The organism is Pseudomonas sp. MEJ108, from assembly GCF_030208985.1.
In the GTDB taxonomy this organism is placed as follows: domain Bacteria; phylum Pseudomonadota; class Gammaproteobacteria; order Pseudomonadales; family Pseudomonadaceae; genus Aquipseudomonas; species Aquipseudomonas fragariae.
The window spans coordinates 1-57,671 of sequence record NZ_JARVSW010000066.1 but is presented as its reverse complement, the minus strand read 5'-3'; the positions used below and the strand labels follow the sequence as shown (position 1 = coordinate 57,671).

Sequence of the window (57,671 nt, the reverse complement as noted above, 5' to 3'; positions counted from 1 at the left end):
CTGTTTCAAATTGACGTTGTCGCTCACGGGTGTTGTTCCACTCACTAAAGTCTCGGTCATCATCGTCATGCGGCCACCTCTTTATCATTCTCGTTATCCGGGCCCTTGCAGCCTTGGCTGAAGAACTCCCGGACGTTGGCGCACTGTGCTTCCGTATCTTCCAAACGATTGAAGTGGGCGCGAAACTCTCTGGCGCCCGGCAGGGTTGCGAGATACCAACTGACGTGTTTGCGTGCAATGCGCACGCCCATCACGTCTCCATAGAAAACGTGGAGCGCTGCCAGATGCTCAAGCAGAATGCGTTCCACTTCACTCGACTGCGGCGCCGGGAGTGTCTCTCCGGTGCGCAGGAAGTGTTCTATCTCGCGAAAAATCCAGGGACGCCCCTGTGCGGCCCTGCCAATCAGTAATCCGTCTGCACCGGTAGCCTTCAGCACGTGCCGGGCCTTTTCCGGTGAATCGATGTCGCCATTGGCAAAGACCGGTATCGACACGGCCTGTTTGATCAGGGCAATGGTGTCGTACTCGGCCTCGCCGGTGTACAGGTCGGCACGGGTTCGCCCGTGTACCGCCAGTGCCGTGATGCCCGCCTGCTCGGCGATTTTCGCCACTGTCAGGCCATTTCGGTTGTCGCGATCCCATCCGGTGCGGATCTTCAGCGTGACCGGTACATCGACTGCAGCCACGACGGCCTGCAGGATGTCGTTGACCAGTTGCTCGTCCTTCAACAGCGCCGAGCCAGCCGCCTTGTTACAGACTTTCTTGGCCGGGCAACCCATGTTGATGTCGATGATCTGGGCGCCCAGTTCGACATTGGCACGTGCTGCGTCTGCCAGCATCTGCGGATCACCACCGGCGATCTGTACCGAGCGCGGCTCGGGATCACCTTCGTGGATCATGCGCAGACGCGATTTGCGGCTGTTCCACAGGCTCATGTCACTGGTGACCATCTCCGAAACCACCAGGCCGGCACCGAGTCTTCGGCACAGCTGACGGAAAGGCTGGTCGGTGACGCCCGCCATCGGGGCGAGAATCAAGCCGTTTTGCACTGTATATGGGCCGATGCGTACTGCCGACATAGCCTTACCTGTTGTGGAGGCCAAATCATCCGCAGGCCGTGTAAAAACCGTTTCACCCGGTCTGCAACGGCTCATCCCGCCAGCCGCATGCGCCACCGTCAGAACGAACCGAGAGTTTGAAAAAGGGTTGGCATGATACCCGCTCTCGATGACTGGATAAAGGCTGAATTGGATAAAATCTGAACAGCTCGTACCCGTGCTCGACGAGGCTGGTCAAAGGGTGTTTTGTAGCGAAATTTCTGCGATCGTGCAGTGTTATTTGCTGAAAACAGCGTGTAAAGATGCAGTCTTGACCGACGCCTGGGCGTCGGGTGTGTCATTCCGGCGAGCGGAAGTTCAGGCTGTAGTTCACGGCCTTGGCGCCAGGATCAAGGATATCCAGCGCGATATGGATCGGCGTCTGGGGTGGCATCTCTTCCTTGCCGGCCATTTCGCCGCTCAGGTATTCGCTGGGCTTGAACCGACGACTGGCAATCAACTGACCGCCGGTATCGGAAAAGCGCAGCTCCAGCAGCGGAAACGGCTGGGAAAACGAGGCGCGGTTGTAGATGATTGCATCGACCACCAGCGCCCCCTGAAACTCCGGGTGGCTGCGCACGACCAGGTTGCTGCTCTTGAGCTGGGAAATGTCGACCTTGCTCGGCACCTTGCAGCCAACCTGCGGGCAAATCTGCTGAAACAACGGGCGATACTGATCCTGACGTGCCAACTGATCGAAGTGGTACCAGACGTACTGTCCTGCCAGACCCGCCAACGCCAGCACGATCAACAGGCCCCAGGCCAGGCGTCTGCCCCAGCGTGGTTTGGGCCGTTGCCAGTCCAGCTGTAAAGGATCGTCGGTCAGATCAAGAAGTGTCTGGTCGCGCACTGCCGGTTCGTTGCGGCTGCGCTTGCCCCGGGTTTCAGGCTCCGGCTCATGGTCGTGGTCTTCATCATCGTCATCCACCGCTGACCAGCGCTCGACCTTCTCGGCAGGCGGGGCTTTGCGCTGAATGATGACCGGCATCGGCGACTCGTCATCGTCCAGATCCTTGTCCAGTGACAGCGACGGCTCGGTGCGTTTGTCGTCCTCCGGCGGCTCCGCAGCTTCTGCAGGGTCGGTATCCGCGATAACCTCGGCATGCAGCTCGGGCAGTTGCTCGACATCATCGTTATGCAGCGTATCGACCCATGCCGCTTCGTCGCTCTGACGACTGTCACGCTTCGCAGTCAGGCTCACATCGTCGTTGCCGATATCGCTGACGGGGCGGGCAAAGGTGTCAGGCCTGCGGGTCTCGCGTTGTTCGAGGCGAGCCAGTTCTTCGTCCAGATTGAGATTGTCCAGATCCAGTTCGCTGACCTGCCAGGGGTCGTCCTCTTCGGGCAACTTTTCCGGCTCCGGCTCCGGCTCCGGCTGAGGCTTCAGCTCGGGCTCGGGAACTGGCGTCGGCAGAAACTCCGGTTCGGGCAGGGCTGCGACCACCGGCGAGGCGGGCAGGGCCTCTTTCTCGGCGTCATCGCTGGCGCGTTGCTCGAGCAACTGCCGTGCTGCGTTGAACACCTGCAGGCAGGCTCCGCAACGCACCACGCCACGGGCCACGCTCAGTTGAGCGTGACTGACTCTGAAACTGGTCTGGCAGTGCGGGCACTGGGTGACGAAACTGTCGGTCATGCGGCTGTCCGGTTGAAGCGGCGGTTAACGGCGGCGACCCGTGATGCGTACCCAGCCATCTCGGTTTGCGATCGGGTCCAGCTCAAAACTGTCAGCGTAGGCTGCCGCGACTTCCTCACCCTGTTCGGCAAGGATGCCTGACAGCGCCAGGCGTCCGCCGGTCCTGATCAGGGTTGCCAGTTGCGGCGCCAATGAGACCAGCGGGCCAGCCAGAATGTTGGCGACCAGCACGTCGGCCTGCTGGTGTGGCAGATCCTCGGGCAGGTACAGCGGGAAGCGTTCGGCCGCGATATCGTTGCGTCCGGCATTGTCACGAGACGCTTCCAGTGCCTGTACGTCGATATCGGTGCCGACAGCCTGTTCGGCACCCAGCAGCAGTGCGGCGATGGCCAGAATGCCCGAGCCGCAGCCGAAATCCAGCACGTTGCAGCCGTCGAGGTCCTGGCCATCCAGCCACTCGAGGCACAGCGCGGTGGTCGGGTGGGTCCCGGTGCCGAACGCCAGGCCCGGATCGAGCAGCAGGTTCACGGCGTCCGGTTGCGGTGCGGCATGCCAGCTCGGCACGATCCACAGGCGCTTGCCGAAACACATCGGCTGGAAGTTATCCATCCAGCTGCGTTCCCAGTCCTGATCTTCGATGACTTCGGCGCTGTGCTCGGGCAATTCTTCGCCGGTCAGCAGGCTCAGGTGCGCCAGGGCCATCTCGGCATTGGTGTCGGCTTCGAACAGCGCCAGCAGGTGGGTGTGTGCCCACAGCGGCGTGGTATTGAGTTCGGGCTCGAAAATCGGCTGGTCTTCGGCGTCCATGAATGTCACGGACACGGCGCCGACTTCAAGAAGGGCGTCTTCGTAGGTTTCGGCTTGTTCCGGGCTGATGGCGAGACGGACTTGCAGCCAAGGCATGGCGGATTACCTTCGATTTGGAAATAAGTGTGGCTAGTAAGGCCAGTGCGGCCGCAGGAAGCGGGCAAGTTTACTGCTATGCGCTGCAAACAACAAAGCCGCATCACTGCGGCTTTGTCGTTGTGAAGCAGACTGGCTTATTGATTGGCCAGTTTGTGCTCCAGGTAGTGGATGTTGACTCCGCCTTCGCAGAAGCCTTCATCGCGGGTCAGGTCGCGGTGCAGCGGGATGTTGGTCTTGATCCCGTCGACCACGATTTCGTCCAGGGCATTGCGCATGCGTGCCATGGCTTCTTCGCGGGTCGCGCCCCAGGTGATCACTTTACCGATCAGCGAGTCATAGTTGGACGGTACCTTGTAGCCGCTGTACAGGTGCGAATCGACCCGTACACCGTTGCCGCCCGGTGCGTGGAAATGCTTGACCAGACCTGGGCTTGGCACGAAGGTCTTCGGGTCTTCGGCGTTGATCCGGCATTCCAGCGCATGGCCCTTGATGACCACGTCATCCTGGGTATACGACAGTTTGTTGCCGGCGGCGATGCTGAGCATCTCCTTGACGATGTCGATGCCGGTGACCATTTCCGAAACCGGATGCTCCACCTGAACACGGGTGTTCATTTCGATGAAGTAGAAACGACCGTTCTCGTACAGGAACTCGAACGTACCCGCACCGCGATAGCCGATATCGATACACGCCTTGACGCAGGCAGCCAGAACATCCTCGCGCGCCTTTTCATCGATGAACGGTGCCGGCGCTTCTTCCAGAACCTTCTGATGGCGGCGCTGCAGCGAGCAGTCACGATCGCCCAGGTGGATGGCCTGGCCCTGACCGTCGGAAATCACCTGAACTTCCACGTGACGTGGGTTGGTCAGGTATTTTTCCAGGTAGACCATCGGGTTGCTGAACCAGGCGGCTGCTTCGGCGCGGGTCTGGGAAGCGGCTTCGATCAGGTCTTCTTCGCGATGAACCACACGCATGCCGCGACCACCACCGCCACCGGCGGCCTTGATGATCACCGGGTAACCGACTTCACGACCAATGCGCAGAGCGGTGGCTTCGTCTTCCGGCAGCGGGCCGTCGGAACCGGGAACGGTCGGCACGTTGGCCAGCTTCATGGCGTCCTTGGCGGAAACCTTGTCACCCATCAGGCGAATGGTGTCTGCTTTTGGACCGATGAAGGCAAAGCCGGATTTTTCGACCTGTTCGGCGAAGTCGGCGTTCTCGGCGAGAAACCCGTAACCCGGGTGGATCGCGGTGGCGCCGGTCACTTCGGCAGCCGAAATGATCGCCGGAATGTTCAGGTAGGACAGATTGGCCGGTGCCGGACCGATGCAGACGGTTTCGTCTGCCAGGCCCAGGTGCATCAGCTCGCGATCTGCGGTGGAGTGTACAGCGACGGTCTTGATGCCCAGTTCTTTACAGGCACGCAAGATGCGCAAGGCAATTTCGCCGCGGTTGGCGATCAGAACTTTTTCCAACATCGCAGGCTCTCCCCGGGTCAAACGATTGTGAACAGCGGCTGGTCAAACTCAACCGGCTGACCGTTTTCTACCAGGATGGATTCGATCACACCGCTGGTTTCTGCCGTGATGTGGTTCATCATTTTCATCGCTTCGACGATGCAGATGGTGTCGCCTTGCTTGACGGTCTGGCCGACTTCGACGAATGCAGGCGAAGTAGGCGCCGGGGTACGGTAGAACGTACCGACCATTGGCGACTGGACCACAAAGCCGTTCAGTTTCGGAGCCGATGGCGCTTCTGGAGCGGCCGCAACCGGTGCTGCTGCAGGAGCCGGAGCCGCTGCAGGCGCAGCAACCGGAGCCGGTGCGTAGTAAGGCTGTGCCGGCGTCTTGCTGTGACGGCTGATCCGTACGGATTCTTCGCCTTCACGGATTTCCAGCTCGTCGATGCCGGACTCTTCCAGCAATTCGATCAGTTTCTTGACTTTGCGAATATCCATTAATCAACTCCCAAGGTTCTGTAAGGGCAATGTGTCGGCCGGCTCAAGCCATATGGTCAGCTTCAGGCTGGACTCGTCATGGCTTGGCACTGGCGGCCAGTTGTTCCAGGGCGGCTTCCAGGGCCAGTCGGTATCCACTGGCACCCAGGCCACAGATCACTCCTACAGCGACATCTGAAAAGTAGGAGTGATGGCGGAAAGGTTCGCGTTTGTGCACGTTTGATAAATGCACTTCGATGAATGGGATGCTCACTCCCATCAGCGCGTCACGTATTGCAACGCTGGTGTGCGTAAAAGCGGCCGGATTGATCAAAATAAAATCCACACCCTCGCCGCGGGCAGCGTGAATGCGGTCGATCAGTTCGTACTCGGCGTTGCTTTGCAGATACATCAGATGGTGACCGGCATCGCGAGCGCGCTGCTCCAGGTCCTGATTGATCTGAGGCAGGGTGATAGTGCCGTAGACCCCGGGTTCCCGAGTGCCCAGCAGGTTCAGGTTGGGTCCGTGAAGGACCAGGATGGTCGCCATTGCGTGTTCCTTTTATTGTCTGCGAGCGGTTTACGCCCGGCGACTATGCCGGAAGGGCAATGGACTGTCCAGTTAACAACAGTAGCCAGCACAATGAGCGATATTCGCGCAAAGTTTGTGACTCAGGTGTCAGTTTTGGTCATTGGCGCTGTTCAGACGCTCAATCAGGCCTGCTGCGTCGATTTCGCCGATAACCCGCACAGTTTGCCGTTCTTCGCCGTTTTTATCGAAGAAAAGCAGCGCTGGCGGGCCAAACAGCTTGTACCGGTCGAGCAGGGCGCGTTGCTCTGCGTTGCTGTCGGTCATGTCGAAACGCACCTGTTTGTAACCCGACAAACGGGCGACCACACCCGGGTCAGGCAGGACTTCGTGTTCGATGACCTTGCAACTGATGCACCAGTCGGCATACCAGTCCAGCACCAGCGGTTTGCTTTCGCGCCGGGCTTCCTGCATCACACGGTCCAGTTCGGCGGAGGTGGTGATCGTCTGCCACTGTGACGCGACCGAAGCTGCTGCCCCGTTATTTGCCGGGGCGTATTCGCGACCCAGCGGGCGCATGGGGTCGGTCTGCCCGGACAGCGCGCCGTACCAGCACGCCAGCGCATAGACCAGCAGCGCCAGCCCCAACAGTTGGGCGAGTTTCTGCCGTGTGGTTTTGATGTTGAATTCCAGCGCACCGAGAAACAGCGCGACACCGGCCGACAGCAGACCCACCAGCAATAGCGTGACCTGCCCTGGCAGCACGCGGCTCAGCAGGCCGATTGCCAGTCCCAGCAGCAGCACACCGATGGCATTTTTGACCGTCACCAGCCAAGGGCCGCTTTTCGGCAGCCATGTGGCACCACCGGTTGCGATCAGCAACAGCGGCGCGCCCATGCCCAGCCCCAGCGCAAACAGTTTCAGAGCGCCGCCGAGCGCATCGCCGCTGGCGCTGATGTACAACAGCGCACCGGCCAGAGGCGCCGATACGCAAGGTGACACCAACAGGCTGGAGACCACGCCCAGCACCGCTGCCCCCCACAAGGAACCGCCCTGGGTCTTGCCGGCGATACGGTCCAGGCGAGAGCTGATGGACTGCGGCAGGCGCAGTTCGAAAGCGCCGAACATGGCAATGGCGAAGATCACGAAGAATGCCGAGAACGGCACCAGTACCCAGGCCGATTGCAAGCGCGCCTGCAGGTTAAGGCCTGCACCGAACACGCCCATCAGCGCGCCCAGCAGGGCAAAGCACGCCGCCATCGGCAGTACGTAAGCGAGAGACAGGCTCAGCCCGCGCAATCCGCCTACCTGACCGCGCAGTACCACGCCGGACAGAATCGGCAGCATCGGCAGTACGCACGGGGTAAAGGTCAGGCCTACGCCGGCGAGAAAAAACAGCGCCAGTTCTTTCCAGCTCCAGGCTGCTGTGGCGGCGGGTGGGGTGGCAGAGGCTTGCTCGGCCGGGCTGGCGGCCACATCACCAATGCTCAAGCGCTCGGTTTCAGGTGGATAGCACAAGCCCTTGTCGGCGCAGCCCTGGTACGTGACGGCGAGGGTAAAGGGGCGCTGTTCGCCGGGTTTGCGTGGCAGGTCGATATCGAGAATGCCGTGATAGACCTCGACATCGCCAAAGTACTCGTCGTGTTTCTGCTCGCCCTTGGGCAGTTGCGCTTGGCCAAGGCCGATGTCGGCAGGCTCGGTGCGGAACTGGAAGCGGTGGCGATACAGGTAGTAGCCGTCGGTAGCGACCAGCCTCAGTTTGATCGACTCCGGCGTCGTCTCGATCAGGCTCAACTGAAAGGCCTGACGCACAGGCAGGAAGTCCTTGCTGTTATCCAGCGAGCCACCGCCCAGGGTGGATGAGGGACGGCTGTCCAGCAGACCGGCGCCGGAGGCGGGCAGGGCCAGGATCAATAGCAGCAGGCATAACAAACGGCGCATGGCAGTCTCGAAGATCGAAAGTCCGCGCATGATAACGGAGTGCCCGGCGGCCTGCCGAGCGCAGGTTGTAAGAGTGGGTGTCAGCAGGCCCACAATCGGTTCGGAATTATTTCTTGCCCGAGGAAAAGCTGCCGCCAGCCTCCTGATCGTAAAAGTCCGGGATCTTGTACTTATAGGTGTCCAGCCAGCGTTGCAGACTGAGGTCGCGTTCTGCAGCGGTATTGACCTGCGGCGTCGGCGAAGCCGCCTTGCCGCTGGCCTGAAGCTGCAGCCAGGTCTCGGTCTGCCGGGTTTCAGAAGGCGAAGTTTCATGGTTGTCCGCCCAGGCATCTCCTGCGCTCAACAGCAGTACACACCCGGTGAGTATCATGCGCTTCATGGTCGTACCTCCTGGGACTGACGATCATTTTGTCCTGTCAGGCTGGCAATGGGCCGTGCAGATGCTCGAGCAGCAGGGGGCTTTCGCAATTGCTCGGCGCGCGCCTGGGCATCGGTCACCTGTTCAGGCGTCAGCCCGGCCCGCGACGCCAGTTCGGCGGCCTGCGTCCAGTTGTTCTGATAGATCAGCAGCGTGGCCAGGTTCACCGCTGCCAGCGAGTCCGATTGTTTGAGCTCCATGGCCGTCAGGAACTGAAAGCGTGCCTGTTCCAGTTTCAGCTGATTGAGGTAGACGACGCCCAGGTCATTACGGATCTTTTCATCGGTCGGTTGCAGCTTGCTGGCCATCAGCAGGTGTTGCTGTGCCAGCGCGTTGTCACCACGCGCCGCAGCCAGTTGCCCGAGGCCATGCTCACCCTCGGCTGCCCGGCAGGTGCCCAGCAGGCTGCGGTACAGAGGCTCTGCCTCGTTGCTGCCTAATAGCCGCAACACCCGGGCCTTGCGCAAGCGGACTTCGCCCAGGCTGTCGGGCAGGCTTTCCAGGTTGGCAAGGCTGGCATGCAGCCGGCCTTCGTCGGCCATGTTCTGAGCCAGATTCAGGGAGAACTCCTGATCCGAGGTCAGCTTGGGGCACTGGCCCGCCTGAGCCGTGGTCTGCGTCCAGAGGGGGCGACCATCACTGGCGCATCCGCCCAGCAACAGCAGCCCGAGTAGTACGATCACTGGTTTCATTGCAATGCGTCCTTTCGTGCACAGGTAATACCGGGTCAACTGCCCAGTGCGCGGCTTATTGCCATAAATCCGGGCCCGGCCAGCACAATCAGCAGGGCGGGGAACAGAAACACCATCATGACCACCGACATTTTTGCCGAGAGTTTGGAAATGTATTCCTGCAGGCGGGTCAGGCGTCGGTCGTCGATCAGTTGCTTGAGCGTGAGCAGGGACTTCAATGCGCCACCGCCCTGATGAATCAGTTGATTGAGGATCACACAGGTGTCGCTCAGCTCGTCGACGTCCAGCAGGGCTGCGGTTTTTCTCAGTTCTTCGCCCAGTTCCAGGCCGGAATCAACGCGCATCAGCACCACGCGGATTTCCTCGGACAGCACCGGCAACAAGTCTTTGCCTTCGTTGCTGAGCACCCGAAGCGCCTGCTCGACCGCCATGCCGGACTCGAACAGGATGCGCAGCAACGGGATAAAGGTAGAGATTTCCACCACCACTTGTTTCTGACGGCGCCGAGCCACGCTCGCCAGAATCCGCTTGGGCAGCAGATAGCCGGCGCCCAGGGCAAAGATAGGCGCGATGAGCGGTTGCTGGACGCCTTTGAAAAACAGCATCTGGCCGAGGATGGCCACGACCATCAGGCCGACCGGAACGCCGACCTGGCAGGCTGCGAACAACGAGCGTTTACTGGCGCGCCGCCAGCCGATGCGGTTGAGCAATATCTGGGTTTCCGAATCCAGGCTGATGCTGCGTTGACCTATGCGGGTGTCACCGAGCAACCGCAACAGGCTGCCGATGCGGCTCTCGCGGATCACCTGGCCCCTCAAGCGTCTGGCCACCAGGCGTTCATTGCTACGTTGACGGGCTATGCCTGACAACAGCAAAAATGCGGCAGCGGCAAGCATCATGGCGGCGAATAACAGTTCCATCTCAAATGCTCCTCAACATGCGCCACAACACCACGCACCCCGTGACCTGCAGGGCGAAGGCCGCGCTCAGCATGATCTTGCCGCTTTCGTCATCCCACATATGCAGCAGATAGCTGGGATTCACCGCCAGAAAGTAACCAGCCATGCTGATCGGCAGCAGCGCCAGCACCACGGCAGTCATTCGGGTTTCGCCGGTCATGGCGCGCAATTGGCGACCGGCCTGTTCCCGATCACGAATCAGCTTGATCAGGTTTTCCATCAGCTCGCTGGCATTGCCGCCGTAGCGGTGATTGACCCGCAAGCCGATGGCGAACAGGTGAAACTCATCGCGCTCATACAGTTCGGCAAAGTCCCTTGCCGCATCCGGCAGGCTGACCCCCAGTTGTACGTTACGCTCGATCCGGCTCATGCCGTCCTTGAGCGGCTGGTCGGTGGCGTCGATGCCGTGCAGCACGGCGTCGGCCAGGGTTCTGCCGGACTTGAGGCTGCGCACGGTATGGTCGAGCAATTGCGGCAGCTGCTGGATCATGCGGCGCACGCGCACCTCATAGCGCCACGACACGAACACACGCAGTGTCAGAGGCACCGCCAGCAGCACGCTGAGCGCACCGACGACGCCGGCCATTGCGTAGCCGATCAGTATCAGCAGCGCATACAGCGACAAGGCCAGGCCCATGCGTTTGGTCGGCTGTCCCAGCCCGGCGCGCAAAAAGGCCCGATCCAGGTAGCTCCAGCCGGTCTTTTCAGCCACGGGCTGCACTTGCCCGGCCATTAGCCGCTGCCGGACCCGTTCACTGGCTCCCTGATTGAGCGCCAGGTAGAACATGCGAATGGACGCAATAAACAGCAGCAAGGAGATCAGGCCCAGTACCAGAGACGCACTCATGCCGACTCCTTGAGCATGTCAGTAGCCAGGCCGCAGCTTGTCGCCAGCAGCGTGGGCCGCTTCGCGCATGAAACCGACCCCGGTGCGGCGATCAACGCGAAACAGGGTATTGGTGACATAGATGTCATCGCGGATGCCGACCACTTCCACCACTTCACTGACACAGCGGCGCCCGTCAGGCAGGCGCGTCAGCTGGATAATCACATCCAGTGCCGCGCAGACCATCTGGCGCAGGGTCTTTTCCGGGATCAGCCGCCCGGTCAGGCCCACCAGCGTTTCCAGACGCAGCAGGGCATCCTGTGCATTGTTGGCGTGCACGGTACTCATCGAGCCGTCGTGGCCGGTGTTCATCGCCGTCAATACGTCCAGCACTTCGACGCCGCGAATCTCACCGAGGATGATGCGGTCCGGGCGCATCCGCAGCGAGTTGCGGATCAGGTCGCTGGCGCGCACCTCGCCATGCCCTTCGGCGTTGGGCGGGCGGGTTTCCAGGCGCACCACATGCGGGTGACTGAGCTGCAGCTCGGCAACGTCCTCGATGGTCACCAGACGCTGATTGCTGTCGATCAACTGGCTCAGCACGTTGAGCATGGTGGTCTTGCCCGTGCCGGTGCCGCCGCTGACCAGAATGTTGCAGCGTTTGCCGACGGCCTCCTGGAAGAACTCGAAAATCGACTGATCGATGGTCTGCATGGCCACCAGGTCGGCGCTCTTGAGCATGTCCTTGCGGAATTTCCGGATCGACAGGCAAGGGCCGTCCAGCGCAATGGGCGGAATGATCGCGTTGACCCGGCTGCCATCGGGCAGGCGTGCGTCGACCATCGGTGAAGACTCGTCCAGGCGGCGCCCGAGTGGTGCCAGGATGCGTTGCATGACGCGCTCGACGTGGTGCGAATCGATAAAGCGCAGGTCGGTGTGGTGCAGCACGCCGTCGCGCTCGACAAACACCTTGCCTGGCCCGTTGACCAGAATTTCCGTCACCGAGGTGTCGCGCAGCAGCACTTCCAGCGGGCCGAAGCCGGTCAGTTCGTCGACCAGTTCTTCAGCGAGGCGCTCCATTTCGTAACGTGAGATGGCCAGCCGCAGCCGTGCGACGTATTCGGCCACCTTGTCGATGACGAACTGCGCCAGGGCCGGTCGTGAGCCTTCGAGCAGGCTTTTGCCGCTTTCTTCCATGCCGTCGATGATGTAACGGTGCAGCACCAGTTTCAGGCCTTGCCCGTCGTCAGGCTTGCCTTGCGTACGCGATGAGACGCCAAACAGTTTCTCCGCCATTACCGGTTCCCCCACAGTCGAGCGAGCCAGCCCTGATCGGCTTTCTCGCGAGCCTCGGTATGCCGTGCCAGATGCTCGCCAAGCCGCCGCAGCCCGGAGCACAGCGCGTCGCGTGACGCCAGTTCGAACAGTGTCACGCCTTGATTCTTGGCGTTGAGGCGCAGCTCCGGCGCAAGCGGCAGTACCGCCAGCACCGGCAGGCCGAAGGTTTTGCTCACGGTTTCGGAATTGGGCGCGACCGAGCGCTGATAACGATCGACCAGCAGGCCGGCGTGCTGCATTTTCATGCCTTTTTCGCGCCAGTTGTTGAGTACCGTCAGGTTGCGTCGACAGCCCAGCACGCTCTGGTCGGTGTACCAGAGCAACTGATCGCAATGGCTGACCAGCGAGCGCAAGGCTTCGCTGTCGGGCTGACCTACCAGGTTCACCACCACATGCTGAAAATGCTGGCGCAGCGCGCTGAGCAGCATATAAAGCTCGGCGGCACTGGACTGTTCCAGATGATCGTCGGCTTCGCTGTAAGCCAGAATGCGCAGGCCGCTTTCGCTGGTGGTGAAAGCACTGTCGATCAGCGTTGCATCGAGCCTGCGCAAGTGGCGCAGGGCGTCACCGAAGCTGAAGGTCGATTCAAGACCGAGCATCAACAGGCTGTCGCCGCGTGGCAGGCCGAGGTCCAGCAGCAGCGTGCGCTGCCCGCTCTTGTGCACGACCATCGCCAGGTGCGTCGCGATCAAGGCCCCGTCGTCATCACTTTGTACGCCATACAGCACCGACAGGCCGCTCATGTTCGGGTTGGGCGTCACGGCGGGCAGGCGCTTGCTCAGGCGTCTGACCAGACCGGCGACCTCACTGGAGCGAGAGCCATAGGCAACGAAGTCCCTGGCTCCGGCGCGCATGGCATTGAGCACCAGCTGGTTATCCATGCCATCGCCGAGCGCAACGATGGCCAGCATCGGCTTTGCTTCCAGCGCACTTTCGATCAGGGCGCTCTGGGTCATCAAATGCTCACGGTCGAGCCCGACGAACACCACGCTGGCGAACGTCACGTCCACCAGCGCGAGCAGGTCGTCGAGGCTGCCGGTACCGGCACTGACCACCTGGCCCAGCGAACCCAGAGCACTTTGCAGCCACTCCAGGTCGGTGTTGTTACGGGTGATTGCCAGAAAGGTCTGGCTCAGGCTCTGGCTCATTTGGATAACCCGTCGCGGCGGTCGAAATCGCCGTTTTCCAGAAAATACAGGCGCGGGAAGCTCGGGTCATAGGTGCGCAGTGCCTCACCCGGCAGCGACGGCAGCCGGGCGTTGGCGGCCAGTGGCTGGACCAGATGCGGAGTGACGATCATCAGCAGTTCGCGCTCGTCGCGCTGGATTTGCGAGCTGCGGAAAAAGGCACCGAGAATCGGGATGTCGCCGAGGCCGGGAAACTTGTCCACCGAACCGCTGTTGCTGGAACTGATCAGGCCGCTGACCACGAAGCTCTCGCCGTCGGCAAGCGCAATGCTGGTGTCGGTACGGCGGATGTTCAGCGCTGGCACGGTGGTCCCGGCGATGGTGATACCGGCCGAGAAATCCAGCTCGCTGACTTCCGGCGCGACCTTCAGCAGAATCCGGTCGCGGCCCACGACAGTCGGGGTCAGGGTCAGGCGCACGCCGAACTCCTTGTACTCGATGGAGATACCGTTGCCTTCACCGTTGGGCACCGGCACCGGGAATTCGCCGCCGGCCAGGAAGCTCGCGCTTTGCCCGTTGAGGGCGACCAGGCTGGGGCGTGCCAGGGTGTAGGCGTAGCCGCTGTTTTCCATGGCGTTGATCATGCCCAGCACCTTGCTGCTGCCACCGCCCCAGACGATATTGAAATTGCTGTTGTTCAGCGGAATGTTTGACCTTGTACCGCTGACGGTGCCTGGCGTGACGTTGACACCCGGCACTGTGCCGGGCGCGCCGAACAGAAAGTTGTTCGAGCCCTTGCCGAATATCGAGGTACTGGCTTCCTTGAGCTTGGTGCGGCTGACTTCGATAAAGCGAATGTCGGTCTGCACCTGGCTGGGTAACTGCGCATCGGCAGACGGCGCGGTGACGCTTTCAACCATGGCGGTCGTCGCCCGGCCACGCACGAAGACCATGCTCTGGCGCGGCGCGCTTGCGCAGGCCGTCCAGACCATCAGACTGGTCGTCCCCTGTGCGACGCCGGTCAACAGAAAACCGTCGGTGCCGTTGACGTGCACGTCGGCGATTTTCGGATCACCCACGGCGATGCGGGTGATGGGTACCGCAGAGCGGACCTCCTGTTGAATGCCCTGGTCGATTTCCACGGCCGCCGGCATCGCGGCAAGGCCGGCACAACTGCCCGAAGCGGCCCACGCGCCTGGCGCGCACAATGTCGCGATGGCTAACGCCAGCAAACGGGGTTTTATAACTGGCACGGAACAACAGCTCATCAAATGCAATCCTTGCTCAATCAGGGAGTTTGTTGCGTGATCTGGTTACCGCGTATGACCTCGACAGCGCGAGACGTACGAGGGGTTGCGCCTGCTGTTGGCGCGCTGGCCGGCCCCAGGCTCAGTTGTCTGAAGCTGACCAGTTGGCGGTTGGCTGAATCGAGTCGCTCGGCAGCGTCAGGGCCGCTGGCTTCGTTGGCCCAGTAATCCTGCAGGTTGCCCTCGTCGGCGCTGCGCACGGCCAGACGCAGGACACCGGTTTGCGACGCCAGCATCAGGCGCGCCACCAGGGCCTGCGGCACCGCGACCGTGACGGTTCGCGCGTTGATTCGCTGCTGCTCCTGTTTGAGGCGTTCGTCAGCGTTGAGGTCCTGCACCGGTTTGCCGTTGCGGTCCGGACCGAGCAGCGCGCCAACGCCGAGAATGCGCAGGGCAGGCACCACGACCTGGCTCGACCGATTCGGATTGCTCACGTCCTCAGGCAGGTAAAGCAGCACATCCACGTAGTCGCCGGGGCTGAGTTGCCCGGAGGCGCCCGTCACTTCATCGACCTGTAACGCCAGGGCCCGCTCGTGTGGCCGAATCATCCGCGCCAGGGTGCCGCCTGTGTCGAAGCTGCTCTCGGTGAGCCAGCTCCCGGCGGTCAGCGTGCGCCAACTGCTGCGCCCGACGATCTTGTCGATGGCTTCAAAGCTGCCGGGTGGGGCGACCTTGAGGCGCTCGATGGTCAGGTCATCGGCCGTGATTGCGGTGTAGGCAGGGATATCCCTGGCCAACACCACGACGTTGTGACGCAGAGCGTCCTCGACGGGAGGAGTCGGCGCAGGCGGGATGGTTTGTTCGGTGGTTACAGGTGGCGCCGATGGTGGGGGTTCAACAGGCACCTCAGTTGGTCTGCCGACAACAATTCCCAGATATCCAGCGATTAACGCACCCAGCAAAAACAGTACAGCGAGCACCATGGTGACACGACTGCTCATGGCAAGTTTCCCTTTGTCATCGCAGGATATTCTCGAACCGGTGCATCAACTTTAAACACAGCAACGGTGAACGGCATAACGGCTTTTAATGACATTAGCGCATTCATTCAAAAGCGCCATTGTGCTTTGGTATATAAGGGTTTTTTACTGACGAGACGCCGTTTGAGTCCTTTGTTTTTTTGGGGAGTGTAGGGACTATAACTTTCCGGTTAATACTTTGTTGCGATTGTGGGTTTATGGATTGCAGACAATGCTGGAGGGGCACACAGTTTCGCATGTGTCATGCATGTTCGCGTCTCGGAGGCGCAAGGAGAAATGAGATGTTCCTGACCAAGATTTATGTAGGCGCTTATACCCGGATCAGTTGTTTTTTGAGGGATCGTGAGGCGGCGTCAGGTATTGAATACGCTTTGGTAGCGGCGATGGTTGCCGTGGCGTTGATTGCTTTTGTTCCAACGATCAGCGCAAGTGTGGGGGCGATTTTCACAAAGATTCAGACTGCCTTGACGGGTACTACGACAGGGGCCTCTACACCTGCTGCGGGGTAGTCTATGATTGCGACATGAGTTCACCCTGTTGAGAGAACCACATGGCTGTCCACCCCATCCGCCAACAACTGCTTCTGGTTGATGACGAAGAGGACGCAAACGAGGAATTGGCAGAACTGCTCGAAGGTGAGGGGTTCTGCTGTTTCACGGCGTCTTCCGTCAAGATGGCCTTGCACCAGTTGACCCTCCATCCGGATATCGCGCTGGTGATCACTGACCTGCGGATGCCGGAGGAAAGCGGCATCCAGCTGATCCGTCACCTGCGCGATCACACCTCACGCCAGCATTTGCCCGTTATCGTCACTTCCGGCCATGCCGACATGGATGACGTCAGCGACCTGCTGCGCCTGCACGTGCTCGACCTGTTTCGCAAGCCGATCTATCACGTGCGTTTGCTGGAAACCCTCAACAACCTGTTTCCCGAGCCGAAGATCTTTCAGGTTCAGTGACGACAGACTCGCGCCCTGCAGCATGCTCACGCTGGAGTATGGGCACGAAGTCAAAGGCCTATCGTTCCTCACGCACAGCGTTGGAATGCCTTTCTTGACGCTCTGCGTTCACTCCACCACGCTGAATTCAACCCGCGCCGTCTGACCGCTTTCGTCCAGCACGCTTAACTGATAACGCCCCGGTTTGCTCAGGGTGGGGGTGAAGTCTTGCCGGGTGTCGGTATCTGCCAGAGGTTTGCCATCGATAAACCACCAGCGGTGGCCGCTGCCGCCGAGCGCCGAGAGCGTGAGGCGTAAAGTCTCACCACTGGCGGCAGGCAGGCGCAGGTTGTCGCCTTCACGTACACCGACAATGCTCAGCGGGGGCGCCAGGGTCAGGTTCTGCGGTGGGCAATCCGGGTCAGCGGGTGGCAGGCGAGCATCGCGTCGCTCTGCTCTGGGCAGCCAGGGCTCCAGAGGCGCAGGCCACAGCGCGATGTCCTGCGCTCGGGCGTCCGGGCAATTGGCCGCGACGCGCAGCCCCTTGGCATTGACCCAGACACGCTCCTGCAAACCCAGCCCGAGCGGTTGGTCGGCCGCTTGCAGGGTGGGTGGCGTGGTGCCGTCCAGCGTCCAGGCGAAGCGTTGGCGCCGGCAATTGGGGGCGCTTTTGCTCATCGGTTGACCCAGTGGCCAGCAGATGGCGGCTACACCGACGTTCAGCGGCACGGGTTGCATCGGTGCGGCGATCCCGCGCTGGCTGTCGCGATTGACCAGTACATCGTGCACCTGAAGCATCAGCGGCGCTGACGAAGCCAGCCCGAACTGCCCTGGCACCGGTGTGCCATCCGGTCGACCGATCCACACACCGACCAGAAAGCGCGGTCCGACGCCAATCGCCCAGGCATCGCGGAAGCCATAGCTGGTGCCGGTTTTCCAGGCCAGTTGCGGGCGCTGTACCAGCTCAGCGCGCGGGTCGATGTCCGGGCGCGACTGACCACTGAGAATGCGGCGAATGATCCACGCAGCGCCCGGTGACATCATGCGCCGTTCACGCAGTCGGTCCTGCGGTTGCAGTCGAACATCGGCACTGCGCCCGCCGCGCGCGAAGGCGCTGTAGCCTGTCACCAAGTCCTCCAACCGAGTGCCTGCGCCGCCAAGAATCAGTGCCAGGCTGGGCTCGGCCAGCGGCGGCAGGGTCAGGGGGACGCCGCCATTGCGCAGTTCGGCGGCGAAGCGCTTCGGCCCGTAGACCTCCAGCAATTGCACGGCAGGCAGGTTGAGGGACATCGACAGCGCCGAACTGGCTGCCACCGGTCCGCCGAAGCCGCTCGAAAAGTTGCCCGGTCGATAGTCGCCATAGCGCCGCGGCACATCCTGCATCAGCGATTCGGAGTGGATCAGCCCGGCGTCCATGGCCATGCCGTACAGGAACGGCTTGAGCGTCGAGCCCGGCGAACGCAAGGCGGTGACCATGTCCACATGGCCGAAACGCTTGGCGTCTTTGATGTCCACCGAGCCCACGTACGCGCGTACGGCCATGTTCTCAGCCTCGACCACCAGAATCGCTGCCGACGTTCGCTCCGGAAGGCGTGCGCGCCAGCCTATCAGCAGGTCCTCCATGCGTCGTTGCAGTGAGGCGTCCAGCGTGGTGCGGATCAGTGGCGGGCTGTTGGGTCGATTCAGGCGTCGGGCCAGCAGCGGCGCCAGGCTCGGTTCCTGTCGCGGCGCCAGCCATAAAGGCTCTTCCAGTGCTTCGTTCACGCTTGCTTGCGGCCACACCTGAAACTCGGCCAGACGTCTCAACACCTTGTCGCGGGCCTGTTGCGCGCGCTGCGGGTGGCGATCAGGACGCAGGCGGCTAGGCGCCTGTGGCAGCACCGCCAGCAATGCCGCCTCGGCGCGGGTCAGGTTTTGCGGCGACTTGCCCAGGTAGGCCCAACTGGCGGCTGCGACCCCTTGCAGCGTGCCGCCGAACGGGGCGCGATTGAGGTATAGACTGAGGATCTGATCCTTGGACAGGTGCCACTCAAGTTGCAGCGTGCGCCACAGCTGGCGAAGCTTGCCGGGTAGCGTACGTGAATGCGGATCGAGCAACCGCGCCACTTGCATCGACAGTGTGCTGCCGCCCGAGACTACACGGGCACCGCTGAGGTTTTGCCAAGTGGCGCGCAACAGCGCCAGCGGGTTCACCCCGGGATGGCTGTAGAACCAGCGGTCTTCGTAGGTCAGCAGTGCTTCGAGGTAGTAGGGCGAGACCTGCTCGCTGCTGACCGGATAGCGCCATACGCCATTGGCATCGGCGAAGCGCCACAGTGGTGTACCGTCCTCGGCCAGCACAACGCGAGCCAGATCGTCCCTGGGCAGTGGCAGCGGCCAGAGTCGGTCAGCCAGCCAGAGGAGGGCGATCAGCAGCACGATTGCGCCCGCCAGCCACTTGAACGTTCGCCGCAGGCGCAGAAGAAATTCAGGTTTCAACGCAAAGAGCCTTTATGATCCACGGAACCTGACACGCATTGCGACAGCCAAAGCGGACAGACCATTTTCTTCACGACCCCAATCAGGACGTACATATGCAGGTAGAAGGCTTTTTTGAATGGCTCGGGCAGGCCATCGGCGCGATCATTCGCTTCTTTGTCGACGGTCTGGCGTGGTTGTTCAACGGGTTTACCCATGCCGGGGGAAATTTTGTCGATGGCTTGTCTCGCACGCTGGGCATGGACACCTCGCTGATCAGCATCATCGCACTGGTCATCGGCCTGATGCTGCTGTACTCGGCGGTTCGCGCCTTCATGCGCGCTTCGATCATCCTTGGCATCATCTGGCTGGCGCTGGGCCTCTGGTTGCTGAGCTGGATCATTCATTGATGCGTTGAAGGCTAACCCGCCGCCATGGCGGGTGAACGGGGCGACGCCTTCGCGAGCAAGCTCGCTCCCACTGGATCTGCGGTGTGTCGGGGCAGTTGTGTATGGTGCCTCGATCGTTTCTGTGGCGCACATCTGAGACACTTTTTACTTTTGTAGGAGCGAACTTGTTCGCGAAGGCTCTGGTACGGGCGATACATCTTCAGCGGATGTACCGGCCCTTTCGCGAACAGGTTCGCTCCTACTGGATCTGCGGTGTGTCGGGGCAGTTGTGTATGGTGCCTCGATCGTTTCTGTGGCGCACATCTGAGACACTTTTTACTTTTGTAGGAGCGAACTTGTTCGCGAAAGCTCTGGTACGGGCGATACATCTTCAGCGGATGTACCGGCCCTGTCGCGAACAATGCGGATCGCCGCCCCGGTCGCTCCTACTGGAGCTGTGGTGTGTCGGGCCATTTGCGAGCGAGCTTGCCCTAACTGTCACGCATTCCAGTCAGTAATCGATCATTTCCCCTTCACCACCATCTGCGCTGGCGCTTCGCCCAGGGCTTGCCAGTTCGGGCGGTACATGGATTCGACCTGCGGCGGCGGTACGCGGTAGGTGCCCGGGGTGACGGCTCGCGCCAGGTAGAGCAGGTGCACGGTGCTGCTGCCGTCGATGTCCAGGGCTGCCACGTAACGATCGCCGCGATATTCCTGATGCTTGATCCCGGCGTTTTCCATCGACTCACGGATGGTTTTCACCTCCTCGCTGGCGTCTTCCAGACTCGCCGCGCTTTGCGCCAGGTTCTGGTTTTCCAGCTCCAGGCCCGCAGGCAGCAGGTCTACCACCAGCGCGTCCGGCACGCGCTGTTTGGCACCGATCTCCAGGTGCACCAGCACCAGTTGCCCGGTTTTCAAGGCGCCAATGTTCAGTGGTGCGCCGCTCAGGTTCAGGTACTCGCGGCGAATGCTCAGGTTTTCGCCACCCGCCGCAGGCGCCTGGGTGGGATAACCGGAGACGGTCAGTTGCTGGTAAAGCGCTTCGCTGCTCTGGTTGTGTACCGAAAGCGGCGAGGCCAGCAGCGAACCGTCCAGCTTGAGACCCGGCTGTTTGTTGCTCAGCTCGCGGGTTTGAGTGCCGCTGGCGATGCTGGCGGTCCAGTCCTTTTCCGCTTTGCCCAGCAGGTTGCGGCCAGCCATGAACAGTGCATTGCTTTCCTGCGTGGACAGGTAACGATTGGCGGCCACCTCATCGGCCAAGGCGAACAGGCGCTCATCACGCTTGTCTTTGGCGAGGTCGTTTTCTTCCAGCAGTGCCAGTATCAACGCCTGATCACGCAGTGAACTGCCGTAGTCAGCCAGCCATTCATTCTTGCGGCTGGCGGCCAGACCCGCCAGCAGGGCCTGGTCGGCGCGGGGTTTGTCGCCCATTTTCTCCAGCGCGACTGCCAGTTGCACCAGCGGCAGGCCGGAGCGCGCATCACTGCGGCGGTCGAACAGGCTGCGCAAGGCCGCGAGCGGTGCCTGCTGACTGCGTGACAGCACCAGCCCGGCATAGGCTTGCACAGCGAGGCGCGTATGTTCGGCGTTCTGGCTGTAATTGACCTGAATCTGGCCGGCATCCTGCAGATAACGCAGCAGGCGCTCGCTGGCTTTCTTCAGCGCATCCGGCGGCACGGCAAAGCCCTGATCGCGGGCGCGCAGCAGGAAGTCGGTGACATAGGCCGTCAGCCAGTATTCCTCGTCGCTGTCCGAGCCCCACAGGCCAAAACTGCCGTTGTAACGTTGCATGCCCAGCAGTCGCTCGATGCCGATCTCGACCTTGCGCTTGCGTTCGGCATCCGTTTCACCGGTCAGGCCCAGGCGCTTGAGGGTTGCGGCATCGGCATACAGCGACGGGTACAGGCCGCTGGCGGTCTGTTCCAGGCAGCCGTAAGGATAGGCTTTCAGTGCGCGAATCTGTTCGCCGAGGTTCAAGGGCGGAAGGCTCGACAACGACAGCAGCGCCTCACGACCGGCCGGTTCGAATGCTTCCAGCGCGCCCTCCGGCAGGCTCCAGGGCTGATCATTGAGGGTGGCGCGATAATGCTTGAGCATCGCCGGGTAGGCAGGACGCACACCGACGGTCCATTCGCGGGTGAAGGCCGGCAGGTTTTCGCCCGGCAGGTCCAGACCTTCGACCAGTACCTTGATCTTGCCCTGACCCAGGCCGCCCTGCGCCAGCACCGGAATCTTCAGGGTGACGCGCTGGCCGTCCTTGAGCTGCAAGGGCTTGCTCTGCTCGCCGCCCGGAAGGCTCAACTGGCCCTCAGCGCTGATGTTCACGTCCAGCTTCTGCGCCTTGCCCGACAGGTTGGAGACGTCCAGCGCCACGCTGGTCTGGTCACCACCGGCGAGAAAGCGCGGCGTCGACAGTTCGGCGATGATCGGCGCGGCAACCACGGTTTTCGCCTCGGCCATACCATAGCGGTCTTCGGTCCAGGCTTGAGCCATGACGCGCAGCTCGCCGTTGAAGTCCGGGATATCGACGCTGACTTCACCTTCACCGGCGTCATTGAGCGTCACCGGCGCACTTTGCAGCGCCACGATGGTGACGCTGGTGTCCGGACGTTTGCCGCCCTTCGCCAGTGCATCGCCACCGAACGCCATGCTTGCCAGGCGCCCCTGACCGGCTTCGATCAACTGACCGTAGATGTCCAGTTGGTCTGCGCCGTACTGCTTGCGGCCAAACAGGCTGGCAAACGGATCGGGCGTCGCGTAGCTGGTGATATTGAGGATGCCGACGTCCACCGCCGACACCAGCACATGGACCTGTTTGGGTACGCTGCCGTCAGCATTTTTGGCGGCGACCTTGAGGGTCAGCGGTTGTCTGGGGCGCATTTTCTCCGGCGCGGTGAGCGTCAGCGCCAGCTTGCGCTGCGCCCGGTCCAGCGGCAGGTGCAGCACACCCACGGCGCGCTTGGGTGTGACATTGGCCTTGCGTTCACCGGGGCGTATCACCAGAGCGGTGACGTACAGGTCGTGGCGCGCCCATTTTTTGTCCAGCGGGATGTCATACGATTTGCCTTCGGCAGGCACGTCGATTTCCTGCCACCACAGCGGGCCTTCACTGGACTCGATCAGCAGATAACCCTTGCCCGCAGCCGGCGGGGTGACAGTGACTTTAGCGGTGTCGCCATCGTTGTAGGCCGGCTTGTCCAGCGCCAGCTTGACCTGATCCGGCCTGACCGCGCCGCCGTCAGTGTTGTCCTGCCAGCGATAACCGGCCCAGAAGCGCAGGCTGCTGACCATTCCGGTGGACGGGTCTTCCACCTCGACACGGTAAGGACCCCATTCGACCGGGAAGCTGACCCTGGCGGTGGCGTCCTTGGTGATGCTGACGGTCTCTTCGTTCAGGTTGAGGAATTTCTCATTGAAGTGGTAACTCCAGCCGTCGTCGGCCGAGTAGTTCCAGTAGTAATCGCGACGCTCGCGGATCAGCCGGACTTTCACGTTGTCAGCCGCCAGCTTGTTGCCCGCCGCGTCGGCCATGACGATTTCAAAATCGGCCGGGCCGTCGCCATTGGTCTGCGCTTCGCCCTTGGCTTCGTCGTCGTAGTCGTCATTGCCTGCGCTGCTGCCGAACAGGGCACGCACGCCGGGCAGCTGTTCGGCCGGCCAGATGGGCTGCACCAGACGACGGGTGATCGGCCGCCCGCCGGACTCTTGCAGGCTGGCTTGCAGAATCAGTTGCAGCGGCGATTTGGCCTGCGCCCACTCGCTCTGTACGGCGAGCGTTGAATGACCTTCGGCATCGAGGGTGACGGGTTCAAGCTCCAGATCATGCTTGAGGTCTTCCTCGGTGATCGAGCCGAACTGATAGCCCGGCAGCTTCGGCACCGCCTCGCGCAGCGGGCGGACATAGACCTGGCCGGTCAGCGTATTGCCCGAAGCCGGGGCGCCGTACAGGTAGCGGCCAGTGATATCGAATTGCGGGTTGTCAGCAGGCGCCACCGGCGTGTCGCTGCCCTTGAGCTCCAGCGCCAGACGCTCAGGCAGGAAGTCCTCGACCTTGAACTCGTAGAGCTGCGGTTTGCCGTCGCCCAGGTCGAACACCAGTTGCCAGCGTCCGGTGGGGGCCTCGTCGGCAAGCGGCAATTGATACTGGTAGAAACCGTTGCTGTCGGCTTCCCAGACGAATTTGCGGCTGACCTGATCATCGGGACGGCGCACTTCGACGGTGATGGGCTGCGGCTTGACGGTGTTGCCGTCGCTGTCGCGCAGCAGGCCGTTGAGCAGCACGGTTTCGCCGGGGCGATACAGGTCGCGCGGGCCGAAGATGAAGAATTGCAGGGGGTGAGCCTGCGGGCCGGAGATATCGAATTCGGCCAGGTCCAGCGCCGAGCTGTTGAGGCGCAGCATGCTGGTCTGTTCGTCCTTGTGCGCCAGTACCACGGCAGCCTTGGCCGGCAATGGCAGTTGCGCGTGGCCGTCGCTGTCGGTCTTGCCCTGGGCGACGACCTTGCCGTTGTCGTCATACACATCGACGCTGATATCACTCAGCGCCTTGCCACCCTCGAGCGCTTGCGTGAAGACGTCCAGACGGTTGCTGTAACGGTGCACCGACAGGCCGATGTCACTGAGCGTCAACAGGGTTGCTGGCTGCGAGTAGCTGTAGGTGCCCGAGGCGCGCATCACCGCCAGATAAACGCCTGGCTGTTGCAGGGGCTTGATACCGGCAATCGGCAGCAACAGGGTTTCGCGGGTGTTGCGCGCGGGCTTAAGGTCGAAGCGGCCGCTGTAGACCAGTTCGGCCATGGGCAGCAGTTCTTCGGAACTGTAGCTGGACAGGCTCGACGCGCCGTCCCACTGGGCGAGGAAGTTCGGCATCGAATCGGGTTTGATGCGGAAGAACTCGACATCCACCTTGTCGACGTTCAGCGCGATCACCGGCATGCCCTCGGCCAGACGGGTCGGCAGCAGGCTGCCACGGCTGGCGAAACCGACAGAGGGCTGCAGGTCGCGGGTTTCCAGGCGGCTGATGTATTCGGCGGCGAGTTTGGCCTTGTTGACGGCCAGCAACCCGGCATCGACGGTCAGGACCAGTTTGCGCTGCGGCTCCAGGTGGCGCAGGCGCAATTCCATGAGGTTATCCGACAGTTCCCAGGCACCGTCGACCTTGCCGCTCTTGCTGTCCACCAAGTGAAGTTTTTCGTCGAATTTCTGCTCGGGGTCGAGCGGTACCGAGAAGCTTACCGACAGCGTGCTTGCGCCGTCGACCTGGATTTCCGAGACATCGATGACCGTCAGTTCACGGCCTGTGTAGCGCTTGCTCAGCGCGGCGAGGTCGACTGCGGGTTTGGGCTTCGTGTCGGTGACCGTTGCCTGGGTCGTGGGTGCCGCGGCGGGCGCGGGTTTATCCGTGGAAGAAGAATCACAGGCGCTCAGCAGCGCAAGCGCGCAAGCCAGAAACAATCCTTTGTTTAGCATGGGGGCACTCATCGGCAACGGTAGAGAGGATGCGACTATATAACAGTCGTGATGACAAGTATTACTGTCAGATTGACCAGTAAGGTCATCTATCGAACGGACTGACTATCGTGCCTATGCTCCGCGTTGGCATGCAGTGGGTGACGCAGAGCGTCACGAAATGCATTCCCAGGCTGGAGCGTGCGCAACGATAACGCCGCAGCTTTCGAGGCATGAGTACCCTTTCCGGACGTATCGAAACGCTGGGACACCCCGCGTTTGATCTGGCTACAATGCCCGCCTTGCCGGGAGTTCTCATGTCTACGTTGCTCACTGACTGGCGTCATCGCTCAACCCATCGTCGTGTCTGGGCGCTGGCGACGCCGATGATTCTGTCGAATATTTCCGTGCCGCTGGTGGCGCTGGTCGACAGTGCGGTGATCGGTCATTTGCCCCACGCCCATCAGCTGGGCGCCGTGGCGGTGGGCGCGACGCTGTATACCTTTCTCGCCTGGGCCATGGGCTTTCTGCGCATGGGCACCACCGGGTTTGCCGCGCAGGCGGCAGGGCGCAGTGACAGCGCTGCGTTGCGGCGGATTCTGTTGCAGGGGCTGCTGCTGGCTGTCGGGCTGGCGTTGTTGCTGGGTGTGATCGCCTTGCCGTTCAGCCATCTGGCGCTGACGATGATGCAGCCGTCTGCCGATCTGCAGCAAATGACCCTGGATTTCTTCCATACCCGACTGTTCGGCCTGCCTGCGGCGCTGGCCAGTTATGCGCTGGTCGGCTGGTTTCTGGGTGCGCAGAACGCTCGGGCGCCACTGGCGATTCTGCTGGTGACCAATGCCGTCAACATCGTGCTCAATCTGTGGTTCGTCATGGGGCTGGACTGGGGCGTGGTCGGCTCGGCGCGTGCTTCGGTACTCGCGGAGTGGACCGGCGTGGTGCTCGGTCTGCTGCTGGCACGCAACACCTTGCGCGCCTGGCCGGGCCGGATTGTCTGGTCGGCCTTGCGGCTGTGGAGCAACTGGCGGCCCTTACTGGCCGTCAACCGGGACATCTTTCTGCGCACGCTGGCGCTGCAATCGGTGATGTTCCTGATCACCGTGCAGGGCGCTCGCCTGGGGGATGCGACGGTTGCCGCCAATGCCTTGCTGCTCAATGGCCTGCTGTTGACTGCCCATGCCCTGGATGGGCTGGCGCATGCGGTCGAAGCGCTGTGCGGGCATGCCATCGGCGCACGGGACCGGGATACGTTGCGACGCTCTCTGGTGGTCGCGGGGGGCTGGTCACTGATTTCCAGCGTAGTGTTTGCGCTGTTCTTTCTGGTGGCCGGGCAGGGCTTCGTCAGCCTGCAGACCGATATTCCGGAAGTGCGCGCCACCGCGATGACGTATCTGCCGTATCTGGCGCTGATGCCATTGTTGGCCGTGTGGAGCTACCTGCTGGACGGCCTGTTCATCGGTGCCACCCGTGCGCGGGAAATGCGTAACGCGATGCTGTTCAGCGCAGCGGGCATCGCGCCATTGGCTTATCTGGCTTCCAGCCACGGCAACCACGCCTTATGGCTGACGTTCCTGGCTTTTACCCTGTTGCGCGGCCTGAGCCTGGGGACCATTGCCTGGCGGCTGACACGCAGGGACGGCTGGTTCGTTCACTGAGCCTTTGGCCCGGTTGCGTTCTTTTCGGATGCCGTTTGCGGCGTGTGCCTGACGAACATGTCCACCTCATCGACCACAGGGGCCAGACCGCTCAGCAATCTGGCGAATGCGCCGACCAGCGTGCCGTGATTGGTGCGTGAGAAATACAGGTCGCGCACCGGCACGCCGGCTTCACGCAACGCCCTGGCCAGGCCACCGGTGTTGCGCTTGGGGTTGACCAGCGAGTCGGTGTGCGAGGCCATCAGCAGTGCCGGTGGCGCGCTGGACGTGACGTGATTGATGGGTTGCGAATCCAGCGGGGAATTGGGGAAGAAGAACACTGGCTTCACGTCCGGGTTCTCGATGGGCAGGAAGTCATAAGGCCCTGCCAGCCCGATCCAGCCGCTGAGGATGGAGGGCGACAAGCCTTCGCGCGCCAGCCAGCGCGGGTCGAGCGCGAGCATTGCGGCGTTGTAGGCCCCGGCGCTGTGGCCCATCACGTACAGGCGGCTCGGGTCGCCCCCGTAGGTGTTTGCATGTTTGTGTGCCCAGGCCAGCGCCTTGGCCGAGTCTTCCAGAAAGCTTGGGTAATGTACCTGTGGATACAGCCTGTAGTCGGCGATAACCACCACCATGCCTCGTGCGGCCAGCGCTTCGCCGACGAACGCGTAATCAGCCTTCGAACCGCTGTTCCAGCTGCCGCCGTAGAAAAACACCACGACCGGTGCCTTGGCCGGTTTCGCCTTGGGCGTGTAGACATCCAGCGTATTGCGTGGATCCGGCCCGTACGCCAGGTTGTAGACATGATCGACAGGGCCGCTCGGGTTCAACGTATTGAGCAGCTTCAAAGGCGAGCAACCGGACAGCGCTGCCAGTACGGCGCCGGTCATCAGTGTCAGGAAAATCACTCGGATCATAGCGGAGAGGCTCTGGAAGGTAAGTCGGATATGCCTGAGACCGTCACGCTTCGTCCCAGTGCCGCACAGTTGCTGCTACGTCATTCACTGCTGCGCGGATCACTCGATGGGCTGGCAAAGCTGACGCGCGGGCTGCTCAACGTGAGGCCACTGTCGTCGATCTGTACCGTGCTCGCTCCGGCATCGACTGTCAGTGTGCTGCCTTCAGCCAGTTCCAGGCGGGTCCCGTCCGCCAGTTGCAGTTGTCGGTCTGGCCCGGTGATCACCTGCCAGTCGAGGTGCATCTCAACATTATCGGCACGTGCTTGATCATTCCTGCGACCATCTTTGTCTGCCAGCGCTGACAAACAGCCGGTAATCTGCGGCGGGCGGGTATCGTCTGCGCAAAAGCTCACAATCACTGCCATGCCACCCCGACATTCGATGTCCAGCCCCGCAGCCAGATGCAGCCAACAGCCGGCGTCGGGGCCCTCGGGGCGTTGCCACTCCCATTCGAGGCGAACATGCACCCGGCCTGACGCATCGGTCCTGGCCGGTTCGCCGTCGCGACCGCTGATCCAGCCACGCTGCAGTGGCGCAATGGCGGGGCGCGGTGCCGGGACAGGTGTTTTGAATCCGGCTTCCCGGGGGATGGCACCAAAGACCAACTCGTGGCGGCGACGCGAGTGGACGAAATGGTAGTGAATGCCTTCTTCTGCGCACAGCCGCTGGACCAGTTGCAGGTCGGACTCCTGGTACTGCACGCAGCTTTCGCGCTCGCTGCATTGCGTCTGCTGGGCAAAGCGGAAGCAGTGCTGCAAACCATGTTCTTCCAGCACCTGGGCGATGATCCGCGTGGCGGTCATGTGCTGAAAGATACGTGAGTGGTGGCGTAGCCCGAGGCAGGCCAGTCGAGGTCCCATCAGCAGCGTGTAGCAGGCCGGGCCGGGGTGGTAATGCTTGCGGGTCGCGCCGTGAATCTGACCGTGAAAGCCTTGCCCATGAAATCCGGGCTCGCTACCGCAGCTCAGCCAGGCAGGTTTGTACATCAGGCTGGTCAGGTCCAGATCGAAGCCGTCGCCGAGGATTTCCAGCTCGATGGCATACGGCTGGCTGATCGCTTCGGTTGCGCTGAACGATACGACGCTGAAACGGCGCTGCAGGCGGGCAATCTCCAGATGAAGGAATGGCGCGCTGGCGGGGTCGGACATGGAGGGCTTCTCTACCGGGAATGCGACCGCGGATTCTCGCGCAGAAGCCGGGCAGGGTAGAGGTCTGCAGGTAGAACAGGACGTTGCCTACAGCAAGTGTTGGCGGGGGATTACATCGAGTGGGGGCTGTATGAGTGCGGAGCATGGGGGGCGGTGGTTACGGGCACCTCTCGTTCCTCACGCTCCGCGTCACGAACTGCATGCCAATGCGCAGCATTGGCACGATAAGCAGTTAGATCTGGCTCCGCGCAACGATCAGGACGACAGGTACGACGAGCGGGTCAGCCCCAGGCGCAAGGCATCGAGGAAGTAGGTGCGCTCGCGTGGGGTGATCTTGGCGCTGGCGACCTTGTCCCGGTAATGGGTCATCAGTTCTTCCGGCGACAGGTGCACGTAGCGCAGCATGTCTTCGATGGTGTCGTGGGTTTCGATGCCTGCGTGGTAAACGCTGCCGTCCGGGTTCTGGTAGATGTTCACCGAATCGGTATCACCGAACAGGTTGTGCATGTCGCCGAGAATTTCCTGGTAGGCACCCACCAGGAAGATCCCCAGCAGATAGTCTTCGCCTTCGTTCAGCGAATGCACCGGCATGCTGGTCTCGATGCTCTGCTCGTCGACGTACTGCTTGATCTTGCCGTCCGAATCGCAGGTCAGGTCCTGCAGCACGGCGCGGCGCACCGGCTCTTCATTCAGGCGGTGCAGGGGCAGAATCGGCAGCACCTGGCCAATGGCCCAGGTGTCCGGCAGGCTCTGGAACACCGAGAAGTTGCAGATGTACTTGTCGGCCAGCTTGTCGTTGAGCTCGTCCAGCACCTGACGATGCGAGCGTTGACGGGCTTTCAGCGAGTTGTACAGGCGACGGCAGACGGCGAAGTAGCATTGCTCGCCCAGCGCCTTTTCCGACAGGCTGATCTTGCCATCGGCGTACTGGGCCGCGATGTCGCTCATGTAGTGCGTGGCGCGCCAGTAGGTTTCGGTGACCATCTCGATGTCAGTCGGGCCCAGCAGGTCGACCAGCCATTGCACGGTTTCCGGCAGGCTGGCCTTGTCGGCGATTTCCGGGACTTCGTCGTTGTGTTTTTCGACGTCGGTCACCTGCACCACCAGCATGGCGTGGTGGGCGGTCAGCGAGCGGCCGCTTTCCGAGAAGATATGCGGGTGCGGCAGGCTTTGCGCGTCGCAGAATTCCTTGAGCATGCCGACCACGACGCCTGCATAGTCGTCCATGTCGTAGTTGATCGAGCTGGCGTTGCGCGAGTGCGTACCGTCGTAATCGACCCCCAGACCACCCCCGACATCGATGTAATCCACCGGCAGGCCGAGCTTGCGCAGTTCGCCGTAGTAACGGATCGCTTCCTTGAAACCGTGCTGATAGTCGGCCAGGTTGGCGATCTGCGAGCCCATGTGGAAGTGCAGCAGGCGGATGCCCTGATCCAGGCCGGCCTTGCGGAAACGCTCGACCACCGACAGCAATTGCGCGGCCGACAGACCGAACTTGGATTTCTCGCCACCGGTATCCGCCCATTTGCTCGACGCCAGGGAAGACAGGCGTACGCGCAGGCCAACCTGGGGAGCGACCTTCAGCTCGGCGGCTTCTTCGATCACCAGTTCGACTTCGGACTCTTTCTCGATGACGATGAACACGTTGTGGCCCAGCTTCTGGCCCATCAGCGCCAGACGGATGAACTCACGGTCCTTGTAACCGTTGCAGACGATGGTGCCGCCTTTGGGCGCCAGTGCCAGCACCGCCATCAGCTCAGGCTTGGAGCCCGCTTCCAGGCCGATGGAGACGTTCTGCGTGGCAATGATGTTTTCCACCACCGCTTCCTGCTGGTTGACCTTGATCGGGTACAGCGCGGTGTACTTGCTCTGGTATTCCAGGCGCGCGATGTTGCTGTCGAACGCGCCGGTCAGCTGACGCACACGGTCCTGCAGAATGTCGGGGAAGCGCACCAGCAAGGGCAGCGACAGGCCGCTCTTGCGCAAATTGTCGACCTGTTCGTAAAGATCGATGGGCGAGCTGTCCGGCCCGTTGGGACGGACTTCAACGCGTCCCGCTTCGTTGATAGCAAAATAACCCGCGCCCCAATGGCGAATGCCGTAAACGCTGCGGCTGTCCGCAACGGTCCATTGGCTGCCATCGTCTTTACGTGTGCGTCTTACGGACATCGAAGTCCCCTATAAATAAGTCGTTGCGCCAGCCTGAAGCTGGCTGCGCGCATTGTAATGGGTGGAAATGACGATTTGATTCGCGGGTTCAGCCGCCGGACTTTTTAGCCTTGAAGCCTTTTTTGATCAGCTCTGCCAACAGCAGTTCGACGTGATCGCCCTGAATCTCGATCACGCCTTCCTTGAGCGATCCGCCTGTGCCGCAGCGTTGCTTGAGAGCCTTGGCCAACTCTTTGAGCGGTTCTTCGGCCAGCGGGACGCCGCTGATGGTGGTGACGGTCTTGCCGCCCCGGCCCTTGCTTTCACGGCGTACACGGGCAATGCCGTCACCTTCGGGGATGGCCGTCTGTTTGCAGGCGCACTCGGCAACGGGTTGACGACAATCGGGGCAGTGGCGCCCAGCGTCGGTTGAAAATACCAGGCCACCCAGGGCGGCGAGAGAAGCGGCTTTTTTAGCCACGCAAACATCCTCTTGTTGAGGACTGAAGATGGGTCGGACTCGTACGAGCCATCGACCGCGAAGCCCCACTCTGGCAGGGGCAGCGCTACTGAAACGGCAGGGCCGGTCCAGTTTGAAAAGGTCGCGCAGTGTAACGGCAAACAGGCCGGTTGCTAAGGGGCTGGATGTGCCAATTGCTGAACACTCGCTTACTGCTCGTTCTCTATCTGCTTGAGGTAGCGTTTCAGTGCCGCCAGGGAGTCGGGGCACCAGGGATTATGCTCAGCCTGTTGCAGAACTTCGGCGATGGGCATGAAGCGCGCCTCCAGGACCTCTTCAGGTTGCAGTTTCAAAGGTCCGTCCCATACGGCTGAAAACACTGCACACCAGAGCCGGTTGCCCGGCTGATCGAAGAAAAACTGTTCGTGGGCCTGCAGCGGTACGCCACTGACCCCCAGCTCTTCTTCCAGCTCGCGCGCGGCAGAGGCTGCGTAGCTTTCATCGGCCTGGACCATCCCGCCTGCGGCTACGTCCCAGTAGCCGGGATAAATCGCCTTGCTCAAGGTACGCCGATGCACGCACAGCTCACCAAGACTGTTGAACAGCAGTATATAAGTGCCGCGTCCGATCAGTCCGCGTTCACGCAGGTCAGCGCGGACCAGCGAACCGAGCAGTCGATCCTGTTCGTCGACCCAGGCGATCTGCTCGGCATCCGAGGCGGCGCGGTGCGCGGCCTCGTTGGCAGGTATGGACATCAGCCCTGATTCAGCAGCTGGCGCAGGTCGATGACCGCGGCGTTGGCACGCGAGATGTAGTTGGCCATGACCAGCGAGTGGTTGGCGAACACGCCGAACGGGCTGCCGTTGAGAATCATCGGGCTCCACATCGGCTCTTGTGAGGCTTCCAGCTCACGAATGATCTGGCGCACGCTGACCGTCGCGTTCTTCTTCGCCAGTACATCGGCAAAATCAACCTCGATGGCGCGCAGCAGGTGCGACAGGGCCCAGGCCTGACCGCGTGCTTCGTAGAACACGTTGTCGATTTCCAGCCATGGCGTTTCGACGATTTCCTCGTCGACCTGCGGTACTTCACCGGGTTTGACCGACACAGCGGCTTCGGTTTTCAGCGTGCTGTTGAGTTTGACCCGGCCAACGCTGGCCGACAGGCGTTGCGACAGCGAACCCAGGCGGGTGCCGACATCGCCCAGCCAGTTGTTCAGGTTGTCGGCGCGGGCATAAAACAGCGCGCCTTTCTGGTTGGGATCGGACAGGCGTGCCTGGTAGCGGCTAAGGGAGTTGATCCCCTCGGCGTACTGCGACTCGCTGGAAGGCAGCAGCCAGCTGCGATTGTTGAAGTTGAACAACGGCTCGGCGCGGGCCAGATCGCCATCTTCAGCCGATTGCGACTGGGAGCGGGCGAAATCCTTGCGCAGCGCACGACTCAGATCACGCACCTGCACCAGCACGCCGTATTCCCAGCTCGGGATGTTGTCCAGCCACAGGCCAGGTGGCATGCGGTCGTTGGACAGGTATCCACCGGGCTTGTTAAGCAACGTGCCCGCCACGGTCTTGAGCGTTTCAACCGTCGTGTAGCCGATGACCATCTGTTTGCCTTCGCGCTCGGCGGCGGCTTGCGCATTCTGTTGTACCGGGAACAGCGCAGGTTCCTTGCTCCAGTACCAGCCGACTGCCAGTGCGACGAGCAGGTAGATCAAGATCAGGGCGCCCAGCGCACGGCTATAGAACAGGTTACCCAGGTAACCGCGGCGTTTGGTCGATGAAGTGTCAGCGCTGCGCGCACCCGCGCTGCCTGCGCGGTTCTTCCAATCCAGCATGGTAGGGTCCTTTCGATCTTGAGTTGAATGCTTCACGAGGCGTTCGACCGCAACCTTACCTCAAGGTGCGGCTGACAGACATTATCTTGATATTTGAACTGTAACGATCATAGGCGCAGTCTATGCATCGATTGATTTTGCATACTGGCTATGCGCCATCAAATTGTTGTCAAATAAGTGACTTACGACGCTGTTCTGTTGTAACGGAGGTGCTAGCATAGCGCCATCAGCCGTATCGCTCAGCAAAACCACAGTAGTCTGACCATGACCGACCACGAAGACCCTAGCCGAGATCGCCTGAAGCATCACTTTGCCCAACGGGTCATTCACCAGGCGCGCCAGATTCTGGAGACGTGGCAGCGTCTGCAAAAGGCCGAATGGTCGGTCGGCGATATGGCCGAGCTCAAGGAGTCCACGCAGCGTCTTTCGCGCTTCGCCGAGCGTTTCGAGCAGGCAGAACACAGCGCTCTGGCGCATGAGATCAGCCAGGCCCTCGATGCGGTGGAAGCCAATCGCGGTCGCCTCAACAGCCGTGTCATCACGGATCTCAATCGTCTGATGCAGCGCCTTTCCCGAACCGGGCTGCGGCACGGCGATCGTTTCGAGCAGACGGCGCTGCCACCGTTGCGCAAGCCCGTCTATATAGTGCTTCAGGATCACGAGCGGGCCGAGCGCCTGGCCAAGCAGCTGGAGTTTTTCGGGCTGGCGGCGCTGTCGCTGCACAATGTCGCCGAGTTTCAGCGGGCGATGGCACAGCGGCACCCGGCAGCGATTGTCATGGATGTCGATTTCAGCGGGCCGGGCAAGGGTCTTGAACTGGCCTCTCAGGCTCAGGAAGGGCTGGAACAGAAGCTTCCGCTGTTGTTTTTCAGCCTCAATGAAACCGATACGCCCACCCGCCTGGCCGCCGTCAGGGCCGGTGGCGAAGAGTTTCTGACCGGCGCGCTGGAAGCGTCGAGTCTGCTGGAAAAAATCGAAGTGCTGACCTGCGTGGCTCAATACGAGCCTTATAAAGTGCTGATCATCGACGATTCCCGCGCGCAGGCGCTGCACACCGAGCGTGTTCTCAACGCCGCCGGAATCGTCACGCGGGTGTTGCTCGACCCGATTCAGGCGATGTCCGAACTGGCCGAGTTTCAGCCCGACCTGATCATTCTCGACATGTACATGCCGGGGTGTACCGGTACGGAGCTGGCCAAGGTCATTCGCCATAACGACCGTTATGTCAGCGTGCCGATCATTTATCTGTCGGCCGAAGACGATCAGGACAAGCAACTCGATGCCATGAGCGAAGGCGGCGACGATTTTCTGACCAAACCGATCAAACCCCGTCATCTGATCACCACGGTGCGCAACCGTGCTGCCAGGGCGCGAAGCCTCAAGGCACGCATGGTCCGCGACAGCCTGACCGGGCTTTACAATCACACGCATATTTTGCAACTGCTGGAAGATTGCAGCTTTCGTTCGCGACGTGAGGACAAGCCGCTGTGCTTTGCCATGCTCGATATCGACCACTTCAAGAAGGTCAACGACAGCCACGGCCACCCGATGGGGGACCGCGTCATCAAGAGTCTTGCGCTGTTTCTCAAGCAACGCTTGCGCAAAACCGACTTCATCGGGCGTTACGGCGGTGAGGAATTTGCCATTGTCATGCCGGACACCGACATCCAGAGCGCCCACAGGGTGCTGGATGACATCCGCCATCGCTTTGCAGAGATCCATTACCCGGCGCAGCCCGCCGATCTGTTCTGCACCTTCAGTGCCGGGGTGGTTTCTCTCGGTGCCCATGACGACAGCCTGAGCCTTGCCTCCCAGGCGGATACGGCGTTGTACTGCGCCAAGCACGCCGGCCGCAATCGGGTGCATTCGGTGCTGGTCGATGTGCCTTATCACGTCGTATTGAACGGGATCGAAGCCTGACTTCCGTTCAGCCCTGGCTTTCGCTCTGCCTTTGCCGCTCTGCCGATTTGCCCGGTGAAAATGCCAATGCCAATTGTGTGCGGTTATGCATGTGAGTCAGGCGCAGCACTTGCGACACATAGAGTTTTACAGTGTTTTCAGTAATGCCCAGTTCGCAGGCGATCTGGTAATTGGTCAGTCCGGTGCTGACCAGGCGCGCCACATCCAGCTGGCGGGGTGACAACTTGGCCAGTGCCACCGGCATTTGCCCGTCACGTTGCTGCCCATCACGTTCTTGGCGGTTACGCATTTTGCGCTCGGTTTGAGGCCTGTTCTGGACGCTGTCCAGGTTCTGATAAAGATCGTCGATGGAGGCGGCCAGAAACTGGAGCTTTTCGTTGAGCAGGCCCAGTTGCTGGCGGGTTTTCTGCCGCTCGTGCAGCGCCTGGACTTGCAACTGCACAGCCTCGAGCAATTCTTCCAGATCGACCGGCTTCTGATAATAATCGGCGATGCCGGCCCGAAGCGCCTTGATGACGTCTTTTTTCTCGGCCTGGCCGGTCAGCATGATGGCCTCGAACAGGTGCGTCTTGCCGCCAGCCATCTTCATCGCTTCGACCATCTCGATGCCGTTCATGCCGGGCATTTCCAGATCGCAGAGTACGATGCCGATGGTGCTGTCGGCGCTGAAATGCTCGATGGCCTCAAGGCTTGAATGGCAACGCACACACTCATAGCCGCTGCTCTCCAGAAACTCGCAGAGTTCTTCAACGATAAGGGGCTGGTCATCGACCACTAGAACTTTCGTGAGCGGGTAGTTATCCACAGGCAACTCCATGCTGTTAGGGGGCCGCCGACGGCGCCCCGATCCATTCAGCAAAACATGACTCGGCGTTATTCGATCAGTGTGGGTATTGGTGACAGTACGTCATGGCCATGACTTAACCGTAGTCGTACTTTCTGACTATGTACATAGCATTAAAATTTCCCGCGCTGTTATTCGACTAGTGGAGCAGTGCCGTGCTCAGGAGTAAACCGGCGAATAAAAAAGGTGAAAAAGGATGTTTATCTGGCGCCGCAGGGTTCATATACCGATAGCGTTGCGCAACCCATTGCTGTGCAAGCGGCCAGGCACTCTTTCCGACGATAAGCCAGGTCGCCATGGCAACACCCGCGCCAATAAACGTACACAGCAGATAGGCACTGTTCGAGGCCAGCGCCAACGCCGTCATCAGTTTGACGTCTGCGGCGCCCAACTTGCCGAGTGCGTAACCGGGCAATGTCAGCGCCAATGCCAGGGTCACGGCCAGCAGGGCCTCCAGCGCAGGCGAGCCGAGCCAGGTCATACCGGTCAACGCCAGGTAGATAATCGCCAGCGCTGCTGCGCCGAGTGTCAGTCCGTTGGAAATCTGCTTGCAACGCGCATCCTGTTCGGCGCAAATTGCAAACCAGATCAGCAGGAAAAATAATTTCATCACGCCGAAGACATCCTGTTATCGGGAAAGATCTATGCTGTGTTGATGCATTACATGTCAGGGTAGACGTCGATATGAAAACTGTTCTGCACCACACCTTGCCCCGTCGTCAACAGGGGGCCGCCGCTATTGAATTCTCTGCGGTGTTCGTTATTTTCTTTGCGGTGTTCTACGGCATGGTGAGTTATAGCCTGCCGTTGCTCATGGTTCAGTCATTCAATGCCGCCGCCAGTGAAGCGGTGCGCAGAAGTGTGGCCCTCAGTCCAACAGTTACCGGCTATAACGATTTGTTAAAGAGTCAGGCTCAGAGTGTGGTCATGAACCAGTTGTCGTGGATACCCCCTGCGCTGGGATTCAATATCAACCATACCAGCGTGACCTATAGCGCAGGCATTTTGACCGTGACCATCCAGTACCCCAAGACCCGACTGGCTCAGGTACTGCCCTTGTTGACTCTTCCAGGCATTGGCGAGGTTCCGCGCTTGCCCAGCAACCTGACTGCACAAGCGAGTCTGCAACTTGTCCCTTGAAAAGAATCGTTTGAGCCGTTGGCTGGGCCGTGGTGAAGCAACGCAGGTGCCGCAGCCCTTGCCGATATCGAGCGAGCCCGGTCCGATCGGTGCGGACCTTTATCTGCTGCTGGATGACGAAGGCCGTATACAAAGTATCAGCCCGCACTTGCTCTCTCGTCTGGACATCGCTGCGCCACTGCCGGCTGCCCAGCGATTGATGAGTCTGCTGCTGCCCAACAGTGCACTGGTTATCGAAGGTGTGCCGCGTGACTGGCTGGGGCACATGCTCGACCTGGACTTCAAGGGCGACGATGCACATACCTTGCACGCCCGAGGCTGGGTGCAGGCGCATGGCAAGGGCTGGCTCTTGCAATTGCTGGATATCAGCGACCTGATGGAGGAAGCCAGTGCCGCGCGCAGCCGCCAGCAGTGCCTGCGGTTTGCCGGGCAGATGGCCGAGCGTGTGCGAGGGTGCAATGTCGACCGCCTGACTGCCGTGGTGAGCGAGCAACTGGAGGAACTCGCGCAGCTGTGGCGCATTCCCTGTGTGGCGCTGGTGTTGCCGGAGGTTGGCGGTGTCGGCTGGCGTGTTTATTGTCAGTACAGCGCTCATACGGCGCCCGAGTTGTGGCAGGTCGGGCAGCGGCTGGGCACTGCGCTGGATCGATTCAACGTCGATGCCACGCAGCAGTTGAGGTTTGGCGGCAGTGTCGATGCGGGAGCGCTGCAAAGTGTTTTCGGCAACGCTGACGGTTTTCTCATCCCCCACAGCCGCGATAACGTTGCCAAGGCCTGGCTGATGTTCGGTTTTTATAACGCGCAGCAGCAGGCGCCGGACCTGGGCGAGCGCGAGTGGCTCAACCTGTGCTCGGCGCTGGCCGGGCCGGTGCTTTTTCGAATGTCCGAGCAACATAACCGTCACCATGTCGAACGCCTGGCGGTGCTTCAGGACCTGCTGGGCACCGGGTGGTGGGAATTGCTGCCGGATCGTGACGAGGTTCTGCTGGCACCGCAGCTGGCTCGCAGTCTGCGTCTGGGCGACCGGGTCGAGAGCCTGTCGCGTCAGGACTGGCTGGCACTGATTCATCCCGCCGATCGACAGGAGCTGTCCAGTCGCCTCGCCCAGTTGCGCGACAAGGGCACGCCGCTGTTGCTCTGTGTACGTCTGGCACAAAACGACCCCGCTCAGGAAACCCTCTGGTTTCGTATTCAGGGGCAAGCGTTGCACAGGGGGCAGGTGCAGCGGGTATTGGGCTTCATGCTGGACGTCAGCGATATCAAGAATCAGGAAACCGAGGCCGCCGCCGCCCATGCCCGGCTGGATAACCTGATTGCCAGTTCGCCCGCCGTGATTTACGTGCAGCGTTATGATCACGGCAATCTGGAACCCACCTTTTTCAGTGACAGCCTCACGCCTTTGCTGGGCTGGACGCTGGCCGATTGCGTCGACGGGCAACTGGCGGGGTACATCCATCCCGACGACCACGACATCTGGTTCGAGCGTAATCGCCAACTGCTGCGCGAAGGATTCGTCAGCCGCCGTTTCAGGTTGCGCAACAGGAACGGCCAATACCACTGGCTGCTGGACGAGGCGCGACTGCTGCGTGACGACCTCGGCATGCCGGTGGAGGCGGTGGGTCTGTGGCTGGATGTGACCGAGGCCACCCTGGCCGCCGAGCATATACGGCGTAGCGAGGAGCGTTACCGCATTCTGGTCGAGGATTCGCCGGCCATGATCTGCCGCTACACGCCGGACCTGGTGTTGAGTTTCGGCAACCGGCCGCTGGCCAGGTATATGGAGTGCACACCCGAGCAACTGACCGGGATCAACCTGGGAGACTGGCTGTCGGACGAGCAGCGCGAGGCATTCATCAAGCGTATCGGCCAGCTGACTCCGGAAGCGCCGGTGAGTACCGAAGAAATCTGTATCGAGCTGCCGGGACGCGAGTATGCCTGGTGGATATGGGCCGACCGGGGGGTATTCGATGAACACGGCAAACTGGTCGAAGTGCAGGCGGTGGGCCGTGACAACACCGATGTACGCCGCTCGCGCATGCAGTTGAATCAGAGCGCGAAGATGGCAACGCTTGGCGAGATGTCCACCGGTCTGGCCCACGAGATCAATCAGCCGCTCAACGTCATGCGCATGGCCGTGGTCAACGTCCTCAAGCGTCTGGGTCGGGGTGATGTGGACATCGAATACCTCACTGAAAAGCTCAATCGCATCGACACCCAGGTGCAGCGCGCCGCCCGGGTGGTCGATCATATGCGGGTATTCGGTCGCCGCTCTGAAGTAGAAGAGCAGCTGTTCGATCCGGCCCAGGCGGTCGAAGGCACGATCTCGATGCTGGCTGAAGGCATGAAAGGCAAGGGCGTGCAGCTGCGGGTCGGCGGGATGATCGACGCGGTGCGGGTTCGTGGTCATGTCGATCAGCTTGAGCAGGTGCTGATCAACCTGATGGTCAACGCCCGGGATGCCTTGTTGTCGCGCCGGGAAAAGGACCGGGATTTCGAGCCGTGGATCAGTGTCGAGGCCGAGCGCGATGAAAATATCATCCGCCTGGCGGTTCAGGACAACGGTGGAGGCATTGATCCGCGGTTGCTGGAGCGCATTTTCGAGCCGTTTTTCACCACTAAACCGGTAGGTGTCGGCACCGGGCTGGGCTTGTCCGTCAGTTACGGCATCGTCGACCAGATGGGCGGCCAGCTCAGCGTCGCCAACATCGGCGAGGGCGCTCGCTTCCAGATCGAGCTGCCGATATTCAACGCCGATCAGCCCGGCAGCTAAATCACCAGCGTCGCCTGACCCAGGTTGCAGCTCAGGTTGGTGCCGACATCGGTAGCCCCCATGCTCACACCCAGTGATTCGAACAACGGGTCGACGACCGACGTCAGCAAGCGTGTCAGGGTGTCGTCGACAATCGCATCCAGCGCCAGGGTCAGGCTGTTCAGTGTGGTGGCCGCACCGGTGATGACGTTGCCCAGCACATTGCTGGTCGCCGGTTTATACACATTCACTTTCACGCTTGAAGCCGTGCCGTTGAGCAAGGTGCTCGGTTTGGTGTGTGCAACGCGTGTCAGGTAAAACGGGGCACTGTTGATCTCCGGCAGGTTGGGCGAGCTGAACGTCGTGCTGGTCACCGTCGAGCTGCCCAGTGCCGACTGGCTGACGTTGTCGAAGGTAAGGCCGATACCGCCACCCCCGAAAGGCTTGCGGGCGGTGCAGTTACCCAGCAGCCCGGCGATTTTCTGACAGGTCATGGTGCCGATATCGATGACCGGCACCGGCAGGGCGGTGATGGCCGCCGGATCAGTGCTGGCGGGGAAGGCCGACGAGCTGTCGATCGAGCCGATCCTGGCGCTGAGCAGCGCTGCGTCGGTCTTGACGTTGAGGGTTTTGCTGGCGTTGCTGGTACAGGTAAAACCGGTGACGTAGCTGTCGGCGCTGGCCATTGACAGGCTCATGTCGATTCTCGGGCCTGCGCTTGATGAGCTGTCGGTCAGAAACTTGAAGTCGGTCACCATGCAACTGCTCAGTCCCAGCGCGCAGGAGGCCGAGGTCCCCAGCCCGGCGAGGTTCAGGCCCAATGCGCTGTTGAGGATCGGCGTGAGGCTGCCGATCACCGAACCTGCGGTATTGGCCAGCGAAGTGATTGTGCCGAGCACCGGCAGGTTGATCGACACCAGCGCGCGCATCTGTGCCGTGCGTACGTAAATCCGGTTGGCACCGTCTCGCGGGTTGAGCGGGTCGATTTTGCTCGGGTCGCCGATCGCCGACAGCTGAGGCGGCTCGATCACCTGAATGCGTGTGGTGACCTGCGCCAGCCCGGCGACATTGATCTGGGTGGCGGTCAGAACGCCGGTCTTTTCGTTGGCCAGTTGCGCGAGGCCCTGGACCAGATCCATCAGGCGCAGATTGGTGTTCAGCGCGGCGAGGTCCGTGCCGCTCTGCACTGAGAGCAGATCACCCAGCAGCACGGTGGTCGTTCCAGCCGCCAGCTTCAAGGCTTGGAGGCCCTGAATGGCGGCGGCACCGCCCAGCGTCGCGTTGGGGCTGATGACGTTGATTGCGCTCTGCAGCAACTGACTGACCGAGACCGAGGTGTTGAGTACATCGTTGTAGCCAATCGCCGTAAGGCTGAGGTCGGTTTTCAGCCTGTTCAGGTAGCTCAGCAGGCTCAGGTTGGTGTCTGCGATGCCTTGCCAGTTGGCAACACTCAGGTTCAGCGTACCGCCCAGCAGGCTGCCGACCACCGGGTTGAGGAGGGCGGCGCCGGTGCTGTCCACAGTGACTGCCGCACTGCGGATGGTCAGTGCCGCCAGCGGCGAGGCGCTGGCGGCCACGGCGGTGGCGCTGATCGTCACATTCGGTGGGGAGGGCGTTTTTTCGAACAGGGCGCCAATGCCGGCTGCAATGCTGCGCGGCACCGGATGCGCCGCAACCACCTGAATAGCCAGCGCTTGCGTCGAGTCGGCGACAAATACGCGAGGTCCCGCGACGTCCACCGCAAGTGTTCCGCAGCGAGTCACCAGGGTGCGGCCATCGGTATTCGGGGTGAAACCGTTGCGTGTAGCGCTCTGACTGGCGAAATCGGGCGCCGAGGCCGCCGTGCCGCTGCACGTCCCTCTACGGCCTGCCGCTTCCAGGGCGGCAATGTCCGCAACCCGTTGCAACGAGCGCTTTTCCAGGTACAGCCTGCCGCTGTCGATAACGGTCAGCGTGCACAGCAGCGCCAGGCCCATGGTCAGCGCCGCCATCAGGCCGATTGCGCCGCGCTGCCGGGAAGGCAGCGCCGTATAACCATCCAGTGCAGACATCAACACTCCTTCGATCACGCCATCGCACACTCATTTGTCGCTGGAGAGTGTAGTCAACGCCTCGAAAGAGCACTGGCAAGGTGCCAGATTTGAGAAGTGTCGCACCCGTTGCGCGCGGGTGCGATCAGTTCTGCCGATCAATACTGGTAACGCAGCACCCCGTGCGACAGGGCGCGAACGGCAAAGATACCCAGCAACGCGGTCATGGCTGGCACGACGAGCCACCAGACGCGCACCGACATGGCCGGCAAAGGGTCCTTGCGTTGAATGAGCGCCAGGCTGGCGGCGCAGACACAGAACGCCAGAAGCATGCCGGCGAGAATATCGGTAGGCCAGTGAACGCCCAGGTAAACCCTCGACAGCGCGATTGCCAGAGCCGGAATACCGGCGACCAGCATCCAGGTCAGGCGCAGCCGCACGGGTTGGCCGCGTCCGGCCAGCACTGCCAGGGTCATGAACAGCGCAAAGGCTGCCGAGCTGTGACCGCTGGGCATGCTGTACGTGGTCAGCGGTTCTAACAGCACCTCCGGGCGAGCGCGGGCGAAAAACGTTTTCAGGATGCCGTTGGCGATCGCGGTGCCCAGTGTGGCGGTCAGGGCAAAGGCTGCGTGGCGCCATTGCCTGGCAACCGCCAGCACGATGATCAGCAGACTGGCGGCCAGCAACTGCGCCCTGAAATCGCCGATGCTGGTGACGAAGACCACAATGTGCTGCGTGGCTTCGCTGCGGTGTTCCTGGATGAGCGTCATCAGGCCGTTGTCGAAGTCGGCCAACAGGGGGAAGCCGAAGAACAGCGCCGCGACCAGCGTCAGGCTGAGCGCGGAAATCAGTCGGGTTGCGTAGCGTTTCTGGCGAATACTGCTCTGGATGCTCAGCCCGAACAGGACGGCCAGGCCGCCGCCGACCACGGCCGCCTCGGGCCAGAAGCCCTCCGGCAGTGGCAGGCGAATCGCTGCACCTGCCGCCCAGCCCGGCATCAGGTAGGCAATCGACCAGCCTGCCGCCGCCAGCACGCTGACTGCCACGAAGCGCGGCAGCGGCATGTCGCACATCCCGGCGATCATCGGCAGCATCGGGCGCAACGGACCGATGAAGCGTCCTACCAGCAAACTGGCAATGCCGTAACGGTGGAAGTATTTTTCCGCACCTTCCATCCACTCCGGGTGCGTGCGCAAGCCGGGCAATTGACGGATATTCTGATGAAAGCGCCGGCCTACGAAGTACGACACCGCGTCACCCAGCAGCCCGCCGAGAAAACCCAGCAACAGCACTTCACTCAACGGCAGTATCCCGCTGCCTGCCAGGGCGGCGATGGCAAACATGATGACCGTGCCCGGCACGACGATCCCGACGATCGCGACGCATTCAATGAAGGCCACCAAAAAGATCGCGACAGCCACCCAGGAAGGGTTTGCGGTCAGCCAGCCAGTCATTCCATTGAGCAGATCGCCCATCGGTCAGTTTCCTTGATCGAGAAATAAGTAGTCGCGGCCTTCGACCTGACCGCGTCTGAGAGGGTTCCGTGTGCAGAAACGGGCGTACCCGGCATCCACGAAGCGGTACATCAGGTGCTCATCGCGCCCGGCAGGGATACCCAGTCGGGTGGTCTGGATAATGCGTTCGGGTGTCTGGCCGACGTCCTCGACGAGCAATCTCTGCGGGTCGAAGCGCTTGGCGTCCCACGCCGGGACCTTCAGGCCGAGCGCCTTGCACAGCAGCGTCTGGCCAGCGCAAAGCCGTTGCGCAGGGCGCATCGCGCCGCTGGCGTCGGGGTTGTTCAGTTGCATCTGCGCCAGCGCGTTTTCGTCGCTGGTCGCGTCGGTCCAGGGAAATGCCGATTTGATCAGCACGGCATTGCCCGGCCCCTCGGCGCTGAAATTCAACGAATCGCCGCCACGCGCGTAGTACATATAGATGTGGCCGCCGTCGAGAAACAGCGCCTTGCGTTTCTCGGTGTAGCCCAGCGAGGCATGGCTGCCCTTTTCGGCGCAGTAGTACGCTTCGGTTTCGATGATCCGCGCGGCCAGCCACAGGTCGCCTGACTTGTGGCGAATGACTTTGCCCAGCAGGTCGCGCGCCAGCACCTGGGCATCGCGATGAAAGAAGTGGTCGGGGAGGGCTGTGGGCATAATTGGACGGGTACATTGAGAAAGAGCCCGATAATAACAAGCGCAAGTTTAATTGCAGCTGAATGTGTCCGGATTAGGCGCTTTGTTGTTTCTGAACGTGACCGAATGATGACAGGCCGTTAAGCCCATGCGAGGTGCCGGCCTGTGCATGGCCGCTGGCAACGCCTGCCACGGTGACGAAAAATCTGCGCACTGATATCGACCATCCGCCTGTCTGCGCTGTCGTTCGGGCGGCACGACAGCTATAATCAGCCGCTTTCCTCTTTGCCAAGACCTCTGAGACCAATGACTGAGTCCGTTCTTGACTACATGACCCGCCTGGGTCGCGCCGCCCGCGAAGCTTCGCGAGTGATCGGTCGTGCCAGCACTGCGCAGAAGAACCGCGCCCTGCAGGCCACTGCCGCCGCTCTGGACGAAGCCCGCGCCGAGCTGTCTGCCGCCAATGCGCTGGACCTGGCCAATGGTCAGGCGAACGGGCTTGAGCCGGCCATGCTCGAGCGTCTGGCCCTGACCCCCGCACGTATCGACGGCATGATCGTCGGGTTGCGTCAGGTTGCAGCGCTGGCAGACCCGGTCGGTGCGATCCGCGACATGAGCTATCGGCCGTCGGGTATTCAGGTCGGCAAGATGCGCGTGCCGCTGGGGGTTGTCGGAATCATCTACGAGTCACGTCCGAACGTGACCATCGATGCGGCCAGTCTGTGTCTGAAGTCCGGAAACGCAACCATCCTGCGCGGTGGTTCCGAAGCCATTCATTCCAATCGCGCCATCGCGGCCTGCATCGAACGCGGTCTGGCCGAGGCCGGGCTGCCGGCTGCTGTTGTACAGGTGGTTGAAACCACCGACCGTGCAGCGGTTGGCGCGCTGATCAGCATGCCCGAGTACGTGGACGTCATCGTTCCGCGTGGCGGCAAGGGCCTGATCGAGCGCGTCAGTCGCGACGCGCGCGTGCCGGTCATCAAGCATCTGGACGGCATCTGCCATGTGTATGTCAGTGCCCACGCCGATCTGGCCAAGGCGCAGAAGATCGCCTTCAACGCCAAGACCTACCGTTACGGGATCTGCGGCGCGATGGAAACCCTGCTGGTCGATCAGACCATTGCCGCCGACTTTTTGCCGTCGATGGCCGCACAGTTTCGCGAGAAGGGTGTCGAGTTGCGCGGTTGCGAGCGTACCCGTGAGCTGATCGACGTGATCCCGGCCACCGAGGACGACTGGCACACCGAGTACCTGGACGCGATTCTGTCTATTCGCGTCGTGTCCGGGCTGGATGAAGCCATCGAGCACATCAACCATTACGGCTCGCATCACAGCGATGCCATCGTTTCGGACCACCAGAGTCAGGTGCGCCGGTTCATGGCCGAGGTCGATTCCAGTTCGGTCATGGTCAACGCGCCGACCTGCTTCGCTGACGGGTTCGAATACGGCCTGGGTGCCGAGATCGGCATTTCTACTGATAAGCTGCACGCCCGCGGTCCTGTCGGTCTTGAAGGGCTGACCTGCGAGAAGTACATCGTGATCGGTGACGGCCAATTGCGCGGACAAGCCTGACTTGAATAGCCCCATGACCGCGCTGCCCAGACGTATCGGCATGCTTGGGGGCACGTTCGACCCGGTTCATATCGGTCATTTGCGCGGTGCGCTCGAAGTGGCCGAACTGCTGGAACTCGATGAGTTGCGCCTGACGCCCAGCGCCAGGCCTCCGCATCGTGACATGCCGAGCGTCACCGCCGAGGATCGTCTGGCGATGGTTCAGAGCGCCGTCGCGGGTGTGTCGCCCCTGACGGTGGATGACCGTGAACTGAAACGTGACAAACCGTCGTACACCCTCGACACACTGGAATCGATGCGCGCCGAACTGGCGCCTCGCGACCAGTTGTTCCTGTTGCTGGGTTGGGATGCCTTTTGCGGGCTGCCGACCTGGCACAGATGGGAAGAACTGCTGGAGCACTGCCATATCGTGGTGCTGCAACGCCCGGACGCGGACAGCGAGTCGCCGGATGCCATGCGCAATCTGCTGGCGGCCCGCGCAGTCAGCGATCCCAAGGCCCTGAAAGGGCCGGGTGGACAGATTACATTCGTCTGGCAGACGCCTTTATCGGTATCTGCCACCCAGATCCGTCAACTGCTGGCCAGCGGTAAGTCGGTACGTTTTCTGGTGCCAGACGCGGTACTGGCCTATATCGATGCACGCGGACTTTACCGCGCGCCGAACACTGATGGGTCGTCCTGAAACTGCTTTGATCGACAAGCGTCTGGACGGTCCCACACATACGAGCTGAATGAGTTTTATATGACCAAGCAAAAAATGAGCAGTGAAGAAGTCATCAATGTTGCGATTGCAGCCCTCGAAGAGGTCAAGGGTGCCGACATCCTGACCATCGACGTGCGCGACAAGACCAGCATCGCTGACTACATGCTGATCTGCACCGGTACGTCCAACCGTCAGTTGAACGCACTGGTCGATAACGTCCGTGACAAGGTCAAGGCTGCCGGCCTGAAGTCCCTGAGCGAAGAAGGCAAGGGCGACAGCGACTGGGTCCTGCTGGACCTGGGTGATGTGATCGTCCATGTGATGACCGCTGCGGCACGCCAGTTCTATGACCTCGAGCGCTTGTGGCAGGGTGCTGAACAAAGCCGTGCTGCCAGCGCTGCGCACCACACACCGGGCAACGAATAAGGTCTTGATGTGCGTCTGCGTCTGATCGCTGTGGGTTCGCGCATGCCCAAGTGGGTGGAAGAAGGTTGGCACGAATATGCCAAGCGGATGCCCTCCGAGCTTGCGCTTGAACTGGTGGAAATCCCGCTCAATACCCGAGGCAAAAACGCCGACGTCGCGCGCTTTATCCGTCAGGAAGGCGAGGCGATGCTGGCGAAAGTGCAGCCGGGCGAGCGGATTGTCACGCTGGAAGTGCATGGCAAACCGTGGAGCACCGAACAGTTGGCGGTCGAGCTCGATCGCTGGCGTCTCGATGCGCGCACGGTCAATCTGATGGTCGGCGGCCCCGAGGGGCTGGCGCCTGAAGTCTGTGCCCGCAGTGAACAACGCTGGTCTCTGTCGCCGCTGACCCTGCCGCACCCGCTGGTGCGCATCCTGATCGGCGAGCAGATGTATCGCGCCTGGACGGTCCTGTCCGGGCACCCTTATCACAAGTAGCATCGTCTTTACTGTGAATACGGCCTAAATGTCTCAACCGATCCGCCTCAAAGACCACGAAAAGGACGCACGCCTGGTGCGCGGCAGGGTCGTGTTCGGTGCTGTGGCGGTGGTGTTGCTGGTGTGCGTGCTGATTGCCCGGTTGTATTACCTGCAGGTCATCCAGTACGAGTATCACTCCACGCTTTCGGAAAATAACCGCGTTCACGTTCAGCCGATTCCGCCCAGCCGCGGGTTGATCTACGACCGTAACGGCGTTGTGGTCGCCGATAACCGGCCCAGTTTCAGTCTCAGCATGACCCGTGAGCGCGCCGGCGAGTGGTCCAGCGTGCTCGACACCATTGTCGAGATCCTGCAGCTCACCCCCGACGACCGCATCATCTTCGAAAAGCGCATGAAGCAGGGGCGTCGGCCATTCGAGCCGGTGCCCATCCTGTTCGAGCTGAGCGAGGAACAGATCGCCCTGATCGCCGTCAACCAGTTCCGCCTGCCGGGCGTCGAAGTGGTTGCGCAACTGGTCAGGCATTACCCGCAAGGGCCGCACTTTGCCCACTCGGTCGGCTACATGGGGCGCATCAACGAGAAAGAGCTCAAGAGCCTCGACCCGATCAATTACAGCGGCACGCACCATATCGGCAAGACCGGCATCGAGCGCTTTTACGAGCCCGAGCTGCATGGTCAGGTCGGCTACGAAGAGGTCGAGACCAACGCCCGTGGTCGCGTATTGCGTGTGCTCAAGCGCACCGACCCGATCCCCGGCAAGGACATCGTCCTGAGCCTGGACATCAAGCTTCAGGAAGCCGCCGAAGCGGCACTGGGCGGTCGTCGTGGTGCGGTCGTCGCGCTGGACCCGGCCACCGGGGAAGTGCTGGCGATGGTCAGTGCGCCGAGCTTCGATCCGAATCTGTTTGTCACCGGCATCAGCTTCAAGGCCTATGCCGAGCTGCGCGATTCCATCGACCGGCCGCTGTTCAACCGCATCCTGCGAGGGCTGTACCCGCCGGGCTCGACCATCAAGCCTGCGGTGGCGATTGCCGGGCTGGATACCGGTGCGGTGACGCCTGGCTCGCGGGTATTCGATCCGGGCTATTACCAACTGCCCAATTACGATCACAAGTACCGCAACTGGAACCGCACCGGCGATGGCTGGGTCGATCTGGATACGGCGATCATGCGTTCAAATGACACGTACTTCTACGATCTGGCACACAAGGTGGGCATTGATCGACTCGCTACCTATATGAACAAGTTCGGTATCGGGCAGAAGGTCTCGCTGGACATGTTCGAAGAATCTCCCGGCCTGATGCCGTCCCGTGAGTGGAAGCGCGCCACGCGCCGGCAAGCCTGGTTCCCCGGCGAAACCCTGATCCTCGGCATCGGTCAGGGCTACATGCAGGCGACGCCTTTGCAACTGGCCCAGGCGACCGCGCTGGTGGCCAACAAGGGTGTATGGAATCGGCCGCATCTGGCCAGAACCATCGAAGGCAAGGCGCCTGTGGATGAAAATCCGATGCCGGACATCGTGCTGCGCGACCCGGCCAACTGGGGACGCGTCAACCATGGCATGCAGGAAGTGATGCACGGCGCACGCGGTACGGCGCGCAAGGCCGCCATTGGTGCGCAGTACCGGATTGCCGGCAAGAGCGGTACTGCCCAGGTGGTGGCCATCAAGCAGGGCGAGAAATACGACCGCACCAAGGTTCAGGAACGCCACCGCGACCACGCCTTGTTCGTCGGCTTCGCCCCGGCTGATAACCCGAAAATCGTTGTTGCAGTGATGGTCGAGAATGGCGAGTCCGGTTCCGGCGTTGCTGCACCCGTCGTGCGTCAGGTCCTGGACGCCTGGCTGCTCGACGAAAACGGCCATCTCAAACCCGAGTACGCCGGTTCCCTGAATCTGGAGGCTGCGGCCCGTGAAGAGTAATTTCGACCGCATCCTGTCCAGTGAAGACGTGATGCGTCGCCGCGCCACGTTTCTGCAGCGCATTCATATCGATGGCCCATTGCTGATCCTGCTGCTGACGCTGGCGGCGGGCAGCCTGTTCGTGCTGTATTCGGCCAGCGGCAAGAACTGGGACCTGCTGATCAAACAGGCCAGTTCGTTCGGCATCGGTCTGGTGGCAATGGTGGTGATCGCCCAGCTGGAGCCGCGCTTCATGGCGCGCTGGGTGCCGGTGCTGTATGTCATCGGCGTGCTGCTGCTGGTGGTGGTGGATGTCATGGGCCACAACGCCATGGGCGCGACGCGCTGGATCAACATTCCCGGGGTGATCCGCTTCCAGCCTTCGGAGTTTCTCAAGATCATCATGCCGGCGACCATCGCCTGGTACCTGTCCAAGCGCACGCTGCCGCCGCATTTGAAGCATGTGGCGGTCAGTCTCGCCCTGATTGGTGTGCCGTTCATTCTGATCGTGCGCCAGCCCGACCTGGGAACGTCACTGCTGATTCTGGCGTCGGGTGCCTTCGTGCTGTTCATGGCCGGTTTGCGCTGGCGCTGGATTATCAGTGTACTGGCGGCGGCCATACCGGCCGCGGTGGCCATGTGGTTCTTCTTCATGCACGACTACCAGAAGCAGCGCGTACTGACCTTTCTGGACCCCGAAAGCGATCCGCTGGGGACCGGCTGGAACATCATTCAGTCAAAGGCTGCGATCGGTTCGGGCGGCGTGTTCGGCAAAGGCTGGTTGCTCGGTACCCAGTCGCACCTCGACTTTCTGCCGGAAAGCCATACCGACTTCATCATTGCAGTATTGGGTGAAGAGTTCGGCCTGGTAGGCATCTGTGCGCTGCTGATCATCTATATGCTGCTGATCGGCCGCGGGCTTGTGATCACTGCGCAGGCGCAGACATTATTCGGCAAACTGCTGGCCGGCGCGTTGACCATGACGTTTTTTGTTTACGTTTTCGTCAACATCGGTATGGTCAGTGGCCTGCTGCCAGTGGTGGGGGTGCCGTTGCCCTTCATTAGCTACGGCGGAACTTCGCTCGTGACCCTACTGTCAGCGTTTGGGGTTTTGATGTCGATCCATACACATCGTAAATGGATCGCTCAAGTTTGATTAAGGTGAACTATTCAATGCAAGCAATGCGTAACTGGGCTCGATATGCTCCGGTGGTCGGTCTGGTGGGCATCCTTGGCTCGGTGCAAGAGGCGCTGGCGGGCGACTATGATGGGTCGCCCCAGGTGGCGGAATTCGTCGGTGAGCTGACCCGCGATCATGGCTTTGCCGGTGAGCAGTTGATGAGCCTGTTCCGCGAGGTCGAGCGCAAGCAGGCCATTCTCGATGCCATTTCCCGCCCGGCCGAACGGGTCAAGCAGTGGAAAGAGTATCGGCCGATGTTCATCACCGATACGCGCATCGCTCGCGGTGTCGACTTCTGGCGTCAGCATGAGGCCGCCTTGGCGCGTGCCGAGCAGGAATATGGCGTGCCGGCGCAGATCATCGTGTCGATCATTGGTGTAGAAACCTTCTTCGGCCGCAATACCGGTAATTACCGGGTGATCGATGCCCTGTCGACGCTTGGCTTCGATTACCCGCCGCGCGCCCAGTTCTTCCGCAAGGAACTGCGCGAGTTTCTGCTGCTGGCGCGCGAGCAACAGGTCGATCCCCTGACCCTCAAGGGGTCGTACGCCGGGGCGATGGGGCTGCCGCAGTTCATGCCGAGCAGTTTCCGCGCCTACGCGGTGGATTTCGACGGTGACGGTCACATCAATATCTGGACCGACCCGGACGATGCCATCGGCAGTGTCGCCAGCTATTTCAAACGCCATGGCTGGGTGGCCGGTCAGCCGGTGGTCAGTCGCGCCACGGCCCGCGGCGACCGGGTTGACGAGGGCTTGAGTCCTGCGCTTGATCCGGTAATGTCGGTCGGGGAGTTGCGACAGCTGGGCTGGGCGAGTCATGATGCGCTGCGCGACGATATGCCGGTGACGGCATTTCGTCTGGAAGGCGACAATGGTCCTGAATACTGGCTGGGTTTGAACAATTTTTATGCAATCACCCGTTATAACCGCAGTGTGATGTACGCCATGGCCGTATATCAGCTGTCTGAATCGTTGGTTCAAGCTCGAGGCGTCAAGTAATGCGGGCATCGCCGATTCTTCAATCATTCAAGCTTCTGGCGCTGACCGGCCTGGCAGTGCTGGTTGCCAGTTGCTCGTCGCCGTCACGCACAACGTCGTCGCAGCCGCCAAAAGGCGGTGCAGTCGTGCGCTCGATGCCGGGCCTGGACATCAACCGAGCCCACAAGGACGGCGCGCCGTGGTGGGATGTGGATGTCTCGCGTATCCCTGACGCAACGCCGACCCTGCACACCGGGGCCTACAAGGCCAACCCGTACACCGTGCTGGGCAAGACCTACTTCCCGATGAGCGATGCCAAGCGTTACGTCGCTTCGGGCACCGCCTCCTGGTATGGCACCAAGTTTCATGGCCAGAACACTGCCAACGGCGAAGTGTATGACCTGTACGGCATGAGCGCCGCGCACAAGACCCTGCCGCTGCCCAGCTACGTCAAAGTGACCAATCTGGACAACAATCGCACGGTGATCCTGCGCGTCAACGATCGCGGGCCGTTCTATTCCGACCGCATCATCGACCTGTCCTACGCGGCCGCCAAAAAGCTCGGCTATGCCGAAAGCGGCACGGCTCGGGTCAAGGTCGAGGGTATCGACCCGCAGGAATGGTGGGCGCAACGGGGTCGTCCGGCGCCGCTGTTGCTCAATCAGCCGCAGGTCGTTGCCCAGGCGACGCCGCCTGCGCTGTCCACTTCGACCGGCACCGTCGAGCAGTACACACCGCCGCCTCAGCAGCACGCTACACCCGTCGTGCCGATGCAGGTTGACGCAAAAAAAAACGCTTCAGGACAAGCCGCTGGGCTGTTTCTCCAGGTGGGAGCCTTCGCCAACCCGGACGCTGCGGAACTCCTGAGGTCGAAATTGAGCGGGATGGTTCGAGCGCCGGTGTTCGTCAGCTCGATAGCGCGCAATCAGCAAACACTCTATCGAGTGCGGATGGGACCGATCGACACGCAGGGTGAAGCCCAGCAGCTGCAAAACAGCGTCAGGTCGGCCAATCTGGGTCAGCCGAGCGTAGTGACATCGGATCAGTAAGTTCTTCGACAATCGTTCCCCGGCAATAATGGGGGACGATATGCAGTCGCACGCGGCGCAGATTTGCTTTCAGGGCAAGCGTTGCAGGTAACTGCCCACAAGGTCGTGTGTCGAACAGGCGACTTTGTCAGCCAGGGTTACAGCCTGGCGCCACGAGCCGTACCGAAGCGTTTTCGCTTCGCCGGTCTGTTCAGTTTTGCCCGCAAGGGCATGTTTGCCCATTAGGATTCTCGAGAGACGGATGAACATCACCACCTTTGCAAAACGTTTGTGCCTGCTTGTTCCACTGATTATCACCCCGACTGTGTGGGCGGCAGAGCAGATGACGCCTGCTGCACCGCAACTGGCGGCCAAGGCCTACGTGCTGATGGATGCCACCAGTGGCAACGTCCTGGTCGAGAACAATGGTGATCAGCGTCTGGCTCCTGCCAGCCTGACCAAGCTGATGACCGCCTACATCGCGACCCTGGAAATCCGTCGCGGCCAGATCGGCGAAAACGATCCGGTGACGATCAGTGAAAACGCCTGGCGCACGGGCGGTTCGCGGATGTTCATCAAGGTCGGCAGCCAGGTCACGGTCAGCGACCTGTTGCACGGCATCATCATCCAGTCGGGTAACGACGCCAGTGTCGCGATTTCCGAGCACATCGCCGGCAGCGAAGACGCCTTCGCCGACATGATGAACAAGACTGCCGGCGACCTGGGCATGACCAACAGCCACTTCATGAACCCGACCGGTCTGCCGAACCCTGAGCACTACTCGTCGGCTCACGACATGGCGATCCTGGCACGCGCGATCATTCACGAGGACCCGGCCCACTATGCGATCTACTCGCAGAAGGAGTTCTTCTGGAACGGCATCAAACAGCCTAACCGTAACCTGCTGCTGTGGCGAGACAAGACCGTTGACGGTCTGAAAACCGGTCACACCGATGAAGCCGGCTACTGCATGGTGTCCTCGGCAGTACGTGACGGCATGCGTCTGATCGCCGTAGTGTTCGGCACCAACAGCGAACAGGCCCGTGCGGCTGAAACCCAGAAGCTGCTGACCTATGGCTTCCGTTTCTTCGAAACCCAGAACTTCTATCAGAAGGGCACCGAGCTGGCCCAGGCCACGGTCTGGAAAGGCACCGAGCGTCAGGTCAAGGCCGGTCTGGCTGAAGATCTGAGCATGACCATGCCAAAAGGCGACATGAAGAAGCTGTCTGCCAGCATGACCATGAACCCGCAACTGGTTGCGCCAATCGCCAAGGGCGACGTGATCGGCAAGGTCGAGGTCAAGAAAGACGATCAGGTGGTTCACACCGCCAATCTGATTGCGCTCGATGGGGTTGAGGAAGGTGGTATTTTCCGCCGCGTGTGGGATAGCATCCGCCTGTTCTTCTACGGCTTGTTCAACTGATCCAGTAACCAATGCCGACCTTCTCGCGGCCTGCTCATGATCTGAGCGGGCCGCGTGTCCGTCGTCACGGCTTGTGAGACCTTTACTGCCATGACTGATACCGACATCAAGTCGCACAAAATAGAATTTCCCTGCAATGACTACCCGATCAAGGTGATCGGTGACACCAGTGTGGGCTTTACGGCGGCCGTGATGGAAGTGCTTGAAAAGCATGCCACGGTCGACCTCAAGACGCTCGCCGAGCGTCAGAGCAGCAACGGCAAATACACCACTGTGCAACTGCACATTGTCGCTACCGGCGAAGACCAGTTGCGCGATATCAATAGTGCCTTGCGCGCTACGGGTTTCGTGCACATGGTGCTCTGATGGCGGGTACGCTGGGTTTTCGTGATCTGGGCCTGATCGATTACGAAACCGCCTGGCACGCCATGAAGCGCTTTACCGACGAGCGTGGCCGCGAGGCTGCCGATGAGGTCTGGCTGGTTCAGCATCCGCCGGTTTTCACTCAGGGACAGTCCGGCAAGGCCGAGCATTTGCTGCTGCCGGGTAATATTCCTGTCGTACAGGTCGATCGTGGCGGCCAAGTGACTTATCATGGTCCGGGCCAACTGGTGGCTTATCTGATGCTGGACGTCAGGCGCCTTGGTTTCGGCGTTCGCGATCTGGTCACCCGGATCGAGAACACCCTCATCGCCTTGCTCGCCGACTACGGCGTCAAGGCAGCAGCCAAGGCTGATGCCCCTGGCGTATACGTCGACGGCGCGAAGATAGCGTCGCTCGGTCTGCGCATTCGCAACGGCTGCTCGTTTCATGGTCTGGCGTTGAACGTCGACATGGACCTTGAGCCGTTCCGCCGCATCAACCCGTGCGGATACGCCGGGCTGGCCATGACCCAACTGAGCGATCAGGCAGGGCAGATAGAATTTTCCGAGGTAAGTGCCCGACTGCGTGCGCAGCTCGTCAAACACCTCGACTACGCTGAGCAGGCGACCCTTACGGGCGGAATAAACCATTATGACTGACACCGTGCAAACCCTGATCCCGACGCTGGATGTTTCCGAGCGAGTGGCCCGTCCGAAAGTCGAAGCGGGCGTCAAGCTGCGCGGAGCGGAAAAGGTTGCGCGCATCCCGGTCAAGATCATCCCGACGGTAGACCTGCCGAAGAAGCCCGACTGGATTCGCGTGCGCATCCCGGTTTCTCCGGAAGTCGACCGTATCAAGCAATTGCTGCGCAAGCACAAGCTGCACAGCGTCTGTGAAGAGGCGTCCTGCCCCAACCTGGGCGAATGCTTCTCCGGTGGCACTGCAACGTTCATGATCATGGGCGACATCTGCACCCGTCGCTGCCCGTTCTGTGACGTGGGCCATGGTCGTCCGAAGCCGCTCGACGTCAACGAACCGAAGAGCCTCGCCATCGCGATTGCCGACCTGCGCCTGAAGTACGTGGTGATCACCTCGGTGGACCGCGACGACCTGCGTGATGGCGGTGCTCAGCACTTCGCCGACTGCATTCGCGAAATCCGCCTGCTGTCGCCGGGCGTGCAGCTCGAAACGCTGGTACCGGATTACCGTGGCCGGATGGACGTGGCGCTGGAAATCACCGCCGCCGAGCCGCCGGATGTGTTCAACCACAACCTGGAAACCGTACCGCGTCTGTACAAGGCTGCGCGTCCGGGGTCGGACTACCAGTGGTCGCTGACCCTGCTGCAGCGCTTCAAGCAGATGGTCCCGCACGTACCGACCAAATCCGGTTTGATGCTGGGGCTGGGCGAGACCGACGAAGAAGTCATCGAAGTCATGCAGCGCATGCGCGAACACGACATCGACATGCTGACCCTGGGTCAATACCTGCAGCCTTCACGCAATCACTTGCCCGTGCAGCGCTTTGTCCACCCGGACACCTTTGCCTGGTTCGCCGAAGAAGGCTACAAGATGGGCTTCAAGAACGTCGCTTCAGGGCCGCTGGTACGCTCTTCGTACCACGCCGACGAGCAGGCCAAGATCGCCAAGGCGATGCTCTGACAACACGCCGCAAAAACAGGAAGGGCCAGGTAGCGATACCTGGCCCTTCTTTTTGTGGCTGATGATCGTGCCGATTATCTGCGGACTATCGTGCCAACGCTCCGCGTTGGCATGCCGTTCTGGACGCTTTGCGTCACACTCTTCGCCGCATCGTAAGTCGAGATTGGACGCGGAGCGTCCGGAAATGCATTCCCACGCTGGAGCGTGAGGAACGATAGGCGTCCGTAAGAACGCTATCGTGCCAATGCTCCGCGTTGGCATGCCGTTCTGGACGCTCTGCGTCCTCCCGATTACTGCCCGACAGGCTTGCGCAGGTTCTCCAGCAATTCATGCGTCGGGTAACCATCGGCTGGCCAGCCGAGCGATTGCTGCGCACTGCGGATGGCCTTGCGTGTATTGGCGCCGATAATGCCGTCTGGCGCGCCTGCGTCGTACTGGCGTGCCGAGAGCAGGGTTTGCAGCTCAATGCGCTCTGAGCGGCTCAGCGGCAGGTCTCCGCGTGGCCAGCTGCCCATGACATAGCCCGCGCCTTTGAATCGATCGGAGAGCAGGCTGATCGCCAGTGCGTAGGAGGTCGAGTTGTTGTACTTGAGGATGGCGCGGAAGTTGTCCAGCACCAGAAAGGCCGGCCCGCGATAACCGGCTGGCAACAGCAAGGCGGCTTGCTGCTGGCTGGCGGCGACCGGAATGGCTGAGCCGTCCGGTTGTTTCAGACCCAGTTGCTGCCATTCAGCGAGACTCTTGCGGGTCGTCGAGTCGGCCAGCGAGTAATCGAACCCCGAGCCGAGCACCACTTCAAAGCCCCAGGGCTGACCACGCTGCCAGCCGGAGCTTTGCAGGTAGTGTGCTGTGGAGGCCAGGGCATCGGCCGGGGTGTTCCAGATATCACGGCGGCCATCGCCGTCAAAATCCACGGCATGGGTGTTGTAGGTAGTCGGGATGAACTGCGTCTGGCCCATCGCACCCGCCCACGAACCGAGCATTTTGTCCGGGGTGATGTCGCCATGCTGGATGATTTCCAGCGCGGCGAGCAACTGGCTCTGTGCAAAGCCGGGACGGCGACCTTCATAGGCCAGTGTGGCGAGTGAGCGAATGACGGATTGCGTACCCTGTAACGACCCGAAATTACTTTCCATGCCCCACACCGCGACCAGCGTCTGACGATCGACGCCGTACTGCTGCTCGATCTTCTGCAGGTCGTCGGCATACTGCGACAGCAGCGCCTGACCCTTGCGTACGCGTGCGGCAGAGATGGCACCGTCAAGGTATTCCCAAACCGGGCGGCTGAATTCAGGCTGACTGCGGTCGGCCTTGACTACGCTCATGTCGGGGGTGACACCGGCAAATGCCAGATCGAATACGTCCGCGCGAATGCCTGCCTTCAACGCCTGGGCACGAAAGCCGGCCTGCCATTCGCTGAAGCTGACGGCGGGCTGAATCGTGAGGTTGTCATCAACGACCAGTGCTGGCGTAGGCGCTACGGCAGGAGCGTTTGTCTGCACCTTGCTGGATTGAAGAGGCGTGGCATCGGCTGCAGTGGGTTTTTCTGCGCAGGCTACCAGGGCAACAAGACTGGAGGCAGCGATGAGTTGGCGCAGCTGCGGGCGATGGGTAAAACGAGAAGGCATGCTTGAGTCCAAGGGTATTACCGTTAGGTGCAGACCATAACACGGCTAAGCGGTTGAAAGCGCCCCGGAAATGTTGCTCGATATCAGGCTGCCATAAAGCAGGAAGCCTCCCAGCTTTTAGACTGGAAGGCTTCGCGGCGGTAGCTGCCTTTGCCTTTGGCCGGTTGTTCATGACGACTGCGGAACAAGGGCTGGGCGATGATGGATTTGGCCTTGTTCGGCCGCTTTGGCTTGCTCATGGCAGGTGCTCCTGATGGGTGTTGTAAAACGCTGCGAATCATCGGGCAGAGCGGCGCGTGTGTCCAATAGTCGTGTGCTATGACGCCGAGCGCGTAATTGGCCGAGTGAATGAAGACCTGTGGGAGCCAACTGTCTTTCATCATCCCCCGATGAATGGGCATTTTATAATGC

At 61.2% G+C, this 57,671-nt stretch carries 50 protein-coding genes (1 of these 50 running past the window's edge); 19 read left to right on the top strand and 31 right to left on the bottom strand.

Translation table 11 applies throughout. The annotated features are described in order from the left end of the window. From fis to cpaB, 16 genes are all read right to left on the bottom strand, one after another. A protein-coding gene (fis, locus tag QRN50_RS23115) for a DNA-binding transcriptional regulator Fis (RefSeq protein WP_002555375.1) crosses the window boundary here: on the bottom strand, positions 1-69 show its start. 252 nt of this gene lie to the left of the window's left edge; only the first 69 of its 321 coding nucleotides appear in the window; its start codon is at positions 67-69; its stop codon lies beyond the left edge, outside the window. After that, positions 66-1,079 (bottom strand): tRNA dihydrouridine synthase DusB, encoded by a 1,014-nt coding sequence (gene dusB / locus QRN50_RS23110; RefSeq protein WP_003399694.1) that lies wholly within the window; start codon positions 1,077-1,079, stop codon positions 66-68. The genes fis and dusB overlap by 4 nt, the downstream gene beginning before the upstream one ends. Positions 1,080-1,395: 316 nt before the next feature. Further along, on the bottom strand, positions 1,396-2,730 hold the full coding sequence (locus QRN50_RS23105) for a DUF3426 domain-containing protein (protein ID WP_096127378.1): 1,335 nt from the start codon (positions 2,728-2,730) through the stop codon (positions 1,396-1,398). Positions 2,731-2,754: 24 nt separating this feature from the next. Then, positions 2,755-3,633 carry a 50S ribosomal protein L11 methyltransferase gene (prmA, locus tag QRN50_RS23100; RefSeq protein WP_003399696.1) on the bottom strand — a complete coding sequence of 293 codons (879 nt, stop codon included), beginning with the start codon at positions 3,631-3,633 and terminating at the stop codon, positions 2,755-2,757. Positions 3,634-3,770: 137 nt separating this feature from the next. Beyond that, positions 3,771-5,114 carry an acetyl-CoA carboxylase biotin carboxylase subunit gene (gene accC / locus QRN50_RS23095; protein ID WP_003399697.1) on the bottom strand — a complete coding sequence of 448 codons (1,344 nt, stop codon included), beginning with the start codon at positions 5,112-5,114 and terminating at the stop codon, positions 3,771-3,773. 17 nt (positions 5,115-5,131) lie between these two features. Next, on the bottom strand, positions 5,132-5,593 hold the full coding sequence (accB, locus tag QRN50_RS23090) for an acetyl-CoA carboxylase biotin carboxyl carrier protein (protein WP_011269006.1): 462 nt from the start codon (positions 5,591-5,593) through the stop codon (positions 5,132-5,134). A 76-nt stretch (positions 5,594-5,669) separates the two neighbouring features. Then, complete coding sequence (gene aroQ / locus QRN50_RS23085; protein ID WP_002555369.1) at positions 5,670-6,122, bottom strand: type II 3-dehydroquinate dehydratase; 453 nt, start codon at positions 6,120-6,122, stop codon at positions 5,670-5,672. 129 nt (positions 6,123-6,251) lie between these two features. Continuing rightward, on the bottom strand, positions 6,252-8,042 hold the full coding sequence (locus tag QRN50_RS23080) for a protein-disulfide reductase DsbD (protein ID WP_024642378.1): 1,791 nt from the start codon (positions 8,040-8,042) through the stop codon (positions 6,252-6,254). Positions 8,043-8,148: 106 nt separating this feature from the next. Next, positions 8,149-8,421 (bottom strand): DUF3613 domain-containing protein, encoded by a 273-nt coding sequence (locus QRN50_RS23075; RefSeq protein WP_003399719.1) that lies wholly within the window; start codon positions 8,419-8,421, stop codon positions 8,149-8,151. After that, entirely contained in the window at positions 8,418-9,152 is a 735-nt protein-coding gene (locus QRN50_RS23070) for a tetratricopeptide repeat protein (RefSeq protein ID WP_011269004.1), read from the bottom strand. The genes QRN50_RS23075 and QRN50_RS23070 overlap by 4 nt, the downstream gene beginning before the upstream one ends. 35 nt (positions 9,153-9,187) lie before the next feature. Next, complete coding sequence (locus QRN50_RS23065; protein ID WP_024660776.1) at positions 9,188-10,072, bottom strand: type II secretion system F family protein; 885 nt, start codon at positions 10,070-10,072, stop codon at positions 9,188-9,190. 1 nt (position 10,073) lies between these two features. After that, positions 10,074-10,958, bottom strand: a complete 885-nt coding sequence (locus QRN50_RS23060; RefSeq protein ID WP_024660777.1) for a type II secretion system F family protein — start codon at positions 10,956-10,958, stop codon at positions 10,074-10,076. Positions 10,959-10,976: 18 nt separating this feature from the next. Further along, positions 10,977-12,233: a TadA family conjugal transfer-associated ATPase gene (locus QRN50_RS23055; RefSeq protein WP_003313926.1), complete on the bottom strand. Its 1,257-nt coding sequence runs from the start codon at positions 12,231-12,233 to the stop codon at positions 10,977-10,979. Then, entirely contained in the window at positions 12,233-13,423 is a 1,191-nt protein-coding gene (locus QRN50_RS23050) for a CpaE/TadZ family protein (protein WP_003399727.1), read from the bottom strand. The genes QRN50_RS23055 and QRN50_RS23050 overlap by 1 nt, the downstream gene beginning before the upstream one ends. Continuing rightward, the gene (locus tag QRN50_RS23045) at positions 13,420-14,670 is read right to left on the bottom strand and encodes a type II and III secretion system protein family protein (protein ID WP_096127379.1); all 1,251 of its coding nucleotides are present in this window, start codon (positions 14,668-14,670) and stop codon (positions 13,420-13,422) included. The genes QRN50_RS23050 and QRN50_RS23045 overlap by 4 nt, the downstream gene beginning before the upstream one ends. A gap of 20 nt (positions 14,671-14,690) precedes the next feature. Continuing rightward, on the bottom strand, positions 14,691-15,650 hold the full coding sequence (cpaB, locus tag QRN50_RS23040) for a Flp pilus assembly protein CpaB (protein ID WP_096127380.1): 960 nt from the start codon (positions 15,648-15,650) through the stop codon (positions 14,691-14,693). Positions 15,651-15,970: 320 nt separating this feature from the next. Here cpaB and QRN50_RS23035 point away from each other — a divergent pair, with 320 nt between their 5' ends. Both QRN50_RS23035 and QRN50_RS23030 read left to right on the top strand, forming a co-directional pair. Further along, positions 15,971-16,198 carry a Flp family type IVb pilin gene (locus QRN50_RS23035; RefSeq protein ID WP_058398697.1) on the top strand — a complete coding sequence of 76 codons (228 nt, stop codon included), beginning with the start codon at positions 15,971-15,973 and terminating at the stop codon, positions 16,196-16,198. Between the two features lie 41 nt (positions 16,199-16,239). Continuing rightward, positions 16,240-16,647: a response regulator gene (locus QRN50_RS23030; RefSeq protein WP_010427292.1), complete on the top strand. Its 408-nt coding sequence runs from the start codon at positions 16,240-16,242 to the stop codon at positions 16,645-16,647. Positions 16,648-16,755: 108 nt separating this feature from the next. On the opposite strand, the gene pbpC is transcribed toward QRN50_RS23030, so the two are convergent. After that, positions 16,756-19,104, bottom strand: coding sequence for a peptidoglycan glycosyltransferase PbpC (gene pbpC / locus QRN50_RS23025; RefSeq protein ID WP_285427622.1), 2,349 nt, complete (start codon positions 19,102-19,104; stop codon positions 16,756-16,758). A 95-nt stretch (positions 19,105-19,199) separates the two neighbouring features. Between pbpC and QRN50_RS23020 the strand changes: the two genes are divergently transcribed. Then, positions 19,200-19,493 carry a hypothetical protein gene (locus QRN50_RS23020; RefSeq protein ID WP_003307908.1) on the top strand — a complete coding sequence of 98 codons (294 nt, stop codon included), beginning with the start codon at positions 19,200-19,202 and terminating at the stop codon, positions 19,491-19,493. A 501-nt stretch (positions 19,494-19,994) separates the two neighbouring features. Here QRN50_RS23020 and QRN50_RS23015 read toward each other — a convergent pair. Beyond that, positions 19,995-24,941 (bottom strand): alpha-2-macroglobulin family protein, encoded by a 4,947-nt coding sequence (locus QRN50_RS23015; RefSeq protein ID WP_096126874.1) that lies wholly within the window; start codon positions 24,939-24,941, stop codon positions 19,995-19,997. A gap of 296 nt (positions 24,942-25,237) precedes the next feature. On the opposite strand from QRN50_RS23015, the gene QRN50_RS23010 reads away from it, so the two are divergent. Then, the gene (locus QRN50_RS23010) at positions 25,238-26,578 is read left to right on the top strand and encodes an MATE family efflux transporter (protein ID WP_054092238.1); all 1,341 of its coding nucleotides are present in this window, start codon (positions 25,238-25,240) and stop codon (positions 26,576-26,578) included. On the opposite strand, the gene QRN50_RS23005 is transcribed toward QRN50_RS23010, so the two are convergent. From QRN50_RS23005 to QRN50_RS22980, 6 genes are all read right to left on the bottom strand, one after another. Continuing rightward, positions 26,572-27,474, bottom strand: a complete 903-nt coding sequence (locus tag QRN50_RS23005) for an alpha/beta hydrolase (RefSeq protein WP_054092237.1) — start codon at positions 27,472-27,474, stop codon at positions 26,572-26,574. The two genes, QRN50_RS23010 and QRN50_RS23005, sit on opposite strands and share 7 nt — an antisense overlap. An 80-nt stretch (positions 27,475-27,554) precedes the next feature. Next, a complete protein-coding gene (locus QRN50_RS23000) occupies positions 27,555-28,664 on the bottom strand; it encodes a contractile injection system protein, VgrG/Pvc8 family (RefSeq protein WP_054092236.1) in 1,110 nt (369 codons plus the stop codon). 255 nt (positions 28,665-28,919) lie between these two features. Further along, complete coding sequence (gene speA / locus QRN50_RS22995; RefSeq protein WP_003399746.1) at positions 28,920-30,833, bottom strand: arginine decarboxylase; 1,914 nt, start codon at positions 30,831-30,833, stop codon at positions 28,920-28,922. A gap of 88 nt (positions 30,834-30,921) precedes the next feature. Beyond that, on the bottom strand, positions 30,922-31,293 hold the full coding sequence (locus QRN50_RS22990; RefSeq protein WP_024641019.1) for a translation initiation factor Sui1: 372 nt from the start codon (positions 31,291-31,293) through the stop codon (positions 30,922-30,924). A gap of 188 nt (positions 31,294-31,481) precedes the next feature. After that, a complete protein-coding gene (locus tag QRN50_RS22985; protein WP_003399749.1) occupies positions 31,482-32,027 on the bottom strand; it encodes an NUDIX hydrolase in 546 nt (181 codons plus the stop codon). After that, positions 32,027-33,106, bottom strand: coding sequence for a DUF2333 family protein (locus QRN50_RS22980; protein WP_011268997.1), 1,080 nt, complete (start codon positions 33,104-33,106; stop codon positions 32,027-32,029). The genes QRN50_RS22985 and QRN50_RS22980 overlap by 1 nt, the downstream gene beginning before the upstream one ends. 264 nt (positions 33,107-33,370) lie before the next feature. Between QRN50_RS22980 and QRN50_RS22975 the strand changes: the two genes are divergently transcribed. After that, positions 33,371-35,026: a response regulator gene (locus tag QRN50_RS22975; RefSeq protein ID WP_003399755.1), complete on the top strand. Its 1,656-nt coding sequence runs from the start codon at positions 33,371-33,373 to the stop codon at positions 35,024-35,026. A gap of 7 nt (positions 35,027-35,033) precedes the next feature. Here the strand turns inward: QRN50_RS22975 and QRN50_RS22970 are convergent, their stop codons facing one another. Together QRN50_RS22970 and QRN50_RS22965 are read right to left on the bottom strand one after the other, a co-directional pair. Beyond that, positions 35,034-35,843: a response regulator transcription factor gene (locus QRN50_RS22970; protein ID WP_161632406.1), complete on the bottom strand. Its 810-nt coding sequence runs from the start codon at positions 35,841-35,843 to the stop codon at positions 35,034-35,036. 166 nt (positions 35,844-36,009) lie between these two features. After that, on the bottom strand, positions 36,010-36,480 hold the full coding sequence (locus tag QRN50_RS22965; protein WP_011268994.1) for an A24 family peptidase: 471 nt from the start codon (positions 36,478-36,480) through the stop codon (positions 36,010-36,012). Positions 36,481-36,554: 74 nt separating this feature from the next. Between QRN50_RS22965 and QRN50_RS22960 the strand changes: the two genes are divergently transcribed. Together QRN50_RS22960 and QRN50_RS22955 are read left to right on the top strand one after the other, a co-directional pair. Then, on the top strand, positions 36,555-37,010 hold the full coding sequence (locus QRN50_RS22960) for a TadE/TadG family type IV pilus assembly protein (RefSeq protein ID WP_003399758.1): 456 nt from the start codon (positions 36,555-36,557) through the stop codon (positions 37,008-37,010). Continuing rightward, positions 37,000-39,780, top strand: coding sequence for a PAS domain-containing sensor histidine kinase (locus QRN50_RS22955; RefSeq protein WP_024660921.1), 2,781 nt, complete (start codon positions 37,000-37,002; stop codon positions 39,778-39,780). Before QRN50_RS22960 ends, QRN50_RS22955 begins: the two co-directional genes overlap by 11 nt. Here the strand turns inward: QRN50_RS22955 and QRN50_RS22950 are convergent. From QRN50_RS22950 to QRN50_RS22940, 3 genes are all read right to left on the bottom strand, one after another. Further along, positions 39,777-41,810, bottom strand: a complete 2,034-nt coding sequence (locus tag QRN50_RS22950; protein WP_096126875.1) for a TadG family pilus assembly protein — start codon at positions 41,808-41,810, stop codon at positions 39,777-39,779. The genes QRN50_RS22955 and QRN50_RS22950 overlap by 4 nt on opposite strands. 137 nt (positions 41,811-41,947) lie before the next feature. Continuing rightward, on the bottom strand, positions 41,948-43,264 hold the full coding sequence (locus tag QRN50_RS22945) for a bifunctional DedA family/phosphatase PAP2 family protein (protein WP_011268990.1): 1,317 nt from the start codon (positions 43,262-43,264) through the stop codon (positions 41,948-41,950). Positions 43,265-43,267: 3 nt separating this feature from the next. Further along, positions 43,268-43,939, bottom strand: a complete 672-nt coding sequence (locus tag QRN50_RS22940; RefSeq protein ID WP_096126876.1) for a DNA-3-methyladenine glycosylase — start codon at positions 43,937-43,939, stop codon at positions 43,268-43,270. A gap of 285 nt (positions 43,940-44,224) precedes the next feature. Here QRN50_RS22940 and QRN50_RS22935 point away from each other — a divergent pair, with 285 nt between their 5' ends. The 12 genes from QRN50_RS22935 (at position 44,225) to lipA (ending at position 55,632) form a co-directional block, all read left to right on the top strand. Next, entirely contained in the window at positions 44,225-45,490 is a 1,266-nt protein-coding gene (locus QRN50_RS22935) for a glutamate-5-semialdehyde dehydrogenase (RefSeq protein WP_024651248.1), read from the top strand. A gap of 22 nt (positions 45,491-45,512) precedes the next feature. Continuing rightward, positions 45,513-46,172, top strand: a complete 660-nt coding sequence (gene nadD, locus QRN50_RS22930) for a nicotinate-nucleotide adenylyltransferase (protein ID WP_161420682.1) — start codon at positions 45,513-45,515, stop codon at positions 46,170-46,172. Between the two features lie 60 nt (positions 46,173-46,232). Beyond that, entirely contained in the window at positions 46,233-46,619 is a 387-nt protein-coding gene (gene rsfS / locus QRN50_RS22925; protein WP_002555337.1) for a ribosome silencing factor, read from the top strand. A gap of 9 nt (positions 46,620-46,628) precedes the next feature. Continuing rightward, complete coding sequence (rlmH, locus tag QRN50_RS22920) at positions 46,629-47,096, top strand: 23S rRNA (pseudouridine(1915)-N(3))-methyltransferase RlmH (protein ID WP_002555336.1); 468 nt, start codon at positions 46,629-46,631, stop codon at positions 47,094-47,096. Positions 47,097-47,124: 28 nt separating this feature from the next. Further along, the gene (gene mrdA / locus QRN50_RS22915) at positions 47,125-49,020 is read left to right on the top strand and encodes a penicillin-binding protein 2 (RefSeq protein WP_003399770.1); all 1,896 of its coding nucleotides are present in this window, start codon (positions 47,125-47,127) and stop codon (positions 49,018-49,020) included. 31 nt (positions 49,021-49,051) lie between these two features. After that, positions 49,052-50,155, top strand: coding sequence for a rod shape-determining protein RodA (rodA, locus tag QRN50_RS22910; protein WP_003399772.1), 1,104 nt, complete (start codon positions 49,052-49,054; stop codon positions 50,153-50,155). A 17-nt stretch (positions 50,156-50,172) separates the two neighbouring features. Further along, positions 50,173-51,180, top strand: coding sequence for a lytic murein transglycosylase B (mltB, locus tag QRN50_RS22905; RefSeq protein ID WP_003399773.1), 1,008 nt, complete (start codon positions 50,173-50,175; stop codon positions 51,178-51,180). Beyond that, positions 51,180-52,208 (top strand): septal ring lytic transglycosylase RlpA family protein, encoded by a 1,029-nt coding sequence (locus QRN50_RS22900; RefSeq protein WP_096126877.1) that lies wholly within the window; start codon positions 51,180-51,182, stop codon positions 52,206-52,208. The genes mltB and QRN50_RS22900 overlap by 1 nt, the downstream gene beginning before the upstream one ends. 241 nt (positions 52,209-52,449) lie before the next feature. Continuing rightward, entirely contained in the window at positions 52,450-53,610 is a 1,161-nt protein-coding gene (locus QRN50_RS22895; protein ID WP_003399777.1) for a D-alanyl-D-alanine carboxypeptidase family protein, read from the top strand. 90 nt (positions 53,611-53,700) lie between these two features. After that, on the top strand, positions 53,701-53,976 hold the full coding sequence (locus QRN50_RS22890; protein WP_003340907.1) for a DUF493 domain-containing protein: 276 nt from the start codon (positions 53,701-53,703) through the stop codon (positions 53,974-53,976). Further along, positions 53,976-54,632, top strand: coding sequence for a lipoyl(octanoyl) transferase LipB (lipB, locus tag QRN50_RS22885; protein WP_024639415.1), 657 nt, complete (start codon positions 53,976-53,978; stop codon positions 54,630-54,632). The genes QRN50_RS22890 and lipB overlap by 1 nt, the downstream gene beginning before the upstream one ends. After that, positions 54,625-55,632, top strand: a complete 1,008-nt coding sequence (gene lipA / locus QRN50_RS22880) for a lipoyl synthase (RefSeq protein ID WP_002555327.1) — start codon at positions 54,625-54,627, stop codon at positions 55,630-55,632. Before lipB ends, lipA begins: the two co-directional genes overlap by 8 nt. A 290-nt stretch (positions 55,633-55,922) precedes the next feature. Here the strand turns inward: lipA and QRN50_RS22875 are convergent, their stop codons facing one another. Continuing rightward, positions 55,923-57,260 carry a lytic murein transglycosylase gene (locus QRN50_RS22875; protein ID WP_058822765.1) on the bottom strand — a complete coding sequence of 446 codons (1,338 nt, stop codon included), beginning with the start codon at positions 57,258-57,260 and terminating at the stop codon, positions 55,923-55,925. Positions 57,261-57,343: 83 nt separating this feature from the next. Continuing rightward, on the bottom strand, positions 57,344-57,499 hold the full coding sequence (arfA, locus tag QRN50_RS22870; protein ID WP_096126879.1) for an alternative ribosome rescue factor ArfA: 156 nt from the start codon (positions 57,497-57,499) through the stop codon (positions 57,344-57,346). Positions 57,500-57,671 lie beyond the last annotated feature (172 nt).

Excerpts from the sequence above, each read along its gene's own strand:
- dusB (WP_003399694.1), bottom strand. The coding sequence starts at position 1,079 with ATGTCGGCAGTACGCATCGGCCCATATACAGTGCAAAACGGCTTGATT.
- QRN50_RS23105 (WP_096127378.1), bottom strand. The coding sequence starts at position 2,730 with ATGACCGACAGTTTCGTCACCCAGTGCCCGCACTGCCAGACCAGTTTC.
- prmA (WP_003399696.1), bottom strand. The coding sequence starts at position 3,633 with ATGCCTTGGCTGCAAGTCCGTCTCGCCATCAGCCCGGAACAAGCCGAA.
- accC (WP_003399697.1), bottom strand. The coding sequence starts at position 5,114 with ATGTTGGAAAAAGTTCTGATCGCCAACCGCGGCGAAATTGCCTTGCGC.
- accB (WP_011269006.1), bottom strand. The coding sequence starts at position 5,593 with ATGGATATTCGCAAAGTCAAGAAACTGATCGAATTGCTGGAAGAGTCC.
- aroQ (WP_002555369.1), bottom strand. The coding sequence starts at position 6,122 with ATGGCGACCATCCTGGTCCTTCACGGACCCAACCTGAACCTGCTGGGC.
- QRN50_RS23080 (WP_024642378.1), bottom strand. The coding sequence starts at position 8,042 with ATGCGCCGTTTGTTATGCCTGCTGCTATTGATCCTGGCCCTGCCCGCC.
- QRN50_RS23075 (WP_003399719.1), bottom strand. The coding sequence starts at position 8,421 with ATGAAGCGCATGATACTCACCGGGTGTGTACTGCTGTTGAGCGCAGGA.
- QRN50_RS23070 (WP_011269004.1), bottom strand. The coding sequence starts at position 9,152 with ATGAAACCAGTGATCGTACTACTCGGGCTGCTGTTGCTGGGCGGATGC.
- QRN50_RS23065 (WP_024660776.1), bottom strand. The coding sequence starts at position 10,072 with ATGGAACTGTTATTCGCCGCCATGATGCTTGCCGCTGCCGCATTTTTG.
- QRN50_RS23060 (WP_024660777.1), bottom strand. The coding sequence starts at position 10,958 with ATGAGTGCGTCTCTGGTACTGGGCCTGATCTCCTTGCTGCTGTTTATT.
- QRN50_RS23055 (WP_003313926.1), bottom strand. The coding sequence starts at position 12,233 with ATGGCGGAGAAACTGTTTGGCGTCTCATCGCGTACGCAAGGCAAGCCT.
- QRN50_RS23050 (WP_003399727.1), bottom strand. The coding sequence starts at position 13,423 with ATGAGCCAGAGCCTGAGCCAGACCTTTCTGGCAATCACCCGTAACAAC.
- QRN50_RS23045 (WP_096127379.1), bottom strand. The coding sequence starts at position 14,670 with ATGAGCTGTTGTTCCGTGCCAGTTATAAAACCCCGTTTGCTGGCGTTA.
- cpaB (WP_096127380.1), bottom strand. The coding sequence starts at position 15,650 with ATGAGCAGTCGTGTCACCATGGTGCTCGCTGTACTGTTTTTGCTGGGT.
- QRN50_RS23035 (WP_058398697.1), top strand. The coding sequence starts at position 15,971 with ATGTTCCTGACCAAGATTTATGTAGGCGCTTATACCCGGATCAGTTGT.
- QRN50_RS23030 (WP_010427292.1), top strand. The coding sequence starts at position 16,240 with ATGGCTGTCCACCCCATCCGCCAACAACTGCTTCTGGTTGATGACGAA.
- QRN50_RS23020 (WP_003307908.1), top strand. The coding sequence starts at position 19,200 with ATGCAGGTAGAAGGCTTTTTTGAATGGCTCGGGCAGGCCATCGGCGCG.
- QRN50_RS23015 (WP_096126874.1), bottom strand. The coding sequence starts at position 24,941 with ATGCTAAACAAAGGATTGTTTCTGGCTTGCGCGCTTGCGCTGCTGAGC.
- QRN50_RS23010 (WP_054092238.1), top strand. The coding sequence starts at position 25,238 with ATGTCTACGTTGCTCACTGACTGGCGTCATCGCTCAACCCATCGTCGT.
- QRN50_RS23005 (WP_054092237.1), bottom strand. The coding sequence starts at position 27,474 with ATGATCCGAGTGATTTTCCTGACACTGATGACCGGCGCCGTACTGGCA.
- QRN50_RS23000 (WP_054092236.1), bottom strand. The coding sequence starts at position 28,664 with ATGTCCGACCCCGCCAGCGCGCCATTCCTTCATCTGGAGATTGCCCGC.
- speA (WP_003399746.1), bottom strand. The coding sequence starts at position 30,833 with ATGTCCGTAAGACGCACACGTAAAGACGATGGCAGCCAATGGACCGTT.
- QRN50_RS22985 (WP_003399749.1), bottom strand. The coding sequence starts at position 32,027 with ATGTCCATACCTGCCAACGAGGCCGCGCACCGCGCCGCCTCGGATGCC.
- QRN50_RS22980 (WP_011268997.1), bottom strand. The coding sequence starts at position 33,106 with ATGCTGGATTGGAAGAACCGCGCAGGCAGCGCGGGTGCGCGCAGCGCT.
- QRN50_RS22975 (WP_003399755.1), top strand. The coding sequence starts at position 33,371 with ATGACCGACCACGAAGACCCTAGCCGAGATCGCCTGAAGCATCACTTT.
- QRN50_RS22970 (WP_161632406.1), bottom strand. The coding sequence starts at position 35,843 with ATGGAGTTGCCTGTGGATAACTACCCGCTCACGAAAGTTCTAGTGGTC.
- QRN50_RS22965 (WP_011268994.1), bottom strand. The coding sequence starts at position 36,480 with ATGAAATTATTTTTCCTGCTGATCTGGTTTGCAATTTGCGCCGAACAG.
- QRN50_RS22960 (WP_003399758.1), top strand. The coding sequence starts at position 36,555 with ATGAAAACTGTTCTGCACCACACCTTGCCCCGTCGTCAACAGGGGGCC.
- QRN50_RS22950 (WP_096126875.1), bottom strand. The coding sequence starts at position 41,810 with ATGTCTGCACTGGATGGTTATACGGCGCTGCCTTCCCGGCAGCGCGGC.
- QRN50_RS22945 (WP_011268990.1), bottom strand. The coding sequence starts at position 43,264 with ATGGGCGATCTGCTCAATGGAATGACTGGCTGGCTGACCGCAAACCCT.
- QRN50_RS22940 (WP_096126876.1), bottom strand. The coding sequence starts at position 43,939 with ATGCCCACAGCCCTCCCCGACCACTTCTTTCATCGCGATGCCCAGGTG.
- QRN50_RS22935 (WP_024651248.1), top strand. The coding sequence starts at position 44,225 with ATGACTGAGTCCGTTCTTGACTACATGACCCGCCTGGGTCGCGCCGCC.
- rsfS (WP_002555337.1), top strand. The coding sequence starts at position 46,233 with ATGACCAAGCAAAAAATGAGCAGTGAAGAAGTCATCAATGTTGCGATT.
- mrdA (WP_003399770.1), top strand. The coding sequence starts at position 47,125 with ATGTCTCAACCGATCCGCCTCAAAGACCACGAAAAGGACGCACGCCTG.
- rodA (WP_003399772.1), top strand. The coding sequence starts at position 49,052 with ATGCGTCGCCGCGCCACGTTTCTGCAGCGCATTCATATCGATGGCCCA.
- mltB (WP_003399773.1), top strand. The coding sequence starts at position 50,173 with ATGCAAGCAATGCGTAACTGGGCTCGATATGCTCCGGTGGTCGGTCTG.
- QRN50_RS22900 (WP_096126877.1), top strand. The coding sequence starts at position 51,180 with ATGCGGGCATCGCCGATTCTTCAATCATTCAAGCTTCTGGCGCTGACC.
- QRN50_RS22895 (WP_003399777.1), top strand. The coding sequence starts at position 52,450 with ATGAACATCACCACCTTTGCAAAACGTTTGTGCCTGCTTGTTCCACTG.
- QRN50_RS22890 (WP_003340907.1), top strand. The coding sequence starts at position 53,701 with ATGACTGATACCGACATCAAGTCGCACAAAATAGAATTTCCCTGCAAT.
- lipB (WP_024639415.1), top strand. The coding sequence starts at position 53,976 with ATGGCGGGTACGCTGGGTTTTCGTGATCTGGGCCTGATCGATTACGAA.
- lipA (WP_002555327.1), top strand. The coding sequence starts at position 54,625 with ATGACTGACACCGTGCAAACCCTGATCCCGACGCTGGATGTTTCCGAG.
- QRN50_RS22875 (WP_058822765.1), bottom strand. The coding sequence starts at position 57,260 with ATGCCTTCTCGTTTTACCCATCGCCCGCAGCTGCGCCAACTCATCGCT.
- arfA (WP_096126879.1), bottom strand. The coding sequence starts at position 57,499 with ATGAGCAAGCCAAAGCGGCCGAACAAGGCCAAATCCATCATCGCCCAG.